Source organism: Mycobacterium sp. 050128 (genome assembly GCF_036409155.1).
GTDB lineage: Bacteria > Actinomycetota > Actinomycetes > Mycobacteriales > Mycobacteriaceae > Mycobacterium.
Genome location: NZ_JAZGLW010000006.1, coordinates 1 through 57,671, shown reverse-complemented (window position 1 = coordinate 57,671; position 57,671 = coordinate 1). Strand labels below are relative to the sequence as shown.

The 57,671-nt window shown below is 65.7% G+C and carries 47 protein-coding genes, 1 tRNA gene and 5 pseudogenes (1 of these 53 running past the window's edge); 18 read left to right on the top strand and 35 right to left on the bottom strand.

Going from position 1 to position 57,671, the window contains the following annotated elements; translation table 11 throughout:
• The 3 genes in view from SKC41_RS27725 to SKC41_RS27715 are tightly spaced (each overlapping or abutting the next) and all read left to right on the top strand, a layout consistent with a single transcriptional unit that may run on beyond the window.
• On the top strand, window positions 1–438 hold the 3' portion of the coding sequence (locus SKC41_RS27725) for a carbohydrate ABC transporter permease (protein ID WP_330980908.1). 438 nt of this gene lie to the left of the window's left edge; 438 of the gene's 876 nt are visible here — the last part of the coding sequence; its start codon lies beyond the left edge, outside the window; its stop codon occupies window positions 436–438.
• On the top strand, window positions 425–1,249 hold the full coding sequence (locus tag SKC41_RS27720; protein WP_330980907.1) for a carbohydrate ABC transporter permease: 825 nt from the start codon (window positions 425–427) through the stop codon (window positions 1,247–1,249). Before SKC41_RS27725 ends, SKC41_RS27720 begins: the two co-directional genes overlap by 14 nt.
• A complete protein-coding gene (locus SKC41_RS27715) occupies window positions 1,246–2,583 on the top strand; it encodes an ABC transporter substrate-binding protein (RefSeq protein WP_330980906.1) in 1,338 nt (445 codons plus the stop codon). The genes SKC41_RS27720 and SKC41_RS27715 overlap by 4 nt, the downstream gene beginning before the upstream one ends.
• Before the next feature lie 6 nt (window positions 2,584–2,589).
• On the opposite strand, the gene SKC41_RS27710 is transcribed toward SKC41_RS27715, so the two are convergent.
• Genes SKC41_RS27710 through ddaH form a run of 3 tightly spaced genes read right to left on the bottom strand, consistent with a single transcriptional unit; the run spans window position 2,590 to window position 6,161 of the window.
• On the bottom strand, window positions 2,590–4,017 hold the full coding sequence (locus SKC41_RS27710; RefSeq protein ID WP_330980905.1) for an APC family permease: 1,428 nt from the start codon (window positions 4,015–4,017) through the stop codon (window positions 2,590–2,592).
• A gap of 27 nt (window positions 4,018–4,044) precedes the next feature.
• Window positions 4,045–5,286 (bottom strand): ornithine--oxo-acid transaminase, encoded by a 1,242-nt coding sequence (gene rocD / locus SKC41_RS27705; protein WP_330980904.1) that lies wholly within the window; start codon window positions 5,284–5,286, stop codon window positions 4,045–4,047.
• On the bottom strand, window positions 5,283–6,161 hold the full coding sequence (ddaH, locus tag SKC41_RS27700) for a dimethylargininase (RefSeq protein WP_330980903.1): 879 nt from the start codon (window positions 6,159–6,161) through the stop codon (window positions 5,283–5,285). Before ddaH ends, rocD begins: the two co-directional genes overlap by 4 nt.
• A 122-nt stretch (window positions 6,162–6,283) precedes the next feature.
• Between ddaH and SKC41_RS27695 the strand changes: the two genes are divergently transcribed.
• Window positions 6,284–6,730, top strand: coding sequence for an Lrp/AsnC family transcriptional regulator (locus SKC41_RS27695; RefSeq protein ID WP_330980902.1), 447 nt, complete (start codon window positions 6,284–6,286; stop codon window positions 6,728–6,730).
• An 83-nt stretch (window positions 6,731–6,813) separates the two neighbouring features.
• Here the strand turns inward: SKC41_RS27695 and SKC41_RS27690 are convergent, their stop codons facing one another.
• From SKC41_RS27690 to SKC41_RS31910, 5 genes and pseudogenes are all read right to left on the bottom strand, one after another.
• Window positions 6,814–8,610: a sulfatase-like hydrolase/transferase gene (locus SKC41_RS27690; protein WP_330980901.1), complete on the bottom strand. Its 1,797-nt coding sequence runs from the start codon at window positions 8,608–8,610 to the stop codon at window positions 6,814–6,816.
• Window positions 8,603–9,055, bottom strand: a complete 453-nt coding sequence (locus SKC41_RS27685; protein WP_330980900.1) for an SRPBCC family protein — start codon at window positions 9,053–9,055, stop codon at window positions 8,603–8,605. The genes SKC41_RS27690 and SKC41_RS27685 overlap by 8 nt, the downstream gene beginning before the upstream one ends.
• A gap of 26 nt (window positions 9,056–9,081) precedes the next feature.
• A complete protein-coding gene (locus SKC41_RS27680; protein WP_330980899.1) occupies window positions 9,082–9,942 on the bottom strand; it encodes an energy-coupling factor transporter transmembrane protein EcfT in 861 nt (286 codons plus the stop codon).
• The gene (locus SKC41_RS31915; protein WP_442931848.1) at window positions 9,939–10,910 is read right to left on the bottom strand and encodes an ATP-binding cassette domain-containing protein; all 972 of its coding nucleotides are present in this window, start codon (window positions 10,908–10,910) and stop codon (window positions 9,939–9,941) included. The genes SKC41_RS27680 and SKC41_RS31915 overlap by 4 nt, the downstream gene beginning before the upstream one ends.
• Window positions 10,884–11,198 (bottom strand): annotated as a pseudogene (locus tag SKC41_RS31910) (ATP-binding cassette domain-containing protein); the annotation flags it as partial. The pseudogene SKC41_RS31910 and the gene SKC41_RS31915, both read right to left, overlap by 27 nt.
• A 911-nt stretch (window positions 11,199–12,109) precedes the next feature.
• Here SKC41_RS31910 and SKC41_RS27670 point away from each other — a divergent pair.
• Both SKC41_RS27670 and SKC41_RS27665 read left to right on the top strand, forming a co-directional pair.
• Window positions 12,110–12,586: a MarR family winged helix-turn-helix transcriptional regulator gene (locus SKC41_RS27670; RefSeq protein WP_330980897.1), complete on the top strand. Its 477-nt coding sequence runs from the start codon at window positions 12,110–12,112 to the stop codon at window positions 12,584–12,586.
• Window positions 12,587–12,687: 101 nt separating this feature from the next.
• Window positions 12,688–15,458 (top strand): annotated as a pseudogene (locus SKC41_RS27665) (ATP-binding cassette domain-containing protein).
• Here the strand turns inward: SKC41_RS27665 and SKC41_RS27660 are convergent.
• Window positions 15,417–16,538: an esterase-like activity of phytase family protein gene (locus SKC41_RS27660; protein ID WP_330980896.1), complete on the bottom strand. Its 1,122-nt coding sequence runs from the start codon at window positions 16,536–16,538 to the stop codon at window positions 15,417–15,419. The pseudogene SKC41_RS27665 and the gene SKC41_RS27660 sit on opposite strands and share 42 nt — an antisense overlap.
• A 182-nt stretch (window positions 16,539–16,720) precedes the next feature.
• On the opposite strand from SKC41_RS27660, the gene SKC41_RS27655 reads away from it, so the two are divergent.
• Window positions 16,721–18,667, top strand: a complete 1,947-nt coding sequence (locus SKC41_RS27655) for an acyl-CoA dehydrogenase family protein (protein ID WP_330980895.1) — start codon at window positions 16,721–16,723, stop codon at window positions 18,665–18,667.
• A 9-nt stretch (window positions 18,668–18,676) separates the two neighbouring features.
• Here SKC41_RS27655 and SKC41_RS27650 read toward each other — a convergent pair whose 3' ends face one another.
• Complete coding sequence (locus SKC41_RS27650; RefSeq protein ID WP_330980894.1) at window positions 18,677–20,149, bottom strand: nitrate/nitrite transporter; 1,473 nt, start codon at window positions 20,147–20,149, stop codon at window positions 18,677–18,679.
• 78 nt (window positions 20,150–20,227) lie between these two features.
• Window positions 20,228–20,692, bottom strand: coding sequence for an LppP/LprE family lipoprotein (locus tag SKC41_RS27645; RefSeq protein ID WP_442931847.1), 465 nt, complete (start codon window positions 20,690–20,692; stop codon window positions 20,228–20,230).
• Window positions 20,693–21,037: 345 nt separating this feature from the next.
• On the opposite strand from SKC41_RS27645, the gene SKC41_RS27640 reads away from it, so the two are divergent.
• The gene (locus tag SKC41_RS27640; protein ID WP_330981069.1) at window positions 21,038–25,234 is read left to right on the top strand and encodes a bifunctional nitrate reductase/sulfite reductase flavoprotein subunit alpha; all 4,197 of its coding nucleotides are present in this window, start codon (window positions 21,038–21,040) and stop codon (window positions 25,232–25,234) included.
• 101 nt (window positions 25,235–25,335) lie between these two features.
• Window positions 25,336–25,554 (top strand): hypothetical protein, encoded by a 219-nt coding sequence (locus SKC41_RS27635; protein WP_330980893.1) that lies wholly within the window; start codon window positions 25,336–25,338, stop codon window positions 25,552–25,554.
• 40 nt (window positions 25,555–25,594) lie between these two features.
• Here the strand turns inward: SKC41_RS27635 and SKC41_RS27630 are convergent, their stop codons facing one another.
• The 5 genes and pseudogenes from SKC41_RS27630 to SKC41_RS27610 form a co-directional block, all read right to left on the bottom strand.
• Window positions 25,595–25,957 carry a YbaB/EbfC family nucleoid-associated protein gene (locus SKC41_RS27630; protein WP_330980892.1) on the bottom strand — a complete coding sequence of 121 codons (363 nt, stop codon included), beginning with the start codon at window positions 25,955–25,957 and terminating at the stop codon, window positions 25,595–25,597.
• Between the two features lie 16 nt (window positions 25,958–25,973).
• Window positions 25,974–26,705: a hypothetical protein gene (locus SKC41_RS27625; RefSeq protein WP_330980891.1), complete on the bottom strand. Its 732-nt coding sequence runs from the start codon at window positions 26,703–26,705 to the stop codon at window positions 25,974–25,976.
• 55 nt (window positions 26,706–26,760) lie between these two features.
• Window positions 26,761–27,075 (bottom strand): ESX-1 secretion-associated protein, encoded by a 315-nt coding sequence (locus tag SKC41_RS27620; protein ID WP_330980890.1) that lies wholly within the window; start codon window positions 27,073–27,075, stop codon window positions 26,761–26,763.
• 27 nt (window positions 27,076–27,102) lie between these two features.
• Complete coding sequence (locus SKC41_RS27615; protein ID WP_330980889.1) at window positions 27,103–28,266, bottom strand: EspA/EspE family type VII secretion system effector; 1,164 nt, start codon at window positions 28,264–28,266, stop codon at window positions 27,103–27,105.
• A gap of 200 nt (window positions 28,267–28,466) precedes the next feature.
• Window positions 28,467–28,599, bottom strand: a pseudogene (locus SKC41_RS27610) (CAP domain-containing protein); the annotation flags it as partial.
• Window positions 28,600–28,768: 169 nt separating this feature from the next.
• Between SKC41_RS27610 and SKC41_RS27605 the strand changes: the two are divergent.
• The 3 genes and pseudogenes from SKC41_RS27605 to SKC41_RS27595 all read left to right on the top strand — a co-directional run.
• On the top strand, window positions 28,769–30,121 hold the full coding sequence (locus SKC41_RS27605) for an MBL fold metallo-hydrolase (RefSeq protein WP_330981068.1): 1,353 nt from the start codon (window positions 28,769–28,771) through the stop codon (window positions 30,119–30,121).
• A 91-nt stretch (window positions 30,122–30,212) separates the two neighbouring features.
• Window positions 30,213–30,791: a rhodanese-like domain-containing protein gene (locus tag SKC41_RS27600; RefSeq protein ID WP_330980888.1), complete on the top strand. Its 579-nt coding sequence runs from the start codon at window positions 30,213–30,215 to the stop codon at window positions 30,789–30,791.
• A 324-nt stretch (window positions 30,792–31,115) separates the two neighbouring features.
• Window positions 31,116–31,322 (top strand): annotated as a pseudogene (locus SKC41_RS27595) (NAD-dependent malic enzyme); the annotation flags it as partial.
• Window positions 31,323–31,326: 4 nt separating this feature from the next.
• Here SKC41_RS27595 and SKC41_RS27590 read toward each other — a convergent pair.
• From SKC41_RS27590 to SKC41_RS27530, 13 genes are all read right to left on the bottom strand, one after another.
• Window positions 31,327–31,791 carry a CAP domain-containing protein gene (locus SKC41_RS27590; protein WP_442931846.1) on the bottom strand — a complete coding sequence of 155 codons (465 nt, stop codon included), beginning with the start codon at window positions 31,789–31,791 and terminating at the stop codon, window positions 31,327–31,329.
• Window positions 31,792–31,838: 47 nt separating this feature from the next.
• Window positions 31,839–32,444 carry a hypothetical protein gene (locus SKC41_RS27585; RefSeq protein ID WP_330980886.1) on the bottom strand — a complete coding sequence of 202 codons (606 nt, stop codon included), beginning with the start codon at window positions 32,442–32,444 and terminating at the stop codon, window positions 31,839–31,841.
• Window positions 32,441–33,082 carry an Mce protein gene (locus SKC41_RS27580; protein WP_330980885.1) on the bottom strand — a complete coding sequence of 214 codons (642 nt, stop codon included), beginning with the start codon at window positions 33,080–33,082 and terminating at the stop codon, window positions 32,441–32,443. The genes SKC41_RS27585 and SKC41_RS27580 overlap by 4 nt, the downstream gene beginning before the upstream one ends.
• A 16-nt stretch (window positions 33,083–33,098) precedes the next feature.
• Window positions 33,099–34,568, bottom strand: a complete 1,470-nt coding sequence (locus tag SKC41_RS27575; RefSeq protein WP_330980884.1) for an MlaD family protein — start codon at window positions 34,566–34,568, stop codon at window positions 33,099–33,101.
• Window positions 34,569–35,690 carry an MCE family protein gene (locus tag SKC41_RS27570; protein ID WP_330980883.1) on the bottom strand — a complete coding sequence of 374 codons (1,122 nt, stop codon included), beginning with the start codon at window positions 35,688–35,690 and terminating at the stop codon, window positions 34,569–34,571. It lies immediately after the preceding gene.
• Entirely contained in the window at window positions 35,687–37,033 is a 1,347-nt protein-coding gene (locus SKC41_RS27565; RefSeq protein WP_330981067.1) for a virulence factor Mce family protein, read from the bottom strand. The genes SKC41_RS27570 and SKC41_RS27565 overlap by 4 nt, the downstream gene beginning before the upstream one ends.
• A complete protein-coding gene (locus SKC41_RS27560) occupies window positions 37,030–38,214 on the bottom strand; it encodes an MCE family protein (RefSeq protein WP_330980882.1) in 1,185 nt (394 codons plus the stop codon). The genes SKC41_RS27565 and SKC41_RS27560 overlap by 4 nt, the downstream gene beginning before the upstream one ends.
• The gene (locus tag SKC41_RS27555) at window positions 38,211–39,239 is read right to left on the bottom strand and encodes an MCE family protein (protein ID WP_330980881.1); all 1,029 of its coding nucleotides are present in this window, start codon (window positions 39,237–39,239) and stop codon (window positions 38,211–38,213) included. The genes SKC41_RS27560 and SKC41_RS27555 overlap by 4 nt, the downstream gene beginning before the upstream one ends.
• Window positions 39,236–40,504, bottom strand: a complete 1,269-nt coding sequence (locus tag SKC41_RS27550) for an MCE family protein (RefSeq protein ID WP_330980880.1) — start codon at window positions 40,502–40,504, stop codon at window positions 39,236–39,238. The genes SKC41_RS27555 and SKC41_RS27550 overlap by 4 nt, the downstream gene beginning before the upstream one ends.
• Before the next feature lie 4 nt (window positions 40,505–40,508).
• Complete coding sequence (locus SKC41_RS27545; RefSeq protein WP_330980879.1) at window positions 40,509–41,357, bottom strand: ABC transporter permease; 849 nt, start codon at window positions 41,355–41,357, stop codon at window positions 40,509–40,511.
• On the bottom strand, window positions 41,354–42,121 hold the full coding sequence (locus tag SKC41_RS27540; RefSeq protein ID WP_330980878.1) for an MlaE family ABC transporter permease: 768 nt from the start codon (window positions 42,119–42,121) through the stop codon (window positions 41,354–41,356). Before SKC41_RS27540 ends, SKC41_RS27545 begins: the two co-directional genes overlap by 4 nt.
• A 637-nt stretch (window positions 42,122–42,758) precedes the next feature.
• The gene (locus SKC41_RS27535) at window positions 42,759–44,648 is read right to left on the bottom strand and encodes a family 2A encapsulin nanocompartment cargo protein cysteine desulfurase (RefSeq protein WP_330980877.1); all 1,890 of its coding nucleotides are present in this window, start codon (window positions 44,646–44,648) and stop codon (window positions 42,759–42,761) included.
• Window positions 44,635–45,570, bottom strand: coding sequence for a family 2A encapsulin nanocompartment shell protein (locus SKC41_RS27530; RefSeq protein ID WP_330980876.1), 936 nt, complete (start codon window positions 45,568–45,570; stop codon window positions 44,635–44,637). The genes SKC41_RS27535 and SKC41_RS27530 overlap by 14 nt, the downstream gene beginning before the upstream one ends.
• A 363-nt stretch (window positions 45,571–45,933) precedes the next feature.
• On the opposite strand from SKC41_RS27530, the gene SKC41_RS27525 reads away from it, so the two are divergent.
• From SKC41_RS27525 to SKC41_RS27510, 4 genes are all read left to right on the top strand, one after another.
• On the top strand, window positions 45,934–47,223 hold the full coding sequence (locus SKC41_RS27525; protein ID WP_330980875.1) for a thioester domain-containing protein: 1,290 nt from the start codon (window positions 45,934–45,936) through the stop codon (window positions 47,221–47,223).
• Window positions 47,220–48,152, top strand: a complete 933-nt coding sequence (gene cysK / locus SKC41_RS27520; RefSeq protein ID WP_330980874.1) for a cysteine synthase A — start codon at window positions 47,220–47,222, stop codon at window positions 48,150–48,152. Before SKC41_RS27525 ends, cysK begins: the two co-directional genes overlap by 4 nt.
• A 2-nt stretch (window positions 48,153–48,154) precedes the next feature.
• On the top strand, window positions 48,155–48,847 hold the full coding sequence (cysE, locus tag SKC41_RS27515) for a serine O-acetyltransferase (protein ID WP_330980873.1): 693 nt from the start codon (window positions 48,155–48,157) through the stop codon (window positions 48,845–48,847).
• 87 nt (window positions 48,848–48,934) lie between these two features.
• Window positions 48,935–50,581: an NAD-dependent malic enzyme gene (locus SKC41_RS27510; RefSeq protein WP_330980872.1), complete on the top strand. Its 1,647-nt coding sequence runs from the start codon at window positions 48,935–48,937 to the stop codon at window positions 50,579–50,581.
• Between the two features lie 8 nt (window positions 50,582–50,589).
• On the opposite strand, the gene SKC41_RS27505 is transcribed toward SKC41_RS27510, so the two are convergent.
• Entirely contained in the window at window positions 50,590–50,868 is a 279-nt protein-coding gene (locus SKC41_RS27505) for a DUF3349 domain-containing protein (RefSeq protein ID WP_330980871.1), read from the bottom strand.
• Between the two features lie 214 nt (window positions 50,869–51,082).
• Window positions 51,083–51,155, bottom strand: a tRNA-Asn gene (locus tag SKC41_RS27500).
• 175 nt (window positions 51,156–51,330) lie between these two features.
• Between SKC41_RS27500 and SKC41_RS27495 the strand changes: the two genes are divergently transcribed.
• A complete protein-coding gene (locus tag SKC41_RS27495; RefSeq protein ID WP_330980870.1) occupies window positions 51,331–51,609 on the top strand; it encodes a hypothetical protein in 279 nt (92 codons plus the stop codon).
• On the opposite strand, the gene dnaG is transcribed toward SKC41_RS27495, so the two are convergent.
• Genes dnaG through SKC41_RS27480 form a run of 3 tightly spaced genes read right to left on the bottom strand, consistent with a single transcriptional unit; the run spans window position 51,584 to window position 55,458 of the window.
• On the bottom strand, window positions 51,584–53,509 hold the full coding sequence (dnaG, locus tag SKC41_RS27490; RefSeq protein WP_330980869.1) for a DNA primase: 1,926 nt from the start codon (window positions 53,507–53,509) through the stop codon (window positions 51,584–51,586). The genes SKC41_RS27495 and dnaG overlap by 26 nt on opposite strands.
• Before the next feature lie 44 nt (window positions 53,510–53,553).
• Window positions 53,554–54,162 carry a superoxide dismutase[Cu-Zn] gene (gene sodC, locus SKC41_RS27485; RefSeq protein WP_330980868.1) on the bottom strand — a complete coding sequence of 203 codons (609 nt, stop codon included), beginning with the start codon at window positions 54,160–54,162 and terminating at the stop codon, window positions 53,554–53,556.
• Between the two features lie 30 nt (window positions 54,163–54,192).
• Window positions 54,193–55,458, bottom strand: a complete 1,266-nt coding sequence (locus SKC41_RS27480) for a deoxyguanosinetriphosphate triphosphohydrolase (RefSeq protein WP_330981066.1) — start codon at window positions 55,456–55,458, stop codon at window positions 54,193–54,195.
• Window positions 55,459–55,535: 77 nt separating this feature from the next.
• On the opposite strand from SKC41_RS27480, the gene SKC41_RS27475 reads away from it, so the two are divergent.
• The gene (locus SKC41_RS27475; RefSeq protein ID WP_330980867.1) at window positions 55,536–57,518 is read left to right on the top strand and encodes a TPM domain-containing protein; all 1,983 of its coding nucleotides are present in this window, start codon (window positions 55,536–55,538) and stop codon (window positions 57,516–57,518) included.
• A gap of 60 nt (window positions 57,519–57,578) precedes the next feature.
• On the opposite strand, the pseudogene SKC41_RS27470 reads toward SKC41_RS27475, so the two are convergent.
• Window positions 57,579–57,671, bottom strand: a pseudogene (locus SKC41_RS27470) (type VII secretion protein EsxI); the annotation flags it as partial.

Sequence of the window (57,671 nt, the reverse complement as noted above, 5' to 3'; positions counted from 1 at the left end):
TCCGATCCCACGTTCGCGCTGCCCCTGGTGTCGGCGGTCGTCGTCTGGATGAACGTCGGCTACAACTCGCTGTCCTTCCTGGCGGGCCTGCTGGCCATTCCCAACGACATCCACGCCGCCGCACGCACCGACGGCGCCAACGCGTGGCAACGGTTCTGGCGCATCACGCTGCCGATGCTGCGCCCGACGATGTTCTTCGTGTTGGTGACCGGGATTGTCAGCACGGCACAGGTTTTCGACACCGTCTACGCGTTGACCGATGGCGGGCCGGGCGGCAGCACCGACCTGGTGGCCCACCGCATCTACGGCGAGGCGTTCGGTTCGGCGGCCATCGGCCGGGCGTCGGTGATGGCGGTGGTGCTGTTCGTGATCCTGGTCGGCGTCACGATCGTTCAGCATCTGTATTTCCGGCGGCGAATCACCTATGACCTCGTCTAGCCGCGTCGCAAACGCGTTGATCTACGCCGGCATGATCGTCGGCGCGCTGATCACGTTGCTGCCCTTCGCACTTGGCCTGCTGACCTCGTTCACCTCGGCGCACCAGTTCGCGACGGGCACTCCGCTGCAGCTGCCGCACCCACCCACGCTGGCCAACTACGGCGACCTGGCCGGTGCCGGATTCGGCCGCGCCGCGGCGGTGACGGCATTGATGACGGCGGTGATCCTGGTCGGCCAGATGACCTTCTCGGTGCTGGCCGCCTACGCGTTTGCGCGCCTGGAGTTCCCGGGACGCGACGGGTTGTTCTGGGTGTACATCGCGACGTTGATGGTGCCCGGGACGGTCACCGTGGTGCCGATGTATCTGATGATGGCCGAGGCGGGACTGCGCAACACGTTCTGGGCGTTGGTGCTGCCGTTCATGTTCGGCTCTCCGTACGCGATCTTCCTGCTGCGCGAGCACTTTCGCCTGATCCCCAACGACTTGATCAACGCCGCACGCCTCGACGGCGCCAACACCCTCGACGTCATCACCCACGTCGTCGTTCCGTCCAGTCGGCCGGTGCTGGCGACGCTGACGCTGATCACCGTGGTCTCGCAATGGAACAACTTCATGTGGCCGTTGGTGATCACCAGCGGTCACAAGTGGCGGGTGCTCACCGTGGCGACCGCGGAACTGCAGTCGCGCTTCAACTCGCAATGGACGCTGGTGATGGCCGCGACCACGATCGCAATCGTGCCGCTGGCGCTGCTGTTCATCGCCTCCCAGCGACACATCGTCTCCTCGATCGTCCTCTCGGGGGTTAAGTGAACCGGCCCCGCTCTTCCACGCTGGTCGCCGGCGCGCTCGGACTGGTCGTGGTGCTGCTGGCCGCAATCGCCGTGCTGCTGAACTATTCCGGCGAACCGCACGGCAACAAGATCGTGGTGCGGGTGCGGGTCTGGGGCACTCCGATCGCCGACGCCTACCGGCAGTCGTTCGCGCAATTCAACCGCACGCATCCCGATATCGAGGTGCGGGTCGACCTGGTGGCCTACGCGACGTACTTCACCACGCTGCGTACCGACGTCGCGGGCGGTAGCGCCGACGACATCTTCTGGCTGTCCAACGCCTACTTCGCTCGCTACGCCGACAACGACCGCTTACTGAACATCAGCAGAACCTTTAGCCCAGATACGATCTCGGGCTGGGAACCTGCGGTCGTCGATCAGTTCACCCGCAACGGCTCGCTCTGGGGCGTGCCGCAGCTGACCGACGGCGGTATCGCGGTGTACTACAACGCGGACCTGCTCGCCGCCGCGGGCATCGATCCCGGTCAACTGAACAGCCTGCGGTGGGATCCCAACGGGGACGACAGCCTGCGCCCGACGGCGGCGCGCCTCACCGTCGATGCGAGCGGAAATTCCGCGGGGACACCGGGTTTCGACCCCGGGCGGATTCGACAGTGGGGCTACAACGCGGCCAACGACGCCCAGGCGATCTACCTCAACTACATCGGCTCGGCGGGCGGGGTGTTCCAGCGCGGCGACGAGTTCGCGTTCGACAACCCCAAAGCCGTCGCGGCCTTCCGCTACGTGGTCGCTCTGATCAACGACGACCACGTCGCGCCACCGGCGTCGGACACCAACACCAACGGCGACTTCTCCCGTAACCAGTTCCTGGCCGGACGGATGGCGCTGTTCCAATCCGGCACCTACAACCTCGCGGCGATCGCGCGCGACGCCCGATTCCGCTGGGGCATCGCGATGCTGCCGATCGGGCCCGCGGGCCGGATCAGTGTCACCAACGGCATTGCCGCAGCTGGGAATTCGGCCACCAAGCATCCCGATGCCGTGCGTCAGGTGCTGGCCTGGATGGGCAGCAGCGAAGGCAATGCCTACCTGGGCAATCAGGGCGCGGCGATTCCCGCGGTACGTTCGGCCCAGCAGGGGTACTTCACATACTGGGCGGCGCGCGGCGTCGACGTCCAACCCTTCTTCTCCGTCCTGGACGGCCCGCGCATCCCGGCGCCGGGCGGTCCGGGCTTCGCCGCCGGAGACGCCGCGCTGCAAAGCTATTTCGACGAGATGTTCCTGGGCCGCGGCGATGTCGCGACCACACTCGCGCAGGCCCAGGCGGCGGCCAATGCCGCGGCACAACGTTAGTCGGCTTCAATCGGCACTGTTGAGCGCGCTGTGGTGGCGGCCCCACACGAAGTAGAAGATCAAGGCCACGAAGATCCAGCCGCTGAACGCGATCCAGGTGTACCAGTGCAAGCTGGCCAGGATGTATCCGCAGGCCAGCACCGAAAGTACCGGCGTGACAGGGTAGAAGGGCACTTTGAACGCGCGGGGCAGGTCCGGTTCGCGCACCCGCAGGATGATCACGCCGACCGCGACGACGATGAACGCGGTCAGCGTCCCGATCGACACCATGTCCGCCAGCTTGTCCAGCGGGACGAGGCCACCCAGCGTCCCGGCGGCGATGGCGACGATCGTCGTGTTCCACACCGGAGTCAGCGTGCGCCTGTTGATCGAAGCGAACCGCGAGGGCAGCAGCCCGTCGCGGCCCATCGCGTACAAGATGCGGGTCTGGCCGTACATTGTGATCAGCGTGACGGTGAAGATCGAGATCACCGCTCCCGCGCACAGAATCGTGCTGGCCCACCCGTGGTGTGTCACGTTGTCCAGGATGGTGGCCAGTCCGGCGTCCTCTTGCCCGGCGAAGGCCTGCCACGGCTGGGTACCCAGCGCGGCGAGCGCGACGAGGACGTAGACGGCGGTGACGATCGCGAGCGCCGCGATCAGGGCGCGCGGCATGGTCTTTTGCGGGTCCTTTACCTCCTCGCCGGCCGTCGACACCGCATCGAGGCCAATGTACGAGAAGAAGATCGTGCCCGCCGCCGAGCCGATCCCCGCAACGCCGAACGGGGCGAAGTCCTTGAGCTGATTGCCGTCGAAAGCCGTGAACGCGATGATCGCGAACATGCCCAGCACACCCAGCTTGATCATCACCATGATCGCGTTGACCCGCGCCGATTCGCTGGCGCCGCGGATCAGCAATACCGCACACATGGCGACCAGGATGATCGCCGGCAGATTCACGTAGCCGGGGTCCGAATCCCAGGGTGCCTCCGACAACGCATGCGGTAGCTCGAATCCGAACAAGTTGTGCAGCAGCTTGTTGACGTAGCCACTCCAGCCCACCGAGACCGCGGCCGTGGCGACTCCGTATTCGAGCAGCAGGCAGGCCGCGACAGCCATCGCGACGACCTCACCCAGCGTCGCGTACGCGTATGAATACGAGGATCCCGAAACCGGTACGGCCGACGCCAATTCGGCGTAGCAGATGGCGGCAAGCCCGGCCGCGATCCCGGCGATGGTGAACGAAACGATCACCGACGGTCCGGCTTCCGGGACCGCTTGCGACAGCACGAAGAAAATGCCGGTGCCGATCGTCGAGCCGACCCCGAACATGGTCAGTTGGAACGCGGTGATGCCGCGTTTGAGGTGTTCGGTGCCCCCGTAAGCTACGGGCGCACCGACGACCGGGCGGCGCCGTAGCATCTGTTGGCTCAGACTGATCGAGCTGGCTGGCAAATGCCCCCCTCATGCTGGATCAGCTGATTATGCAGCCTCTCGCAATACCCCAGCGAACTGGTCGACCGCCCAGTCGATCTCCTGCTCGGTAATCACCAGCGGTGGCGCGAACCGCAGCGTCGAACCGTGGGTGTCTTTGACCAGCACACCGCGCTCGGCCAGGCGCAGACTGATCTGCTTGCCGCTGGCCAGGGTGGGCTCGATGTCGACGCCGGCCCACAAGCCGAAGCCCCGCACGGCGACCACGCCGTCGCCGAGCAGTCCGCGCAACCGCCCGTGCAGATGCGCGCCCAATTCGGCCGAGCGGGCCTGGAATTCGCCGCGCGCCAGCATGCCGACCACCGTGGTGCCGATCGCGGCGGCCAGCGGGTTGCCCCCGAACGTCGAGCCGTGCTCGCCCGGGTGCAGCACACCAAGGATGTCGCGGTTTGCGACCACCGCCGACAACGGAACGACGCCGCCGCCCAGCGCCTTGCCGAGCAGATAGACGTCGGGCACGACGCCCCAGCGGTCGCAGGCGAACGTGTAACCGGTGCGCGCGAGGCCCGACTGGATCTCGTCGGCGATCATCAGCACGTCGCGTCGGGTGCACAACGCACGAACGGCCGGCAGGTAGTCGTCGGGCGGGACGATGATGCCGGACTCGCCCTGGATCGGTTCGAGCAGCACCGCGACGGTGTTCTCGTCGATCGCGTCGGCCAACGCCGCGACATCACCAAACGCCACCGCACGGAAGCCGGGAGTGAACGGACCGAAGCCGCCCCGGGCCGTCGGGTCCGAGGAGAAGCTGACGATGCTGATCGTGCGGCCGTGGAAATTGTTCTCGGCCACGACGATGTTGGCGCAGCCCTCGGGCACGCCCTTGACGTCGGCGCCCCATTTGCGCGCAACCTTCAGACCGCTCTCGACGGCTTCGGCGCCCGAGTTCATCGGCAGCACCATGTCTTTGCCGCACAGCTCGGCGAGCCCGGCGCAGAACGGCCCCAGGTTCGCGGCGTGGAATGCGCGACTGACCAGCGTGACGGTGTCGAGCTGGGTGTGCGCTGTCGCGGTGATCTCCGGGTTGCGGTGCCCGAAGTTGACCGCCGAATACGCGGCCAGGAAATCCAGGTAACGTCGACCCTCGACGTCGGTGATCCAGGCTCCGTCGGCGCTTGCCGCCACCACGGGCAGCGGCGAATAGTTGTGCGCTGCATACCTTTCGACGAGTCCGATCGCGTTCTCGGTTTCGTTGCCGGCCAACGAAGTCGGGTGGTCGAGAATCGTCATTCAAACACCTCCAATGTGCAGCACTTGACTGAACCGCCCCCCTTGAGCAGCTCGGAGAGATCGACGCCGACGGGCTCGAAGCCCGCTTCCCGCAACTGTGCGGCGAAACCCGTTGCGGCGCAAGGGTGCACGACATGCAAGCCGTCAGATACCACATTGAGGCCAAGCACGTAGGCGTCCGCGCTCCCCACCACGATAGCGTCGGGAAACAGCGCGTGCAGTTGATCCTGAGCCGCCACGCTGAACGCCGGCGGGTAGTAGGCGATCGTGTGGTCGTCAAGGACGGCCAGAGCGGTATCGAGGTGATAGAACCGCGGGTCCACCAACTCGAGCGAGACCACCGGCATGCGCAGCGCCGCCGAGATCTCGGCATGTGCGCGCCGGTCGGTGCGAAAACCGTAGCCCGCTAACACCATTTCGCCGACCAGCAGCAGGTCACCCTGCCCCTCGTTGATGTGGCGGGTCGTGACGGGCTGGTAGCCCATCGACGACATCCACTCGCCATACGCCACCGCCTCGCCGGCCCGTACTTCGTAGCGGAATCGGGCGACGATGGCGACCTCACCGGCGACGAACCCGCCGTTGGCGGCGTAGACCATGTCGGGCAGACCGGATACCGGCTCGACGATGTCCACGCGATGACCGAGCCCGAGATAGGTCTGCCGAAGGCCTTCCCACTGCGCGTGTGCGACGTCGACGTCCACGGGCGCACTGGTGTCCATCCACGGGTTGATCGCGTACTCGACCGCGAAGTAGGTCGGCGGCGTCATCGCATACCGACGAGTCTTAGCCGTTCTGGACCGCGTGAGGGCGGCGTCTCGCCATGCCTCGGGCCGGGCGCGCGGGGCCGGGTCGGCGACATAGTAATCCGTCATAGATCAAGGGTATTTGGACCCTTGTACACAATCAAACGCCGATTATTGCGTGTCCATGAACGGTTTATTGCGCTACAGTGTTCGGGACAGCGATTTATTGCGCAGGCCTGAAATGGGGGGCGATGGACCGGCTGGACGACACCGACGAGCGCATCCTCACCGAGCTCACCGAGCATGCGCGAGCTACCTTCGCGGAGATCGGCGAGAAGGTGAATTTGTCCGCGCCGGCGGTGAAACGTCGCGTTGACCGCATGCTCGATAACGGCGTGATCAGGGGCTTCACCACGATCGTCGACCGTAACGCGCTCGGCTGGAACACCGAAGCCTATGTGCAGGTGTACTGCCACGGCACGATCGCGCCCGATCTGCTGCGGGCGGCCTGGGTGGAGATGCCCGAGGTGGTCAGCGCGGCGACGGTGACCGGTACGTCCGACGCGATCCTGCATGTGCTGGCCCGCGACATGCGCCACCTGGAGTCGGCGCTCGAACGCATCCGGGAGAGTGCGGACATCGAGCGCAGCGAAAGCATCGTTGTGCTGTCAAACCTGATCGACCGAATGCGAACCTAGCGAGCGCCGGCACCTCGCGAGTGTTGCACCACGCCCGCGAGCGTATGCGCACGGCGAAGTTTGGGCCGATATTTCGCAGTCGATTACGCTCGCGGCTTGAACGTCAGCATCCGGCGCCGCGCGGGCCGAGACGCCGGCCGGCGAGTTGTGTAGGGCCAGGGCTGATTTCGCTCCGGCACCGAACTCGCCCGGGCCTGCTTGAGCTGCATCCGCAGATGCTGCCGCAGGTCGTGAAGATCGGGATCCGTCCAGCGGTTGATTGCTTCGATCGGGTCGGCGGTCAGGTCGTAGAGCTCCCACTGATCGTCGAGCGGCGACGTCCGATACGCCTCTCCCCCAATGCCATTGGCCGCCAGATGACGAACGCCCGGCTCGGTCCAGGTTCCCGGGTCGTCGAAGGTACGAACCAGTTTCCAAAGGTGCCCATCGCCGCCGGCCTCGTCAACGCGGACAACCAGGCCCTCGAAGTTCGACGCGGTGTGCGCGGGAACCCGGATACGCAGGGGCGCGGGCGGATTGACCGTCTGCTTCAGTCGCCGCGCCAGACCCGATGCGCCGCTATCCCCTTCGAGCATGTTGTCCCGGGTCATCAGGTAGACGGCGCGGGTGTCGTCGGCGGGTGCGCCGTCGACGACCGGCATGAGATCACGGCCGGGCAGTTCGTGGACCTCCGAGAACGAATCAGCCAGTGCGGCAGCCACTTCCGTAATATCGACCCCGGCTGCGCCGAGCAGCGTGGGGACCAGGTCGACATGTGATGTCGGCGCCGTGACCACCCGGGGCTGAGTAGCGCGCGCACCGATGCGGGCAATGACGAACGGAACACGGGTGGCCTCGTCGTAGAGGTTGAACCATTTTTGATGCAGCCCGCCGTGGGCGCCCAACAGATCACCGTGATCGGCGGTGCGCACCAAAACGGCGTCATCCGAACCACCTTCGGTGACGGCCCGTCTGACGCGGTCGATCGGGCCGTCCACCTCGGCATGCAGGCGGTAGTACAGATCGCGGTAGCGCTGCGCGCCGCGCTGGTAGGTCCGGTCGATCGCGGGTGCCGGACCGTAGCCGGAGTAATACGCCTCGCGGAAGGCGATTTGCGCGGCAGGCTTGGTGGACAGGTCTTCGTCGGCGGTGGGCGCCGCGGCGACCGGCGGCGGGTCCAACGGCGACGGCTTGACCGGACTGCGCCGCGACCACAGCGGAAACAGCACGATGTCGTGGGGGTTGACGAAACTGGCCACGAGCAGGAACGGACGCAGCGCGGACGGGTCGCCGGCGCGACGGCGCGCGTAGCGGTCGGTGAGCCACGCGACGACGCGATCGGCGATCAGCGGATCGCGGCGAATCCCGGCATTGCCCAACAGCGCCCCGTGCGGCTCCGGGCCGACCCATCCGGAAAAGCCATACGGCCCAAGCGGATCCGCGTCGAGATAGCGTTGTACCGCGACCGGGTCGACGATGCCGTCGTCGTCGTTGGTCGCCAGTGAACGGCCGGTGTCCGGGTCTTCGAGATCCGCGTGCGAGATGTGCCACTTGCCGTCGTAGTGCGTGTCGTATCCCGCCGCGCGAAACCAGTTGCCCAGGGTGGGCACCTCGCCCGGGCGAAGCCAGCGCATCCGGGAATCGTCTGCCGTTTTCCCGATGCCGTCGGTCTGGGTGACACCGTGCAAGTCCGGGTACTGCCCGGTGAAAATGGTCGGGCGGCTCGGCACGCAGGCAAGCGAGCCTGTGTAGTGGCGGCCGAAGCTGACGCCGTGATCGTCGAACCACTTGCGGCCCGTCAGTATTCGGTCGCGCCACGCCAGCACGCCCGGCGTCTCGTACGGCGGCACCGCACGTTCCTCGTCGGTCATCAGGATGACGATGTCGGGGCGATCAGACACGCGCATTCTCCAATCGGTTCGCAAGTCCGGCGAGCATCGAATCGGACTGTCGTGCAACGACTTGACACACGACACGTTCGGCAAGCTGTTGCGGCGGCCAAGGCCCGATTTCCACCGTGCTGGTCAGCGTCACCGCGGTCGAATCGTCCGAGCTCGCCGCGAGCGTCCAGCGGTTGGCTACCCGGCGCAGTAGCCGGGGCAGGCCCTCGATGTCGTAGGCGAGCGCGTGTGGCGGATCGAACTCGGTGATGCGCTCGACCAGTGTGTCGCGTTTGACCTGGACTCGTCTGGTGGTGCCGACCGGTGCTCCGCCGGCCCCCGAAGACAAGATGCATGAGTGGTCGACGTTGTCGGCCCAGGAAACGATGGCGCCGAAGTCCGCCAGGACATCCCAGACTTCTTGCACGCGAGCGGCAATGATACGAGTTCGCTGGATGTCGGCCACGCGCTTACGCTACGCGACGAGCCTCGTTAAATCGGAGTGATATGCAGCATTGTCTCGATCACCACCGAGGCGGTCCCGGCCCCGATAAAGAGGGCCAGCGTCACCCAGTCCGCCAGTTTCGGCCGGGCCGGAGAAGCCGACAGTTGACCCGCACCGCCGCGAGCGGTGATTGCGTCGCCCATCTCGTCGGCGCGCCGCAACGTCACGACCATGGCCGTCGCGAGCAGGTCGATCAGTTCCCGGCCCTGTTGCTTGCGCCGGGCCCGGCGAGTGGGAGGCACCTCTTTCGGACGCAGCCGGCGGGCGGCGTAGAGCACCTGGAATTCCGCGATCAGCATCGGGAAGGCACGCAACGCGAGCGCCAGCGCCGCGGCCCATTCGTCGACCGGGATCCGGAATATCTTGAACGGGCGGCCCAAAGTTGCTAGTGCGGGGCCGATTTCGGCGACATTGGTCGTCCAGGACACGATCGCCCCGAGCGTGATCAGCAAGATGGTCAGCGCGGTCATCCGGATGAAGTGCAAGGATCCGCCCAGGGCGACGTGCAGTCCGCCGACCGAAACCACGGGGTGACCGCCGGCGAGCGCGGCGGTCACAAAGCCGAACCCGATCACCAGCCACAGCCAGCGCGGTACCGAAGGCAGGGCGCCACGTGGGATGTGGGCAAGCCACACCGCGGCCACCGTCAGCGCTCCGAGCAGTCCGATGGTCACCCAACCCGGGTAGAAAGTCAGCAGCACGGCGGTACCGACGACGACGATCAGTTTGGTGCCGGCCCACAACCGGTGCATGACGGTGTCGCCGGGCACCGGAACCAACAGCACAACCGGACGTGACTGGCGCTTGGTCTGCCCCTGGGCGGCGGGCGGTGACTCGGTCTCGGTCATGCCACACCGCCCGTCGTCGTCGACACCGTTTCCAGCACACCGTCGCGCAAATGCAACATGCGCGGGCAGATCCCTTCCATGCCGATGCTGTCGTGCGAAATGACCACCAGCGTCAGGCCCTGCTCGCGACGCAAGCGCTCCAGCAGCGTCAGCAAGCCGCGTTGACTGGCGACGTCCAATCCCGCCAGCGGCTCGTCGAGGATCAGCGCTCGCGGCGATCTCGCCAAGAGTCCGGCCAGCACGACGCGACGCATCTGGCCACCGCTGAGCTGGTCGATGCGCCGTTGGGCCAACGCGGGCTGCAACCCGACCAAACCCAATACCGCGGCGACACGGTCTTCGTCTTCATGCGAAAAGCCCGCTGCCGAAGCCACTTCCAGGTTGACGTGGCTGCGCATCAATTGCAGGCGGGCCGACTGGAATGCCAACGCCACCTCGCCGACGTGCTCGTGGGTGGGCTCGCCGTCGATCAGGCAGGAGCCGGTGGTGGGGATGGTCAATCCGGCCATGATCCACCCCAGTGTCGACTTGCCCGAGCCGTTATCGCCGTGGATCAAGACACCGTCACCCTGCTCGGCGACAAAGTTGATGTCGCGCAACGCAGTCTTGGCCCACGGTGTGCCACTGGCATATTCGTGCCCGACGCCGATCAGCTCGATCGCTCCCGCGTTATGCCGTTGCCAGGCAGCGTGACTCGACACCGGTGCATCCGCGCTGCCCACCACGGCGGTGTTGTCCGAGGATTCGCTGAGATTGATGGTGCGGTCCGCGGACGCAGCCTCGTTGTCGAAGTGGGTGATGTGCACCAGGGCAGTCCGGTGCCGTTTGGTGAGGCCCGACATGACGCCCAGCAAGGCGTCGCGGCCCTGCTGATCGATCATCGAGGTGACCTCGTCGGCGATCAGCAGGGCGGGTTCTCGGGCAAGTGCCCCGGCCAGCGCCAGGCGCTGCAGCTGCCCGCCGGACAAACTCGAGGTGTCGCTTTCGGCGAGTTCCTCGAGGCCGACCTCACGCAGCAACCGGCTGACATCGACCTTGGCATCCGGGGGCAAACCCCACACCACATCGTCGGCGACCCTGGTGCCCAGCACTTGGCTCTTCGGGTGTTGCAAGACCAGCGCGGTGCCGCCCAGCCGGCCCAAACCCACTGCGCCGGGGCGCTGCACGGTTCCCGATGTCGGTTGCCGGCCGGCCAGGATCAGCATCAGCGTGGTCTTGCCGGAGCCGTTGGCGCCGGTGACCGCGACGTGCTCCCCGCTTTGCACCTCCAGGCTGACTTCGCGCAGTGCGTCTTGAGCAGCGTTGGGGTAGCGGAACCGCACCCGGTCCAGTCGTACGGGCACCGGTCCGATCCCGGCGTCGTGCGGCCCTTCAACATCGGGTGGATCCAATTTGTGCACATCGGGGATGTCGCCCATCCGCTCCAGCAGACGAGACAACGCCGACCAACCGATCAGCGTCACAATCACGACCACGAAGACGAGATAGGGCAGCACCAACCACGGCCAGTACTGCAGCCCCTCGGCGACATAGCGCTTCATGGTTTCGGCGACATTCGGCAGGTGTACCCAGCGCAGGAATGCGGCGACACCGTCGACGTTCGCGGTCAGTACGCCAAAGATCAACTGCCGCAACCGAGTTAGCACCGCGAACACGCCGACCCAGGCCGCACCCCAGATCAAGCCGGCGACCAGGGACGCGAAGATCACCGTGGGTATGCCACGGCCCTTGCGTTTGACGATGCCGCATATCCCGCCGACCCAGGCGGCGTCGACGACCATCGCCGAACTGCCCAATCCGGAGATCAAGAAGGCGATCACCGTCGCGGCGACGGCCGAGGCGATCAGCACCCGAGGACGGAACCGGTAGGCGAGCAACCCCATCGGCACCGTGCCCAGCACGCCGAAGCCCTGAGCGAACGGAATGACCCAAGCGATGATTGCGGTCACCGAGCACAGCGCCCCCATCACCGCGGCCTGAGCTAATTCGTTCGGCTGCAGCGGTCCACTCGTACTGTGCCGAAGAGGGCGCGCGATCACTTTCTCGATTGTGCCAGGCCGACACACCGGGCGCCCTCAGACAGCGACCCTTTGCGGGCCGGCGACAATTCCGTGCATCGGGTGGCAGCGGTTGGTCTCGCATAGCAAAGCTATGCAAGCATGGGTACATGGACAACGTTGTCGACACCGCAAACGTCGCGCTGCACCAGGGGCTGGGCGCAGACCTGCTGGCTGTGGTCGCGCGGCTGAACCGACTGGCAACGCAACGCATCCAGATGCCGCTGCCTGCGGCACAGGCCAGACTGCTTGCGACCGTCGAGGTGCACGGAGAAGCGCGCATCGGTGACCTCGCCGCCGTCGACCACTGCTCTAAACCCACTATGACCACGCAGGTGCGTCGACTCGAGGACGCCGGCCTGGTTAGCCGAACCGTCGACCCCGGCGATGCCCGTGCGGTCCGGATCCGCATCACCCCCGAAGGGCGACGCACCCTGAACGCGGTTCGGGCCGACCGCGCCGCCGCGATCGAACCGCAGCTGGCAATGCTCGAGCCCGCCGATCGCGAGGTGCTCGCCGAGGCCGTCCAGGTGCTGCGCCGGCTGCTCGACAATGCTGCGGCGACCCCGCGCCGCAACACACTGTGACCGGCGCGCACCCCTTGTGGGGCGACGACCGGCAGCGGGTAGACAATTAGTCAGTGGCTTCCGCCTTCCCAGCCTCACCGCTCACCGTCTTCGTCGGCTCGATGCGGTACGTGTTTGCCCCGGGCCGTGACGTGGTCGTGGCGTACGGGGACTGGTGCGACATCCCGCTGGCCCGCCTGGGGTTCGCCGCCCCACCACCGCCGATTCCGCAGCCCGATCTGTTGCTGCGCTTTGCCGAAACGCGCTGGGTAGCCATCGATCGGAGCCGCAGCGGTATTTTCGTCGACGGCACTCGGGTGCCGACGGTCGACATCCGCGACGGCCTGGCAATCGCGCTCGGGGATCCCCAGCGCGGGCCCCGGCTGGTGTTCAGGGTTGGCTCGCCGGCCGGCCCACCGGGGCCACCGCCCGGTCCCCCGCAACGCGCGCCGCAGCCGCCGCCCATGCAGCGACCGCCAATGCCGCCGCCGATGCAGCCACCACCCGTCTCGCCGCCGCCGCAGCGACCGCCAATGCCACCCCCACCCCCACCGCAGCAGCCGCCGCATCAGCCGCCGCCCGTCGCGCCGCAGATTCCGACGCAGCGGGAAACCCAGCGCATGCAGATCGGGCCAACGCGACAGCCGACGGTCGAGCAGCGCATCCCTCCGACGCCGCCCCCGGTCGGGCCGCCAGCTCCGCCGCCACCCGCACCACCACCGTTGGCCGCGCCACCCCCACCACCCGCACCACCACCGCCGGTCGGGCCACCACCGTTGGCCGCGCCACCCCCACCACCCGCGCCACCCCCACCACCCGCACCACCACCGCCGGTCGGGCCACCACCGTTGGCCGCGCCACCCCCACCACCCGCACCACCACCGTTGGCCGCGCCACCCCCACCACCACCGCCGGTCGGGCCACCACCGCCGGTCGGGCCACCACCGCCGGTCGGGCCGCCTCCGCCGCCACCACCCGCGCGAGAGCAGCCCGTCGCGCCAGAGGGGCGGCCCGTCGCGCCAGAGGGGCAGCGCGTCGCGCCGGAGGGGCAGCCCAGGGGCCGTGGCCTGATCGAGCGGATGACCGACGCGACCCGCAAGCTGCGCGCAAGCCGTCCCGCCGAGGCCACCACAAACTTCCCCACCGAGGAGCCGAGCACGACCTATCGGCTGCCGCTGGCGACCGGTGCCCGCACGGTCGGCGTGAACGCCTACCGGCTGGGACTCAGCACCGACGGCCACGAAGTGCTCACGGACGTGTCGTTCACGGCACGCCCGGGCACGCTGACCGCGGTCACCGGCCCATCGGCTGCCCGCAATTCGGCGCTGCTGGGAATGCTCGCCGGCGCCCTGGCACCCGGCACCGGGCAGCTCACCGTCGACAGCCACGACGTGTACGCCGAACCCGACTCGATGCGCACCCGCATCGGGATCGTCGGACGCGACGAAACCATGCACCGGCGGCTGACCGTCGAACGAGCCCTGAGCTACACCGCCGAACTGCGGCTGCCGCCCGACACCACGCGTGAGCATCGTGACCGGGTGGTCGATCAGGTGCTCGAAGAGCTGGAGCTCACGCCGCACCGCACGACCCGGATCGGCAAGCTCGCCCCGGAACTACGCCGGTGCGCATCGGTGGCGATCGAACTGATCACCCGACCGAGCCTGCTTGTGATCGACGAGCCCGGCATCGGACTCGATGAGGAGCAAGAAGATCACGTGATGGCGGTGCTGCGACGCCAGGCCAACCTTGGCTGTGTCGTCGTGTGGCCACCACGACACCGACCCACCTGACCATCTGCGACCAGGTACTGGTGCTCACGGCCGCCGGGACCATGGCCTTCGCCGGAGCGCCCACGCAGATCCAGTCCGCGCTGGGCACCGCGGACTGGTCCGAAGCTCTCGCGCGGATCAGCGCCGATCCCGACGGGGCGCACCGCGCGTTCAGCGCACGGCAACCGACACAAGGTCCGACGGAGCCGCCCGAGGTCGCCGCACCCTGGCCGCCGCAGCGAACGCCCACCCTGACCCGCCAGGCCTGGTTGGTCGCGCGTCGCCAACTGCGGCTGCTGGTCGCTGACCCGCTTTACACCTTGTTCTTGGTGGCGCTGCCGTTCGCGTTGGCGGGCTTGGCGTTGCTGATTCCCGGCGACTCCGGCCTGGGTCGCCCCGGCCCGACGAGCCGCAACCTGCATGAAGCCGTCGAGATCCTGGCCGCACTCAACATCGCCGCGGTCATCCTGGGCACCGCGCTGACCATTCGGGAACTGGTTGGTGAGCGGCGCGTCTTCCGGCGCGAGCAAGCCGTCGGGCTTTCGACGTCCGCGTATCTGGCGGTCAAGATCGTCTTCTTCAGCTTGGCCGCGGCCGCGCTCACCGGCATCGTGTTCGCGATCGTCATCGCCGACAAGGGCCAGCCGACGCGCGGCTCCGTGTTGCTGCCAAACGCCACTGCCGAGCTGTATGTCAGCGTGGCGCTGACGGCCGTCGTCTCGGCGATCGTGGGCCTGGCGCTGTCGACGCTGGGCACGTCGCTGCGGGAGGTTCTACCACTGGTCGTGCCGGCGATCCTGGCCTCCGCGCTGTTCGCGGGGGGCCTGATCACCCTGGTGGGCACCTGGGGCTACGACCAGATCTCCTGGTTCGTCCCGGCGCAGTGGGGCTTCGCGGCATCCGCCTCGACCGTCGACCTACACCGGGTCGACGCCCAAGCCGCCGACATCCTGGTCTGGACGCACTATGCGGGCTGGTGGATGTTCGACATGATCGTGCTCGCCAGCTTCGGCGCGCTGTGGGCCGGGTTTATTCGCTACCGGCTCCGGCCGCCGGTCCGCGAAATCGGCCCGCGTTCGCTACATCGCGAACATCAGGAACTGAGTGATCCCCCTGGGTGAGAAGTTGTTGTCGCTCACGAATACGACCGATTGACGGCCATCGGCCAATTTCGGTCCAAGCGTGATGCCTTCGATGTTGCCCAGCGGCCACAGGCCCGGTGTCGTCGTCATGTCGACGGCCAGCGACTTCGTCATCGGCGTCAACATCACGTCCGTCATCGACGGCATGTCCAATACGTTTGTGGCAGAACCGATCTCGGCTCGGTAGACGCGGATGGTCTGCGGCATGGAATCGGACCGCTCGATCACCAGAAACGTGGTATCCGTCAGCGCGACCAGATCCGAGACACCGTTCTCCTCGGCCGGCGGTGCGGGCGGCTCCATCGGGTAGGCGTACTGGGCGGTGGGCTTTCCGGTGGCGACGTCGAATTGGGTGAACCGGGTCAGCACCCGGTGCCCGTCGCCGGTCTCGGGGCCGTCGTTGTAGCCCGGGTCCTCCATCGAGGCGAACACCGATCGGCCGTCGGGCGTCACCGTCACACCCTCGAGCGCCCGGTTGCGCCGCGGTCCGGTCTGCTGCGCCGACATGGCCAGATTGGCCGGCAAGGTGAACTGCCCCAGATAGGCACCGTCGAGTCCCGCGGTCCTGACCCACGGGTCCAGCAGCACCGGGCCCTCGGTCAGCCGCTCGCCTTCCGAACTCCAGTACAACCGTTGCCGGACGCGGTCGAACGCGATGCCCTCCGGGTCGGGAGGAACCACCGGTGGCGAGGTGTTGATCGCCAGCGGCCGAAACGGCTGGCCCGACTGGTCCAACAGTGGATGGGTGGCGGTGAAGCTGACCCCGTCAATTCCCTTGTCCGACAACGACAATTGCACGGAGTAGAAGCGGGCCGGGTTTTTCTCCGAACGGTCGTCGCTGATCACGTAGTAGAGCCGGCGCTCCGGGTCGTAGCTGAGTGCGGACAAGCCGCCGATCACGGTGTCCGCGAAGGTCGTGCCGAAGGCGACCTGTGCCTGGCCGATATAAGCCAACACCGGCCGCGGCGGGCCCGGCGGAGCCGAAGGGCGGGCGGCATCGCAACCGGAGAGGAACCAGGCAAGACATACCCCGGCCAGCGCCAGCAACCGGCCCCGCATCAAACGACTGCCGCCACGAGCAGACCGGGCAGGCGGACTGACGCCGGTTTCTGGAACGAGGTGTCGGGCTGGGACATGACGTCATCTAATCGCACCCGGCCGGGTCCGCAACGCCGATCACGCCGCCACCCGATCGACACCTGGGGTGTTCCCGCGTAGCGGGCGGCAGGTTACCGTCGGGTATGGCGCCAGACACGACAAACACTGCCGAGCACCTGCGCGACGCGTTGGACGGACGTTTCCGGGACGCGAAGAACGAGACCCGCAAATGGCTAAGCCAGGATCAGTTCCGGCCCCATTACACGCCGAACACGGTCTTGGCCCGCGCCAAGGTGTTCGAGCAGATGAAGCTCATCGCCGCCGCGGGAATCCCCGACGAAGGATTCCGCAAGGAACACGGCGGCACCGGCGACGTCGGCGCCGCGATCACGATGATCGAGATGCTCGCGATGTCGGATCTGTCCCTGATGGTCAAGGCCGGGGTGCAGTGGGGCCTGTTCGGTGGGGCCGTCGAAAACCTGGGCACGGAGCGCCATCACGAGCCGTATGTGAAAAAGGTCATCAACCTTGAGCTCCGCGGGTGCTTCGCGATGACCGAAACCGGGCACGGCAGCGACGTGCAGGCGCTGGAGACAACAGCGACCTACGACGCGGAAACCGAAGAGTTCGTCATCGACTCCCCCACCCCGACTTCCCGTAAGGACTACATCGGCGGGGCTGCCGAGACCGCAATGGTGGCAGCGGTTTTCGCGCAGCTGATCACCACCGAGGACGGCAAGCCGGTCAACCACGGCGTGCACTGTGTCCTGGTGCCGATCCGCGACGCCGACGGCAACGATCTGCCCGGTGTGACGACGTCGGACTGTCACTACAAGGGTGGCCTGCCCGGGGTGGACAACGGCCGCATCATGTTCGACCATGTCCGCGTCCCGCGGGTGAACCTGTTGAACAAATATGGCGACGTCGCGGCAGACGGCACGTACAGCTCCCCGATCGACAACGCGAACCGCCGGTTCTTCACGATGATCGGCACCCTGATCCGTGGCCGGGTCACGGTCGGCGGCAGCGCCGGTAACGCCGCCCGCGTCGCGTTGGACATCGCCACTCGATATGCGTTGCAGCGCAGGCAGTTCAGCGCACCCGGCGACGAGCGCGAAGTCCTGATCATGGACTACCTGGTGCACCAGCGGCGGCTATTCCCGTTGATAGCCAAGTCGTATGCGCTGCAGTTCGCCCAAAACGAGCTGGTATCCAAGTGCCACGACCTGCAGACATCGGACTTTCCCGATGCCGAGGAGCAGCGCGAGCTGGAATCGCGTGCCGCCGGCCTGAAGGCGGCCAACACCTGGCATGCCAGCCGCGCCATTCAGGAGGCGCGCGAAGCGTGTGGGGGCGCGGGCTACATGGCCGAGAACCGGCTGATCGCCCTGCGGGCTGACACCGACGTGTTCACCACCTTCGAGGGCGACAACCACGTGCTGACCCAGCTGGTGGCCAAGGAACTGCTGACCGCCTACGCTGACGACATCAAGAGTATGAGCCCCGTCGATTGGGTTCGGTTCGCCGCCAACACCGTTGGCGAGCGAGTGATGAAACGTACTGCGGCCGAAGCGATTATGCAAACGATCGTCGACTCTCGCCAGGACAGCGAAGAAGAGGGCAGTCTGTTCAACCGCGGCACCCAGGTGAACATGTTCGAAGAGCGCGAGGAATACCTGCTGTCTTCGGTCGCCCGTCGCCTCCAGGGCAAGTCCAAGGAGATGTCGGAGTTCGACGCCTTCAACGCCGTGCAGGATCACGTGCTGCACGCCGCCAGCGCCCACATCGACCGGATCGTGTTGGAAGCATTCGTCGCGGGTATCGACGCCTGCGACAACGACGCGGCCCGTGAGCTATTGGAGATCGTCTGCGACCTGTACGCGCTGTCGGTGATCGAAGAAGACAAGGCCTGGTACATCGAGCACGGTTATCTGTCCACCGGGCGGGCCAAGGCGGTGACCCGCGGCATCAACGATCGGTGCCGGGCCCTGCGCCCGCATGCCAAGACGCTGGTTGACGGCTTCGGCATCCCGGAGCCGTTGCGCTACGCCGAGATGCTGCACCCGGAAAACCTGCCCGAGACCGACTGAACCCTCGGCTCAACCGGCGTCGACCGCATCGGCAAGGCTGCCGCCTGCGCGCACGCTCAGCGGGCGCCGCACGTACCTGACCCAGGTCAGCAGTGCGGCAGCGACGTAGACGGACAGGAAGACCCAGAACGCCGACGTCATCGTGCCGGTGCTGACGTAGGACTGCCGTAACGCCAAGTTGATCCCGACGCCACCCAAGGACCCGGCGCCGGCGACGAAACCGATGACGATGCCCGAGATCACGCGGGACCACTGCCGCTGGGCGGCCTCGTCCATATCCAGGTTCCGGCCGCAGGTTTCGAAGATGGTCGGGATCATCTTGTAGACCGATCCGTTGCCCAACCCGGCAAAGGTGAACAGGGCGATGAAGCAGGTGACGTAGCCGGCCATCGCGGAGCGGCTGACCGGCCCGGCGTGCGGATCCTCGATGGTGCCGACCGTGATCAGCAGCCCGGCGGCCACAACCATGCTGACGAACACCGCGAATGTGACGCGGCCCCCGCCTAGTCGGTCGGCCAGCCGGCCGCCGTAGATGCGGGACACCGCGGCCAGCAGCGGTCCGATGAAGGCCAGTTCGGCGGCATGCAGCGCGGCCTGGGAGTTGGTTTGCCCGCCGGCCACGAAGCTGGTCTGCAGTACCTGGGCGAACGCGAACGAGAACCCGATGAACGTCCCGAAGGTGCCCAGATAGAGCAGCGAGAGCAGCCAGGTGTCGCGCGTGGAAAGCACCGCGGACAGGATCGATCGCAGCCGGCCGGGTTCCACCCGGTGCTGGGCGACGTTGTTCATGAAGAACGTGGCGCCGATGCCCGCGACCATCAACAGGACCAGGTACAGGCCGCACACCCAGTACGGCTGCCGGTCGCCCGCGGCGGCGATGACCACCAGCCCGACGATCTGGATCATCGGCACGCCGAGATTGCCGATCCCGCCGGCGATCCCCAGCGCCGCGCCCTTGAGCCGGTGTGGGTAGAAGGAGTTGGCGTTGCTCGCCGAGGCCGCGAAATTGCCGCCGCCCATACCGGACAGCGCCGCGCACGCCAGGTACGGCCACAACGGCAGCCCCGGATGCGCCAGCAGCACCATGGCGCCGATGACCGGGACCACCAGGACGAAGGCCGAGAACATGGCCAAGTTGCGGCCGCCGAAGATCGCCGTCGCCACGGCGTACGTCGGCCGCAGGCATGCCCCGACCAGGGTGGCGGTGACACTGAGCAGCAGCTTGTCGCCGGCGGAGAAGCCGTACACGTCCCGGGGCATGAACAGTGCCATCACCGGCCAGAGCGCCCATATCGCATAACCCAGGTGCACGATCACCGCGGACCAGAACAGATTGCGTCGCGCGATGGTCTTGCCGCCCGCCTCCCATGCCTCGAGATCTTCCGCGTCCCAATGCGAGAGGTGACGTGACCTACCCACTCGCTTGACCCTTCGAAGAAGGTTGGCGTCGCTGCTGGATTCCTGAAGAAATACTGGACGCATCGCCCCGTGCGGGCACTGTAATCCCTTCGATACCAAGACCTAATGCGGCGGAATATCGGAACATGATGTGCGGTAGACCTATTGGTGCGGAATCTTGCCGAGTGCTTGCAATGTGCCGTCGGGCCCGATGTGGAACTTAACGGTGCCGATTCCCTTGGGACAACAAGGCTCTTCGTTCCCGGTCTGCCATTGGTACTGAACCGTGACCGCATCGTTGTCGCCGCCGGGCAACACGGTGATGTACGGCTTGGGGTTCGGCGTCGGTGTACCCAGTGGCCTGTTGTGGTCGAAGAACACCAGCTGCTGGGGAGTCGACTCGCTGGCAATGGTCGGGATGATCTGCACCCAGTACAACCGGCAATTCTTGGTGTGCCCGCGACCGATCTCGACCCAACTCGAGCCGGCAACCTCGATGGGAACGGCGGCGATTGCCTGGCGCACGGTCACCGCGCTCGGCCCGTCGGAGTCCTTGCACGTGTCCGCTCGCGACGACGCCGGCGGTGCCGCTGGTTTTCCGCCGCAAGACGCGGCCAATAACGCCAGAAAAATCACAAAGTGACGACGCACATTGTGAGCTTAGCGAAAACTGTGAATGTGCCATTTGTTTGGTCGGAACCCCTGTTCTGAGGGGAAATTCCGAAGGATCGGTGGGTAATCTGGCCTCAATCGCGGATCAACGCTGACCTGCGGCTACGTGCTTGACGACGGATTTCCCGGACATCTCACATTTGCGTGTGGAGCCCGTGAGATCAAGCCGTAAAACGGCGGAAACATCGGACGTCCGATGTCGAAACATCCTTGTCGCACGATTTAGCGGATATACCCTTGCGCGCCCGGAAGGAGGACGTAGGCGTGGCTGCAGACCACGGTGAGGACACCGTGAACAGCATGTGCGCCTACTGCGGCGTGGGCTGCGGCATGGTGCTGCAGATCACAACCGATCCGAAGAGCGACCGCCGTCACGTTGCGAAATCTGTTGGAAACAAAAGTCACCCGGCCAACTTCGGCCGCCTGTGCACCAAAGGCACAACCACCGCGGACATGCTGGCCGCACCGGGCCGGATGGATTCGGCTTATTGGCGCGCCGACCGTGGCGAATCCCTGGCGCAGATCGACATCGACGATGCGATCAGCCAGTCCGCCAAGCAGTTGCGGGCCATCATCGACGAGCACGGCCCGGACGCGTTCGCCCTGTACGTGTCCGGGCAGATGTCGCTGGAGGCGCAGTACCTCGCGAACAAGCTGACCAAGGGGTTCATCGGTACTAACCAGATCGAGTCGAACTCGCGACTGTGCATGGCCAGCGCGGGGTCCGGCTACAAGTTGTCGCTGGGCGCGGACGGACCGCCCGGGTCCTATCAGGATTTCGAGAAGGCCGACGTCTTCTTCGTCATCGGCGCCAATATGGCCGACTGCCATCCGATTCTGTTCCTGCGGATGATGGACCGGGTCAAGGCCGGCGCGAAGCTGATCGTCGTCGACCCGCGCCGCACCGCGACCGCGGAAAAGGCCGATCTGTTCCTGCAGATCTCGTCTGGCACAGACCTCGCTCTGCTCAACGGTCTGCTGAACCTGATCGTCCAAAACGGCCACACCGACCCGGAATTCATCGCCGAGTTCACCGAGGGCTGGGACGAGATGCCGAGTTTCCTCGAGCACTTCACGCCGGAGCGGGTCAGCAAAACCACTGGCATACCCGCCGACGACATCCGGACCGCGGCCCGCTGGATCGGCGAAGCCGAGAACTTCGTGACCTGCTGGACCATGGGCCTCAACCAGAGCACCCACGGCACCTGGAGCACCAACGCGATCTGCAACCTGCACTTGGCGACCGGGGCGATCTGCAAGCCGGGCAGCGGCCCGTTCTCGCTGACCGGGCAGCCCAATGCGATGGGCGGGCGCGAAATGGGTTACATGGGGCCGGGTCTGCCGGGCCAGCGCGTGGTGACGTCGGCGCCCGATCGCGAATTCGTCGAGGACCAATGGGGCATCCCTCGCGGAACGCTACGTACCGAGGTCGGTACCGGAACCGTCGACATGTTCTCCCGTATGGCCAACGGAGAGATCAAGGCCTGCTGGATCATCTGCACCAATCCCGTTGCCAGCGTTGCCAATCGGAAGACGGTGCTGGCCGGTCTGGAGAACGCCGAGCTGGTGATCGCCCAGGACGCCTTCTTCGAGACCGAGACCAACGGCTACGCCGACGTGTTGCTGCCCGCCGCCCTGTGGACCGAGTCCGAGGGCGTGATGGTCAACTCCGAGCGCAACCTGACGCTGTTCCAGCCGGCCGTGCAACCGCCCGGACAGGCAATGCCGGACTGGCAGATCATCGCCCGAATCGCTTGCGAGATGGGCTTTTCGGATTCCTTCAGCTATGACTCCGCCGAGGACGTGTTCGAAGAGATCAAGCGGTTCTGGAATCCCAAGACGGGCTATGACCTGCGCGGTGCCAGCTATGACCGGCTGCGGCAGACTCCGCTGCAGTGGCCGTGCCCGCCCGATGGCGCCGACGACCGCAACCCGATCCGCTACCGCAACGACGGCGTCAGCCAAACTCAGCTGGTCCGCGAGGACGGCACCGTGCCACGGTTGGCCTTCGCCACGGCGAACGGTCGCGCGATGTTCTTCGCCCGACCGCACCTGTCGCCCGACGAGATGCCGGATGACGACTACCCGTTCCTGCTCAACACCGGTCGTCTGCCGCACCAATGGCACACCATGACCAAGACCGGCAAGGTGGCCAAACTCAACAAACTCAACTCCGGACCGTTCGTCGAAATCCACCCCGACGACGCCGCACGGCTCGAGATCACCGATCGCGATCGTGTCGAAATCGCGTCGCGCCGTGGGCGAGCCGTGCTTCCTGCCGTGGTCACCGACCGGGTGCGGCCGGGCAACTGTTTTGCGCCCTTCCACTGGAACGACGCGTTCGGCGAATACTTGTCGATCAACGCGGTCACCAATGACGCCGTGGACCCGTTGTCCTTCCAGCCCGAGTTCAAGGCGTGCGCGATCACCGTCACCAAGATCGCCGCCGCCACAACGGAATCCGACACCGAGGCCGAGCCTGCGGTGGCCACCGGCACAGTAGAGCCCGCTCCTGAGGAAGTTACCGAAATCAACGGGTCACAGGTTGACGCCCTCGCCGAAATCCTCGGTGTCGCAAACGAACCGGCTCCCCAGCTGGGCCCCCTCGGCCGCACCTACCTGGCGGGGGTGCTGGCCGGATTGCGTTCGGAAGCCGGCCGCCGCACGGCCGGGGTGCCCACCCTGCCGCTCAACGCCCCACTCGACGCCAACACCCGGCTGTGGGTGGACGGTCTGTTCGCGGGGATGTTCGCGCGTACCGAGGCGCCGGCGTCGATGCCGGCTTTCATGCCGGCGTCCCCCGCCGCCCAGACACCGGCCGACCCACCCGCGGCCCCGGTAACCCCAGTAGAACCGAAGCAGGCTCCGGTTGTGGTGTTGTGGGCGTCGCAGACCGGCAACGCCGAGGAGCTCGCCGCCGAGTGCGTCGCCCGGCTCGGAGAGGCGTCGCTGCAGGTCGTGATCCACAGCATGGACGACTTCCCGGTGGCCGACCTGGCCACCACGCGGGAACTGCTGGTAATCACCAGCACCACCGGCGACGGCGATGCACCCGACAACGGCGCCGCGCTGTGGCGCGCGCTGAACGGCGACAGCGCACCGCGGTTGTCCGGCACCCGCTACGCCGTACTGGCCCTGGGCGACTCCAACTACGACGACTTCTGCGGTTACGGGCGCAAGCTCGACGAGCGGCTGGCCGAGCTGGGCGGGACCAGGATCGTCAGCCGCGTCGACTGCGAACCCGACTACGAGGAGGCCGCCGCCGGGTGGATGAGCGGGGTGATCGAGGCGCTGCGGCGCACCCCCACCCGCGTCGGTGCTCCGGCGCCGGCACCGGCTACGTCTGCACCCCGTCCGACGGCCCGCCCCCAGGCGCCCGCGTACAACAAGAAGCGCCCGCTGGTCACCGACATGATCAGCAACATCACCCTCAGCGGGCCGAACTCTGCAAAAGACGTGCGGCAGATCGTCTTCGACGTGTCCGACGAGGCCGCCAGCTATGAAGCGGGCGACGCGCTCGGGGTGTGGCCACGCAACAGCGACCAGCTGGTCGACGAATGGCTGTCGGTCACCGGACTGAACGGGCAGACCCCGGTCGAGGTCGGCGAGCACGGCCTGATGTCGCTGCGTTCCGCGCTCACCGAGCGAATCGAGATCGCCCACATCAGCCGGGACCTGGTGCGGTTCGTGCAGGAGCGCACCGGCGACCCGAAACTCGCGGAACTGCTGAGGCCGGAAAACAAAGCCGCCCTGAGCAATTGGACGTGGGGGCGCCAGTCCATCGACCTGCTGGCACGGCTGCCGGTCTACGCATCGGCCCACGAGTGGCTGCGGGTCCTCAAACGCCTGCAACCGCGGCTGTACTCGATCTCGTCGAGCCCCAAGGAGTGCCCGGGCGAAGCTCACCTGACCGTCTCGCCGGTGCGCTACAACTTCCAGGGCGTGCCCCGCCGCGGGGTGTGTTCGACCTACCTTGCCGACCGCTCCCCCGGCGATCGAGTGGCTGTCTATCTGCAGCCGTCGAGCAATTTCCGGCCGCCGAGTGAGTCAGAGACGCCGATGATCATGATCGGGCCCGGAACCGGTATCGCGCCCTTCCGCGGCTTCCTGCAGGAGCGCCGCGCCCTCGGCCACACCGGGCCCAACTGGCTGTTCTTCGGCGAACAGCACGCCGAGACCGACTACTACTACCGCGACGAGATCGAGAAGATGCACGCCGACGGGCTGCTCACCGAGCTGGACCTGGCGTTCTCTCGAGACCAGCAAGAGAAGGTGTACGTCCAGCACCTGATGCGCAAGCGTGGCGCCGAGCTATGGAGTTGGCTGCAGGACGGCGCCCAGCTGTATGTGTGCGGCAGTGCCGACCCGATGGCCAAGGACGTCGACCGCGCGCTGTGCGAGATCGCGGCCGAGCACGGCAACCTGGACTTGGACGACGCGAAGGACTACGTCCAGTCGCTCAGCGCCGACAAGCGCTACCACCGCGACGTCTACTAGGACTTCGTAATACGGCCGAAACGCCGGACAAGCGTCGCTGAAACATCGCTGTCGCACCATGTGCTCAACAACAGGTGCGTACTCGATGAAGGGGTGCCCGCATGACGACTGACGAACACCTCGGTGACCAGGAATTGCCGGCGGCCGAAGTAGCGTGGGCGGGATTGCCGATCAACCTGGATTTCGCATTCTCGTACGCCCAGCGCGACAAGGTTTACGCGCAGCACCTCACCCGCAAGCGCTGGTGCGCGCTACGCGGGCAAGCACGCGACTCCGACGTCGACGCGCACTACGATCCACTCGACGCCGAAGCGGGCTAGCCGCTGGCTGTCGGGTGCACACCCACCGAAATCGTTGCCGCTAGCCCGATTTCGCTTCGGTGGCGCCCAAGATGTCCTTGAGGGAACCGGCGGCGTGGTTCAACAGCTCAACGAATTGCTGCCCGTCGGCTTCGCTGGCTGCGGTCGCGTCGGCTTGCGCGTTGACTATCGCCTCGTTGATGCGCCGCGCCACCGTTTCGGCGCCCAGCCGAAGGAGACCGTCCTCGATACGCAGGCCGGCAAGCCGCTGGCGTCCATCGAGGGTCACGACGACGGTCTTGGCTTCGTCCGCGCCATTGAATGTTCTGTTGTTGAGCTGGTGCAGGTGCTCGTCCAGGGCGGACCCGATGTGCCGCGTCTGGTGCAACACCTCGTCCAGTAGCGAGTGGATCTCGGTGCTCATTTGCCGTCCTTACTGTCTAGGAACCTGCGGCATGGATCGATGATTGCGTGGCCTGCGCGTCAGCATCGTGGCTGGTGTAGCGGGTGGCGAACGCTTCTGCCTCTGCCTTGACGGCCTGTTCCGGCGGCCTCAAGTCCAGGGAGCGACTGCCGAAGATGTCAGCCAAAGGCCCGTCGCCGCCTAGCCCTTGCGCCTTCATGCTCTCGAGCAGCAAGGTGTGCAAGACGGACGATGCCCGCTGACTGGCCACGTCCGCGACGATGAGGATTTCTTCGGCGAGCTCCGATTCGGTCATGCTCGCCACCGCCGCTGACAGCTCGACCTTTTGGATCTTGCCGTCCATGAGGGCGGTCACCGACACGGTCTGGGGAGGGTTGGTGACCGTGGTCCGCTCCCAGTGGAATTCGTCCTCCTCGGCATCGGTGTCCCGGGTTTCGCCACCGTCCCCGTGCAACGAGTCGGTGGTGCGCAGCCCGGCTGTGGTGTCCGGGAGCTCGGCCTGCTCGTCGGTGTACCGAGCGACCATGGTCGGCTGCTCGCCGGGGTCGCGGCCGGACTTATCGCCGGTACCCAGAACCCCGCCGCTTTCGTAACCGGACTCTTCACCGAAATCAAGGGCGTCGTGCATACCGCGGCCGGTCTCGTCCCCGTAATCCAGAACCGCGCCGCCTTCGTAACCGGACTCTTCACCGAAATCCAGGGCGTTGAGATTATCGCTGTCGTCGTCGCTACGGTGTATGGCATCCACTATGGTGCCGTTCCTTCTTGGCTTTTAGCGGTTTTCGTGGATGGGCGGGACATGATCAGCCGCGAACCACTTGTTGATCGACAGCGCCGCCTGCCGCGTCATCGGTGGCGACATACCTAGCGGCCGCGTTACGCAAGTCTTCGGCTAATGCCTCGGACACCTTTTTCATCGTGTTCCCAGTGTTTTGCCGGACGCTTTCGCAATCTGTCATTTCCTGCGCGGTGTACCCACAAATTGGACCATGGTCATACCACAGTTTTTCGGCGGTCCCTTCGACCGCCTTTGTGCCGGATCCAATCTCCCCCGCGGCTCGGTCCTGCTGCCTCGCCAAGTCCGTCAGATAAGCTGCATTAACACTCAAGTCCGCCATGGATTTGCCTCCTCGGCGCTCACTTTTCTACTGGCTACGATTTGACTGGGGCGGGCGCGCCGGGTCGGTCGCACCCGATGCGATATCGATGGGTGCACGTTCGGCTCCCTCGGCGCCGGCGGCCGCCTCATTCTCCGCGACGACGGCTTCCGCGGACGCTGGCGAGTGGGCCGTCGAGTCACCCGACTGCGCGTCCTGCGTCGAGGCTCGGGATGGCCGGGTCGCCACCTGGCTCATGGTGGGCATCGCGTACGGCGATGGGATCGCAATCTCCGACTCGCTTTCGGGAGCCGATCCGGAAGTAGCGCTCGCGCCGGTGTTTTCGACGCTCCCGCCCCGGGAGACGGGTACGTCCGGACGCGGGGATACCGACGAGGAAGCGGTAAAGGAGGCGGCGCCGTTGAGGGTGTCGAACTGGCCCACGGTGCTCGGGGCGGCAAAGGCCATCGCACCCTGACCAATGGTGCCGGGGCGGACCGCTTGGAGCGATGCCGCCGCGCCGTCGCCCAATTCACGGTATTTCTCAATGACCGCTTTTATGTCGGCTGCGTTGTCTTTCGATGCATAGATCATGTCCGAGACGATATCGAGGCTTTTTGCCACGGCGGCGATAACTGCGGCCAATTGGATCAATTGTGACCGCACGGGGTCGGATACAAAAATTAGGGAACAAATGGGGATCATGATAGTAAGGGCCGTCTGTTCCCAGCCGAGGTTCATGTACGACCTTTTGACCTGTTGGGACTCCTTGGCCAAAATCGCAGCAATTTCGGCATCGCATTCGGACATATCCGCCGTGCGGGTAACTTGCAGATTATTTTGCTTGTTGTAGGCGTCGGCGGCGTCGCCCACCCATCCGCCCCACGCCTGCGCAGCGGCGGCCGCGAGTGATTCACCCGCTGCGCCAAAGTCGCCCTTGGCGTTGTTGTATTCCTTTCCGCTATCGGTAGCCTTCATGTAAAGCAGCTGAAGGGTCATGATGTAAATGATGCCGGCCCAGAGGATCTTCGTTTCTACTTTAAAAGCCTCTTGGTTTGCTTTACTGCCCTTGTACCGGTAGGCCGCATACGCCAGGAATCCACCCGAGTTTACTAGGCCCTGCACGCCTTTTTCGTAGTCCCCTTGAGTGAAAGCCGGAATAGAACCAACGGCCGCGAAAGGCCCCTTGGCCCAATCTGATATTTCAGGCATGGCCGCGTACTCCTATGTCGCTGCTCGCGCGCATTGATGGCTGATAAGTAGGCTAGCAGGGTAGCGACCCGTCGCAATGCACGAATTTGGCAATGCGCCAGCGGGTTTGACCGGTGAACGCCCGCACGTAACCGTGCCGCCGCGGCACGCTCAGCTCGTGTTCAACTTCGACCCCTTTCCACTCCTGTTCTATTCGACGTGATTGCCACCGTCTCGGCGGCCTCGCCGTGAAATCCGGCGTTGGCCCTGCGGCGTCGATCCGTCGGATCCGATGTCGGCGTTGATGTTTCGGTTGTTGATCATGTCCTGGGCATGCCATCGCGCGACGATCGATGCCGGAGGGGTAGCACGCGCGGGGCCGGCGCCGTGCCGGGGCAGAAACGGCAGATAGCAAACCGCCGCGATTGTCAATCGCACATCCCCACGACGGTGTTCGCAACCGTGCGCGTCAAGCGGTCCCGCCGTACCGTCAGGCAACGACGGTAGATGGGGCACAAGCATGGTGGACGTATCGATTGTCGAGACCTCCGGGCTGGGCGATCGCAGCTATCTGGTGAGTGACGGCGAGGTCGCCGTCGTCATCGACCCTCAGCGCGATATCGATCGCGTGCTGGAGCTCGTCGGCGACGCGCGGATCACGCATGTCCTCGAGACACACGTCCACAACGACTACGTGACCGGCGGACTCGCGCTTTCCGCGGCGACCGGAGCCGAATACGTTCTTCCGGCCGGCGAATACGTCGAATTCTCTTGCCGCGCAGCCAGTGACGGCGACCGCATCGATACCGGCGGAATTCACCTGGAAACCCTGTTCACTCCGGGGCACACGCACCATCACGTCAGCTACGTGCTCCGCGACGAATCCGGGGACACCCTCGGCGTATTCAGCGGGGGGTCGATGCTCTTCGGCAGCACCGGAAGAACGGACCTGCTCGGCGACGAGCACACCGAGGAATTGACTCGGCTGCAATACCATTCGGTTCGACGCCTCGCCGACGAGCTGCCCCCATCGACGCCCGTCTACCCCACTCACGGATTCGGCAGCTTCTGCTCGGCCGCACCCACCGACGGCGACGATTCCACCATCGGAGATCAACGTGGCAAGAATCCCGCGCTGACGCAGGATGAGCAGGACTATGTGGACAACCTGCTCGATGGTCTGGCCGACTTCCCGGCTTACTACGCACACATGGGTGTGATCAATCGGAACGGCCCTGCGGCAGCTGATCTTTCGCCGCTCACGTCGGTCGAACCAGGCGAGCTGCGCAGGCGAATCGACGCCGGTGAATGGGTCGTCGACCTACGCAACCGCACCGCGTTCGCGGCTGGACATCTCTCGGGCACATACGGCTTCGAGCTGTCGGGCTCGTTCGTCAACTATCTGGGCTGGCTCTACAGTTGGGGCGCGCCGCTGACCCTGATCGGCGACGACGCCGAGCAGATCGCCGAGGCGCAGCGTGAACTTTCCCGCATCGGCGTCGATCACCTCACCGGCAGCGCCAGCGGCGACATCCGCGAGCTCGCCGGTGGGGCGGAACCGCGGAGCTACCGCGTCGCCGGCTTCGGCGAACTTGCCGGCGTGCTGCACACGGATCGGGTCCTGGTGCTGGACGTGCGCCAGCGCGGGGAATTCGACAGCGGCCATGTGCGCGGGGCGCTCAATGTCGCATTGCACCAACTGACCGGACGCATCGCCGAAATCCCGCCCGACCGCGAGGTATGGATCCATTGCGCAAGCGGCTATCGTGCGTCGATCGCCGCCGCGCTGCTGGACCGGCACGATCTGCGCGTCGTGCTGATCGACGACGATTTCAGCAACGCCGAAAAGATCGGGATCACCGCGTCCAGCGGGTGAGGCGGGCAAAAACTCATTCTGAAGTAAAACCTGTAGTTCCCGACGGGCCCGGGTAGTGATAACTCATTGCCGCCTAATACAGGAGCTGACAATGAACGCACCGAGCGCCGATGTCATCACGTCGCCAGAGCTTCGGACGTTGCTGGAATCGCCCACGGCCCCACGGGTCATCGATGTCCGGACGCCCGCCGAGTTCGAAACCTCGCACATCGCCGGGTCTTATAACGTCCCGCTCGACGTCCTGGATGAAGACGGCCCTGCCGTTGCCCAGCACTTGGACGACGACCCCGATGTCGTGCTGGTGTGTCGCTCGGGCCAACGGGCCACCAAGGCGCAAACGCTGTTGCGAAACGCGGGTCTGGCCAGCGGGCGTGTCCTGCAAAACGGCATCACCGATTGGGAGAGACGAGGTTTCGCGGTCGACCGCGGGGTTCAGCGTTGGGATCTCGAGCGTCAGGTACGTCTGGTCGCGGGATCGGTCGTGCTGTCGTCGGTCGTTGGCAGCCTCGCGGTGCCGCGGCTCAAATGGCTGGCCGGCGCGATCGGGGCGGGATTGACCTATGCGGCGATCTCCAACACGTGCGCGATGGGAACGGCGCTGTCCAAATTGCCGTATAACCGCGGGGCGACGGCCAATGCCGAGACGATCGTGGCGCGGCTCGGCGCCTAACGGCGCTTCGAACGTGGGTGCCGGCTGCCCTTCAAGTGCTCTTTAGGGTGGGTTCACCGGGACCGGGCTACGTGACCTCATGCGCCCAGCCATCGGACGGAGGCCGTGATGAGCGACGCCCACACGCCCCGGATCCCGCTCGCGATGTCTTCACCGAGTATGAATCGCGGAGTCGGCTTCACCCACGAGCAGCGCCACCAGCTGGGTTTGACCGGCCGGCTCCCGTTCTCACCCTCGAGCAGCTGCACTACCGGCATGAGTTGCTGTACTACGAGGTGCTGGAAGGCCATCTGCCCGAACTGATGACCCCCGGCATGCTCCAGGGCTGCCGCGAAAGCTATTGTGCAGCAAGCCAGCCCGACGAATGTGGGAGACTCGCTGTTGCCGGATGTGCAGAACCTACGCCAAATCTCCACCGCGGTCGCCGAGGCCGTCTACCACGCCGCCGTCGAAGACGGGGTGGCCACGACGCGCCACGACGATGTCGCGCAGGCGGTGGCCGACACCACCTGGACACCGGTCTACGACTGAAACCTTATCGGCCGGGCGGTGTCGGCTGCCCGTACACCGCAACGACGACGGTGCGGTCCAAGCTGTTGTCCGACCACACACCGATGTTGTTGTTGGCGCAGTCGCGAATGATGGCCATGTCCGCGGGGTTGTAGTACCACTGGTTGACCAGCTCCAGGCTGCTGATCGCGATGGCCGGATTGATCGCCACCGTCTCGGCGGCCTGGCCGCGAAAACCGGCGGCGTTTGCCCGGTCCTGCGGCGTCGACCCATCAGATCCGATGTCGTCATTGATGTTTCGGTTGCTGATCATGTCGTCAGCGTGCCATTGGGCGGCCAGGGTCAGCGCGTTGTTCCGGATGACGTCGTTCGTGCAACCCGCCTGATGCTGCAGGGTATAGACGGCGGAGACGACAGCACTGTTGAGCCGCTTATTGTCGGCGTGCGCGGCCGGGGCCGCCGCCAGTGGGCTTGTCACCGCCACCAGCATGGCAACGGGCAGCAGGCGTAGCCACGTCGTCATCTGACCTCCTCGAATCACACCGGGTCGAAGCGCGAAACCAGCCATCGGCCATCGACCTTGTCCAGTGTCACTTTGATGACAGGCTGGGTATCGGTAGGAGCACCGTCGCCGATAGTCACCGTCTGGTTGACGAACAGCAGGGCCACCGCGTGGTTGGCGGTCGCCGAAACCGACGATGCCGCACTCACTTTGGCCGCCGAGGCAATGTGTTTTTCTTTCGCACCGGGGATCACCACTTGGCGGATCAATTCGCCGTAGGCGTCCTTGAACTCTCCGGTCAGCCGCTCGCGTGCCGCGCCGAGATCCTTGTCGGCCGTGTCCGGCTTGTAGGAGAGCAAAGCGGCGGCGTCTTCGCTTGCCGCCCGGACGGATTCGGTGCGGGCCTGCGCCAGCTCATCGGTTGACCCGATCACCCAGCGTAAGTAGCCCGCCCCCAGCGCCACCAGCAATGCGATGGCCGGCAGCACGCCGTAAGCGAACACCCGTGACCACGGGATCCGCCGACGCTCGCGTGGGGCTTCGGTCTCGGCCGAATCCGCCTCCCCGGCCGCATCTGTCGGCGCCTCGACCAGCTCTTCGTCGGGACTATCGGTCACGGTGTCGTCCTTGAGCGTGGTCATGGCACGAACACCACGTTGGAGACCTTGGTGTCGTTGCCGACTGAGCGGACCTCGATGCGCATCCGCCATTCCCTCGGTGCTTCTTCGCCGCCGGCAGTCCGCGACTTCACCGCGACCGCCACCAAGACCTCGGCCGAGTCGCCGCGCAGGGATTCCAGACCGGCATCGGTCACCGTGCCTTCCGATTTCGACTGCGCCGCCTTGACAACCTCGACGAACGGTTTGGCCCGCTGCTCAAAATCCTCACGGAAGGCCCCGGTGGCCAGATCGAGGATTCGCTGCACGTCCGAATCGACCTCGGTGTAGTTGATCGTGGTGAGGTTTACCGCGCCCTGGCGAGCGACCTGAATGAATTGCTCACGCTGGGCCTGGGCTTGGTGCTTTTGGTAAGCCGTGTATCCCAGCCAGCCGGTCAGCCCGGTCAGCAAGGCCAGGATTGCGGTGCCGGTGACCAGTGCCGCTCCGGTGCGGGAAAGCCGGCGACGGGTGAGCCGCTGCCGCCAGCGGGCGAACCGGCCTTCACTCTCGTCGGCCTCGTCGGCGGGCGCGTCGTCTTCGACCGGGTCGTAGTCCTCGGCGTCGGCACCCGTTGGCTCAGCGACCTTTTCGATCTCCGGGGTTTCAGGCTCATCGGCCATGGTTTCTCCTTCACTTCTAAGCTGGCGGCACCAGTAGTGATTGCCAGTTTTTGGCACGCGGGTGCGCCAAGTCGGATTCGGTGTAATGCCGTCCGTCGGGACCTATGTAGTCGCCCGTGGCCGGGTCATAGGTGCTGACCGCGAGCGGCGGGGCCGGTGGCGCGGTGCCCCGCGGCGGTGGTAGCCGCGGATCCTGTCCCGGCGGGTACATCGGCACGCCCTGGCCGCTGGTGGTGGCGTTGGGATCGCCCTTCCAGTTGTAGCCCTCGTTGAGCGGCACATACTCCTCGTCGCTTTCGCACAGCTCGATTGTCGGTGCGCGCTTCCATGGTTTGGCCTCACACGGAATATTGCGTACGCCACGGACATTGAGCTCAGAGTCCTGCGGCAGCCGGCAGAAGAGGTCTGCTGCCGGGCGGTCGGGAGCATCGACGCTGGCCGGTGAACGACGCTGCTGTGGGGGCAGATACCCGGTGGTGCACGGAGGCGGCAGGTTGAGGTTGAGGTTAAAGTCCAACTGCGCGCCCCGGTACTCCTGTTTGGTGTTCGAGCTCGGCACGATGATCGCCGCCATGGCGGCGATGCCCTGCGGGAGCAGCACCAGCAGCTGTTCGATGTCGTGGCGATAGACGACGGCGATGTCGCCGAGGCTCACCAGGTTGGCGAACAACACCGGCAGGGCCGGCGATACCCGGTCGAGCAATGCACGCCCCTCTTCGATGCCAGAAGTGCCTTGTGTCAGCAGATCTCGCACTGCGGCGTCCTGTGCCTTGAACTGCGCCATCAGTGCCGATGTTCGACTGGCCCAGGTGGCGATCGCATCCGACGTCTGCACCTGTGTGCCCAGCACCGCGGGTGATTGGTCGATCAGGGTGGCAAGCGGGTCGACCGTCTGACCACCCGCAATGGCCAATGCCGCTGACCCGTCGACGATCCGAGACAGTTCGGGGCCGAGTCCGCCGACCGCCCGGTTGGCCTCGTCGATCACCGTGTGCAGGTTGTCCCGCGGAATCGCTTGCAGCGCTCGGTTGGTCATGTCCAGCAGGTGGCCGATGTCGACGGGTACGTCGACATGGCCGGCCGGGATGACGTCGCCGGCCTGCAGCGGCCGAGATTGTTCACCTTCCTTGCCCTGCTGCGGGGTCAATTCGGTATATTGCTCACCGATCGCCGAGCGGCTGTGCACCGAAGCCTGAACATTGGCAGGCACTTTGACCCCGGATCGCATGGCGAGAACCGCGCGTACCCCGGTTGCGGTGACGTCGACCGATTTGACCTGGCCCACGTCGGTGCCGCGGTAGGTGACGGCCGACGTCTGGTACAGACCACCCGACTGCGGCAGCTCGACGGTGACGCTGTACTCCCCGATGCCGAACAGTGTTGCGGGCAGCTTCATGAAGTTGAACGCCATTGCGCCACAAGAAACCACGGTGACCAGGGTCAAAACGGCCAACTGGATCCAGGTACGGCGATTCAGACGCAGCATCTAGTACCCCCCGAAGTGATAGGGGTAGGTCAGCGGGTTGCCGCCGGTGACAGGGCTGGGCTGCATGCCGATCGTGCGTCCCCACAGCAGTTCGAGTTGAGTCAGGTTGCCTTCCCATCGCGAGCCGGTGAACAGTCCCTGGTCGATGCGGCTCAACGTCAAGTCGACGACCAGGGTCAGGTTGGCGTAGTCGCCGCGGAACCAGTTGCGCACCGTGGAAGTCGGCCAGGGGTACGTCGCCAGGCCATCGAGGCCCCTGGTGAGCGAGGGTCCCGCGTCGGCAAGCGAGCGCAGTACCGGTGCGATATTGCGCAGATTCTTGACCAGGGACTCCCTGCTCTGGTGAATGGTGTCGGCCGCGATCGCGCTGAACTTGCCGACCTGGTCGATTGTTTCGGCGATCTTGCTGCGCTCGGCCGCCAACACCGCCAACGCTTTGGGCACCGTCATCAGGGCCTTGTCGACGACAGGGTCGTTGGCGGCAACCTGGCCCGCCAGGGCATTGAGGTTCTCGGCGGCGGCAATGATGTCGTCGGTCTGGTCGTTGGTCTTCGCGATGAACTCATCCAGTTGGTTCAGCAGGCTGCGCATGTCGTTTTCGCGGCCGGCGAACGCCTTGGCGACGGCCTGGTTGATCTCCTGCAACTGCCCAATTCCCCCGCCGTTGAGCAGGATCGACACCGAGGCCAACGTCTGTTCGGTGGTCGGGTACAAGCTCGCACGCGACAGCGGGATGACCGATCCGTTCTTGAGTTGGCCCACCGGAGGCTCGTCCTTGGGCGGCGTGAGCTCGATGTGCATCGAACCGAGCAGGCTGGTCTGGCCCAGCTTGGCGCTCGAATTGGCCGGCAAGCGGACATCGCCGTTGATGCGCATGGTGACCAGCGCGTGCCAATCCTGCAGCTCGATCTTGGTGACGTTACCGACGTTGACGTCGTCGACCCGAACACGAGTGTTCTGCTGAATGGTCACCACGTCGGGCATTTGAGCCTGAATCGTGTAGGCGCCGGGCCCGCCACCGGAGGTACCGGGCAGGGTGAACGAATTCAGGCCCCGCCATCCGCACCCGGAAAGCGCAGCGAGACATACCAAACCGAGCATTGCGGCCAGCGCCCGCCTCATGATTCAGGCCCCGTCGGCAGCATCAGGTTCTGCAACACCTGGATCGAGTTCATGCCGGCACTCGGTGGTGGCGGCGCCTCGAGCGGCGGTGCCACTGCCGCGGGCGGCGGCCCCGGTGGTGGCGGTGCGTCGGGCGGCGATGGCGCCTCAGGTGGTGGCGGGGGCGGGTTCCCGGGCCGCAACCAGTCCTCGCTGTAGGTGATCTCGCTCGGCCGGGCCTGCGTCCCGACAAAGGGATTGATGCCGGCAGGGATGTAGTTGTAGATGCGGTTCTTGATGATCGGGTTGATGTACTGCAGGCACAGCTTCGACACCCGGGCCAGCCGCGCGCGGGAGGCTGCTTCGATTGAGCTGCAGATGAACTGTGGAATGTCGGCGAAGTTGTTCAGCGCCAGGATGCCGGTCATCGCGCTCTGTGCGGGTTGGTAGATGTTCAGGAAGTTCTGGAACACCGTCGGGGCGATGTGCAGGATTTGCTTGATGTCGCCGCGGCTGTCGTTCAGCGCGGTCGTGATCGAACCGAGCCGGTCGAACGTGACGCCCATTGATTCCCGGTTTTCGGCGAGGAAGTCGCGTACATCAACCAGTGCGCCATCCAAAGCCTTTAGCGCATTGCCAATTTCATTGGGGCTGTTCGTCAGCACCGTCGTCACACTGGCCAAATTCCTGTTGAACGAGGCCAGCAGATCGCTGCTGGAGTATAGAGCCGAGACCAGTAGCTGCAGATTGCGCACCGTGCTGAAGATGTCGTCGGCGTGATCGCCGAGCGCCGAAATGGCTTGGGAGAGCTTGATGACGGTGTCGCGCGCAGTGTCCCCCTGGCCGCGTAGGTTATCAGCGGCCGAGTTGACGAACTCGCCGACGGAGTTGACCCCGCCCGGAGTGGTCGGCTGTAACGCCTCGGTCAGCTTCTCCAGCTGTTTGCGGAAGTCGTCCCATTCGACCGGCACCGCGGTGCGGTTCAACGGAATCGACGCGCCAGGACTCAGTTTGGGTCCGCCGGAGTATGCCGGGACGAGTTGAATAGCTCGCGACGTCACCAGCGACGGGGACAGGATCGCGGCACGGGCATCGGCCGGGACCGGGTACTGCTTGTCGACGGAGAACGTCACCTTGGAGCTGGCGGGCTGCGGTTCAATCTTGTCCACGACGCCGACAGCCACACCGAGGATGCGGATCTCGTCGCCGACGAACAGGCCGTTGGCTTCCGTGAAATACGCAGAGTACGTGTTCTTTTCGACCTCTTTCCACAGATTTCTGGCGACTAGGAACGACGCCGCGGCCAGCGTCAGCACCAGGCTGATTGCGGTGGCCTTCCGCAGGGTGTCTCGACTCATGTTCATGGCCCGTCGAATTCGTGCGGTGACGGCGGCGGGATGGTCCGCACCGGCGGCGTCGACGGCGGCGGTGAAGGCGGCTGCGACCACAGCGGCACCGGTGCGTTCTCCGGCGGCACGGGCGGCGTACCGGTGGGCGGATCCACCGCTTCCGAGGGCAGCTTCTGATCGGGATCCAGGAAACGGTCATACATGTCCGCGTCCAGGACCGGCCCACCGATCTGGCCAGGAAGCAGGTTGGCCACGTAGGCCTTGAAAAACGGTCCAGAGCCCAGGCATTCGCCGAATGACATCGCATATCGCTTGAACTTCGGCAAGGTACGCTGAATATCTTCCTTGCGGTCGTCCAAGATCTCGAGCACACCGTTGAGTTTGTCCAGGGCCGGCTTGAGTTGCGTTCTGTTGTCGGCGACCAACCCGGAAATTTGATGCGACACCGCGGTGAGGTTGTTCATCAGGGCGTCCAGCGAATCCCGCTCGTCGAGCAGTGCGGCCAATAGCGCGTTGGAATTCGCGACCAGGCCGGCGATCTGCTGACTGCGCTTGCCCAGCACGGTCGACACCTTGTTGGCATTGCCCAGCAGGTTGCGCAGCTGTGCGTCACGACCATTGAGAGTGTCAGAGAACCGCGCCACACCTTCCAGCGCGGGCCGTAGGTTCGGTGGTGTCTCCTTGAAGGTATCCGCCAATGTCGTCAGCGCCGAGGACAATTGAACGGTGTCGAGGCCGCTGATCGTGGTGGTCAGGTCGCCCAGCGCGTCGGGCAGGTCATAGGGCGAGTGTGTGCGGGTCAGCGGAATCGGGCCGGACAACCGCCCTTCCCCACGCGGCGTGAGCTCCAGCATCTTGGAGCCCAGGATCGTTTCTGTCTTAATCGCCGCCTCGGTGCGGTCGCCCAGCTCGATGCCCTGGCGAACGGTGAAGCCGACCCGGACCTTGTTGCCCTCCAGTCGGATATCGGAGACCCGGCCGACCCCCAACCCCGAAACCCGCACTGTATTACCGGGTTTGATGCCACCAGCCTCGGAGAAATAGGCGGCGTAGTCATCCGTGTTTTTGACGAAAGGCAGCTTGTTGTACTGAAATGCGACGATCGTGATGCAGGCCAGAATCACGGTGCCCATCAGTCCTAACGCGAACGGGCTCCGGCGGCCAAGCGGCTTGATCTTCGGCAGCTTCAATCTCATTGGGGCGTGCACCGCCCGCTGGGTTGTCCCAAAAGCTTGACGAAGATCGGGTTGCCCCCCTTGCCGTTGACCTTCAGCAGAACCTCGCAGAAGTAGAAGCCGAAGTAGTCTCCGTTGAGACCCTGGCGGGCCAGCACCTGATAGATATCGGGAAGGTCCTTGAGCAGTTTGTCGACATAGTCGCGGTCGGAAACCACCTGTGCGGATACCCGGTCGGTCTCGTGCACCACGTCCTTGATCGGCTGGCGGGATTGGACAAGCAGATCGGCGACGGAACCGGCAGCCGCGTTGACATAGGCCAGCCCGGTGGAGATGTCGTCCTTGCGCTGTGCCAGGCCCTCCACGAACTGAGCCAGTTTGTCCAGGCCGTCGGAGAACTCGCGGTCGCGCGCGGCGAAGGTGTGCAGCACCGTATTCAGGTTGGTGATCAGCTCGCCGATCAATTGGCTACGCCCGGCTAGCGTCGAGGTCAGCATCGAGGTCTGCGACAGCACCGACGCCAGCGTGCCGCCCTGTCCCTGGAAGATTCGAAGGAGCTGACCGGACAGTGCGTTGACCTGATCGGGATCCAGTGCCCGGAACAACGGGCGGAAACCGCCAATAAGAGCGTCGATGTCAAGAGCGGGCGACGTCCGTGCCAGCGGAATCGTCGATCCCGGCGGCAGCCGGCGCGGCGGCCCGGGAGCCTCTTCGAGCGCGAGATAGCGGTCACCGATTAGGTTTTCGTACCGCACGACGGCTTTGGTTCCCTCAGTGAGCCGGATCCCCTTGTCGATCGCGAAGCCGACCGTGACGGTGCCGTCGCGGTGCAGCGTGAGGTCGCCGACCTTGCCGACCTCCACGCCGGCGATACGAACAAAGTTGCCGGACTTCAGACCGGAGATGTTCGTGAAGACCGCAGAAAAGTCGGTGCGGTCCTCAAAGCGCAGCTGCCCGAACACCGCGATAAGCGTAAACGTGAAGAGCAGGCACACCAGCGTGAAAATCGCGACGCGCGCGATGATGCTCGAGAGTTTCCTTCTCATGGTGGCGGCTGCCCCCCGCGCCAGAAGTAGCGTGGCGGTTCGGGAGGGTTCTTCGTGGTCGGGAAGTAGTTGGCCCACCATGGGTTTCCGGCGGCCACGTTGGTGCGGATCTCGTTCGGCGCCGCGCCCCAGCCGGTGTCGGTGACCAGCGCGCGCACGGGGAAGTTCGCGCTCGGGTCGGGTAGCGAACCGCAGCTGGGTCTACCGCCTGGCCCGCCGGTGGCGTTGACCTTCGGAAGGTGCTTCGGGAACCGGTACGGGTCGTCGCCGAAGAGCAGCGCAGCGTCGAGAATCACCGAATACCCATTGCCGCCGAGCGCATCTCGGCCACCGTGGTCGACGTACCACTGCGCCCCTTGAAACAAGCACGTGTAGGTCGGCGAGTACTTGTTGAACAGAGTCAAGGTCGGGTCGAGCAGGCTCATCGACCGCACGATGTTAGGTTCGTTTCTACCTATCACGTTGATACCGGTCTGGCTGAAGCCGATCGCGGACAGCAGCAGCGAGTCGAGCGACCGCTGGTTTTCGGTGAGGGTGGTGCTGGTGGTCGCCGCGGAGTCGAGGATGGACAGGATGTCTTGCGCGGCATCGGAATAGATAGCAGTGGTCTTGCCGAATAGCTGCCAGTCCCGGTGGATGGTGTCCATGCGCGGGTTGACGGTGAGCAGCAGATTGTTCGAATCGGTGATCGCCTGTCCGAGCCGATCGCCCTTACCGCGCACCGATTGCGCGAAGGCCGACAGAATCGCATTGAGCTTGGCCGGGTCGAGCGCCTGGACCACGGATTGCAGGTTTTCGAAAACCGTATTCACCTCGACGGTGACATTGCGTGAGCGCACCAGCGCCCCGGGCTTCAACGGGGTGTGGCTGGCCTGCTCGGGCACGATCAGGTCGACGTACTTGGATCCGAACGCGGTGGTCGACTTGATCTCGGCCTCGAGGTTGCTCGGCAGATACTTGAACGGGCCGGGATCCATTTTCAGTTGCAGCTGAGCCGCTTTCACATCGGTGCCGATCGAGGCGACCGTGCCGACCTGCACCCCGCGCAACTTCACCTTGGCGCCCGGTTCCATCACCAGCCCGGCGCGATCCGACACCAACGTGAGCGGGACGAAGTCCTGAAACTTTCCGGAGAAGGAACCGGCGGTCACCACGATCAGCCCGCCGATCAGGATGAATAACGTCGGCGCCCACCAGATCGGGTCAATCCTGCTGCTGCGGACTCTGTTTGGCCGCGCGGGTCCGCCGTCCCTGTGGTTGCTCATATGGCTACCCCGACAGGTTGAAGTTGCCGGACTGCCCGTAGACGGACAGCGAGATCATCAGGCAGACGAACGCCGTGACGATCATCGATGACCGCACTGATCGACCGACGGCCTCCCCCACTCCGGCGGGGCCACCTGTCGCGTTGAAGCCGTAATAAGTGTGCACGACCATTACACCCGTCGCCATCGTCAGCGCCGAAAGGAACGACCACATCAAGTCGTTGGGACGCAAGAAGGTGGAGAAGTAGTGCTCGTACACGCCTCGTGACTGGCCGTAAACATAGATCGTGAGGAACTTCGCCGCGATGAACGACATGAGCACCGCGACGGCGTAGAGCGGAATGACGACCAGGACGCCCGCGATGATCCGCGTGGAGGCCAGATAGGTGATCGAGCGGATGCCCATGACTTCCAGCGCATCGATCTCCTCGTTGATGCGCATCGCACCCAGCTGTGCCGTTGCGCCCGCGCCGATCGTGGCCGCCAATGCCAACCCGGCCGTGCAGGGCGCGATCATCCGGACGTTCAGGAACGCCGACAGAAACCCGGTCAGCGCTTCCACGCCGATGTTGGACAGCGTGTCGTAGCCCTGAACCGCAACCAGAGCACCGGTGGTCAGGGTCAAGAACCCGATGATGCCGACGGTGCCGCCGATCACCGCCAGCGCGCCCGTGCCCATGCCCATCTCGGCGATCAGGCGCAGCAATTCGTTCGGGTAGCGCCGCACCGCGTCAACCGTGGCCGCCAACGACTTCCCATAGAACTCGGTCTGCTCTCCCAGCTTGCGGGTGGAGGCCACCAGCCTTGGGCCAAGAGCGTCGAGCCACGACGGACCGCGTGCGAGATCGGTCATTTCGCAGTCACTTTCACGCCGAGCGCGGTGGTCACGATGTTGATGAAGAATAGGGCCATAAACGAGAACACCACCGTCTCGTTGACCGCGTTCCCGACGCCGGTCGGGCCACCGCCGACCGAAAGTCCCTTGTAGCAGGCGATCAGGCCGGCAGACAGCCCGAACAGGGTCGCCTTGATCAGCGAGATCACCACCTGCGGAAGACCGGTGACCAATGTCATGCCCGCGATGAACGCGCCAGGTGTGACGTGCTGGACGAACACCACGAAGATGTAGCTGCCAGTCAGTCCGGTCACTGCGACCACCGAGTACAGCAGCACCGCGACGAAGGTGGCGGCGATGATGCGCGGAACCACCAGTGCCTGAACCGGGTTGACGCCGATGACCTTCATCGCATCGATTTCCTCGCGGATGGTGCGAGCACCCAAGTCGGCGCACATGGCGGTCGACCCGGCACCCGAGACCACCATCGCCGTGACGACCGGGCCGACCTGGGTTACCGACGCCAGCCCCGCCCCTGCACCGGACAAGTCTCCTGCACCGATCTCAACGAGCAGAATGTTGAGGACGAACACGATCAGCACCGTGTAGGGAATCGAGAGCATGATCGTCGGGAAGATCGACACCCGGGCGACGAACCAGATCTGCTCGAGAATCTCGCGCCAGGCCCACGGCCGGCGCAGCGCGGTCACCAATGCCTCGGCGCTCAGCATGAAGAACTCGCCCAGCGCATTCATGGGCTTGGCGACGGCCGTGCCGTTCATAGGCCCCGCTTAGACCGACGGCGGTCCGTTCGCCTCATGCGGTCCCCCAATTTCGTAACAATTCTCACTCGTCCGTAATTAGCTGGGCGACAACCGCTCAGCGTTGGCTACCTGCGGACCGCGCCGTCTGCTGCACGCATGGAACATTGCAGAAACTTAGAGGCAAAGCGATGCCCGGCGTTAGGTTTGCAATCACCCGGAAGAAATGTGACCGGGCCGCACGATCGCGGAATCGGCCCCGACCCAACCGTGCTTGTAGCCGCTACGTCAGGACATGGAGTTACTACGGCCGCGCGGTGGGGCGCGGCAGTGCTGCCGATGCACCGCGGGCGAAATCACCGCAGCGCCGGCGTCGAAACTGCCGCGCGAACGTCTTTCCGTCATGGGCGAGACCTATTCGGGCGTTCACGGCCGGGCATTTGCTGCAGCCGCAAACTGCAACAGTCTGCGACAGGCCGATCACCAAACAAGAGTTTCGTTCAGTGTGATCGCAAAAGCTTTTCACGCAACCATATTTCGATGTCGAGTGTGCCCCGTTGGCGAGAAGTGTGCGGCACGGGCAGGGACACGCCGACCGACGCCAAGGTGGGCGCACACTGAACTCGCTGAGCGCACAGTCAACGCCGCGCCAACCGCCCTAGCCGATGTTTGTGCCACCCTCGGCAATTCGACGCACGGCCCGCAGGAAGACGTCGATCTCCTCGAACGTGTTGTAGAACGCGAACGACGGCCGCACCGTCGCCTCGAGTCCGTAGCGCCGCAGGATCGGCTGCGCGCAGTGGTGCCCTGCGCGCACCGCGATGCCCTCGGCGTTGAGCGCCTTGCCCACCTCGAGCGGTTCGTGCCCGGCGAGCACGAACGACAGCACACTGGCCTTCTCGGTCGCGGTGCCCACCAGTCGCACCCCCGGGATGTCCGCCAGCCGCGGAGTCGCGTATTCGAGCAATGCGTGCTCGTGCGCGGCGATGCGCTCGATGCCGATCCGCTCCACGTAACGCAGCGCCTCACCGAGACCGACCGCATCGGCGATGTTGCCGGTGCCCGCCTCGAACTTATTCGGAAGTCCTTGGTAAAGAGAACGTTCCAGCGTCACATCGGCGATCATGTTGCCGCCACCCTGCCAGGGCGGTGTCTCCGCGAGCGCCGCTTCGCTTCCGTACAGCACACCGATACCGGTGGGGCCGTAGATCTTGTGGCCGGAGAACACGAAGAAGTCAACCCCGAGTTCCGCGACGTCGATCGGCAGATGGGGAATCGACTGCGCGCCGTCGATCAGCACCCGCGCCCCATAACGGTGGCCCAGCTCGACGATCTTCTCGACCGGTGTCACCGTGCCCAGCGCATTCGAAACGTGAGTGGCCGCAACCAGCTTCGTACGGGGGCCCAGTAGGTTCTCGAATTCGGAGAGCAGCAGATTGCCCGCGTCGTCGACCGGTGCGACTTTGAGCACCGCCCCGGTCTGTTGTGAAAGCAGTTGCCACGGAACGATATTGGCGTGGTGCTCGAGGTGAGTTATGACGATCTCGTCGCCGGGCCCCAAATGCTTGCCGCCCCAGGCGTACGCGACCAGGTTGATCGCCTCGGTGGTGCCGCGCACGAAGATGTTCTGCTCCGCCTTCTGCGCGCCGATGAACCTGCGCACGGTTTCGCGGGCTTCTTCGTAGGCGTCGGTCGCGCGCGCCGCCAACTCGTGTGCGGCGCGGTGGATGTTGGAGTTCTCGTGGGCGTAGAAGTACGAGAGCCGGTCTATCACCACCTGGGGCTTCTGGGTGGTCGCGGCGTTGTCGAACCAGATCAGCGGCTTTCCGTTGACCGTTTCCTTCAGGATCGGGAAGTCCGCCCGTATCGCATTGACGTCGAAGACCTCGTGGTCGTCCGCTAGCCGAGGGACGGGGTCGGCGTCGGTGCGGAAGTAGTAGTTGCGGTCGTCTCCGGCCGGCGCGTTCGGCACGACGGGAACCGTGTCGGACCAGCCCAGGTCGGGGACCGACGGCGCCTGCGGCAACCATGACGGCGCCGAGCCACGCGGGGCCACCGCAACGGTCGGCGTCGTTGTGGCCAGCACACCGGGCACCGTCGGGACGATGCCCTGGCTGGGGACTGCGAAGGCGTTGAGGTCGCCGAGTCCCGGCGTCGGGTGGGGGTCGGCGACGCTACCCGCCGTCTCGGCTGCCGAAGGCGCGGCCGTCGTATCGGGGACGCTGCCGCGCGGAGCGACCGGCGCAGTCTGCGGTAGACCTTCGGGCTCCGGCGACGTCGGCGCCGGGACGTAGATATCGGTGACGCCGATCAGCGGAAGTGGCGCCGGATACAGATCCGCCGAGCCGGCGGCGGTCTGAGCGGTCGACGTGGCCGCGGTGGTATCCGGCACGCTGCCGCGCGGTGCAACCGGTGCTGCCTGCGGCGGGCTGTCCGGCCCGGGCCGGATGCTGGCCGCATACAACTGCGTGGCCAGCGCCGCGAGTTCCGTGGCGCTGATGGGTAGCTCGCTTTCGGCGTCTACCGACCGGTACTCACTTGTACTCATGGAATTGGTCCACGGCGACGTCGTCGAGCACGGCGAGCGCGTCATCGGTGAGGACGGCCAGGGACGTGTAGAGGGTGACCAGGTAGGTCGCGATGGCCGACTGGTTGATGCCGGTGAATCGCACCGACAGCCCCGGAGCCTGCTCGCCGACCAGGCCCGGCTGGAACAGTCCCACCACGCCCTGACGTTCCTCACCGGTGCGCACCAAGATGAACTTGGTCTTGCCATCCTCGACCGGAACCTTGTCCGACGGGATCAGCGGAATGCCGCGCCAGGTGATGAACTGCGCTCCGAACAGGCTGACCACCGGCGGCGGCACGCCGCGGAAGGTGGCCTCCCGCCCGAACGCGGCGATGCCCAACGGGTGGGTCAGGAAGAAGCTCGGCGTCTTCCAGACCTTGGTGATCAGCGCGTCCAGGTCGTCCGGGGTCGGCGCACCACCCACCGTCTGAATGGTCTGCTCGGGGGTCGCCTGGGCCAGCAAGCCGTACTCCGGGCTGTTGACCAGCTCGAATTCCTGGCGCTCCTTGATCGTCTCGATGGTCAGCCGCAGCTGCTGGGCGACCTGGTCGTGCGGGCTGGAGTACAGGTCAGAGACCCGCGTGTGGATGTCGAGCAGCGTCGAAATCGTGCGCAGCGTGTACTCGCGCGGGCTGGTCTCATAGTCGACGTAGGTCTCGGGCAGCGGCTCTTCGGTGCCGGCTCCCTCTTCGGCCTTGATCGCGACCTGCTCCGGGTTGATCACCCGGTTCACCCGGTAGAGACCGGCCTCCACCGGGACCCAGCTGAGCAAATGCAGCAGCCACCGGGGCGTGATCGTCGAGAGCTGCGGAACAGTTTTGGTCGCGTTGGCTAGCTGGCGGGCAGCGAGATCGCCAAGTGCCTGAGACTCGTTTTGAGCCCCCGAGCCAGCTGCTGTCATCGTGATCCTTCCGTGCATGTCCGAATACTGCGACGAGGTCGGGCAGACCCATGATCTATCACCATCGGCCCACCCGCGCGCTGAGCGTAGGCGCAGGCCAGCGAGATCGGACAGAGTTAGACCGGGCGTGAGCAGAAGTGCCGAAGGTTGCTGATGCCCTATAGTGGGGCTATGCAACAGGCCTTTCAGCTGCGCTTCGCTCCTTCGCGCTGCCTCGCCGTGTGCTGTTGTTGTTGCTGTTGTTGATTTCCTGACGCCTCTGCCGCTGTAGAAATCCTCGCGCTACCCGCAGGCGGGTTGGACCACCACCCAGCCGGGGCCACAGATATGCGCGCCAGCTACTTTCAGGAAGATCAACCACTCATGACCGTGTTATCCATGCCCAATCGCGCCCTGGCGCGGGTGGCTACCCGCCGGCGCGTACTCGTGCGCCCGGCGACTCAACTCAGCCACATGACGCGCTACCGCGGGGGCACGTACTCGCACACCATCGACAAGATCGTGTTTGCCGACGGCAGCTGGGCGCGCACCGATTTGATCCGGCTGCACCCCAACCTGCAGGCCTATTCACTGGATTTCACCGGTATCGCGCCGCATCGCCCGTCGCGCTACCGGCTGGGGACCTGGTCGGCACTGCCGCACCTGCACACTCGCGGCAACGAAGCCGAAGTGGACTGGATTCTGCGCCACTCGTACCCGGTGCTGCCGACCGCCGAACTCAGCAAGCGGGTACGCGAGGCGGGCTACCCGCTGGGGCGCGCCAACATCAGCGAACATGAGGCCATCGCCGCAACCCAGGCCGCGATCTGGCATTTCACCAACGGCCTCGATCTGCACACCCGGCCGCTGAACGTACCCGTCGCCGTGCAGCGGCAGCCGGGAGGCACGACCACGTTCGAATTCGACGGCGATCCGCAGCTGGGTGGCTATTCGGTGTGGACCGACGCCGAGGCGCCCACCACGTTGAAGCTGCAAAAGTCGGCCGATGGCGTTGTCTGGCAAAACATTTCGGGTTCGCAGTTGACCGTGGCCGCCGGAAGTGGCCGCCACCAACGCACCCTCGGTGTGGGTAGCACGGTGTCGGCCAGCAGCCACGGCGGCGGGGGACGCGGCTACCGCTATTACCGGCTGGTCGCCGCCACCGACGCCGACAACCCGACCATCGACTACGTCCGATTCTGGCTCACCGGTAGTCGCCACTACCGCAACGCCGACCGAATCGTGCACCTCTACAATTACCTACTGACCGGCGCGAATAAGGCCGCACCCGATACCGATGACGCCCAACTTGTCGATACGCACGCAACAGCCGACTCCGAACTCGTAGGACCGTTCCAAGTGCCAATCCCATTGAGGCTCAACGTCACTGACGGGCACACACTGGTCGACGCCGACGGCCGAACTATCCGCGACATTGTTTCACCCGGCCGGGACTTTTATCTGCGTCCCGCCCCGGGTACCCGCGCAACCACACTGACTGCGACAACACCGCATAACCTCAAGGGACGAGTCCTGACTGGAGTGGCGCTAGAGGAGGCGTCGCAACGATTCACACCGATTGCACTGACCGTACCCACAGACGTGGCCGTCGAATTCGAAATCACCTGGCCGGCCGATGAGTCTTGTATCGATATCGTGGAGGAAGTTTCATGAGCATCGCCGAGAACATCACGCAGCTCGTCGGACATACACCGCTGGTCCGGCTGAACCGGGTCACGGACGGCGCGGGCGCGGACGTTGTCGCCAAGTTGGAATCGTTCAATCCGGCGGGCAGCGTCAAGGATCGCATCGGGGTGTCCCTGATCGACGCGGCCGAGGAGGCCGGTCTGATCAGGCCGGACACCATCATCCTCGAGCCGACGAGCGGAAACACCGGCATCGCTCTCGCCATGGTGGCCGCGGCGCGCGGCTACAAGCTGGTGCTGACAATGCCCGAGACGATGAGTGTCGAGCGGCGCAAGGTGCTGCGCGCCTACGGCGCGGAAATCATCCTGACCCCGGGTGCCGAGGGCATGCCGGGCGCCATTGCCAAGGCCGAGGAACTGGCCAAAACCGACCAGCGGTATTTCATCCCGCAGCAGTTCGAGAACCCCGCCAATCCGGCGATCCACCGCAAGACCACCGCCGAAGAGGTGTGGCACGACACCGATGGCAAGATCGACTTTTTCGTCGCGGGGGTCGGCACCGGCGGCACCATCACGGGAGTCGCGCAGGTCATCAAGGAGCGCAAGCCGTCGGTGCAATTCGTCGCCGTGGAACCGGCCGCGTCGCCGGTGCTGTCTGGCGGTCAGAAGGGCCCGCACCCTATTCAGGGCATCGGCGCCGGGTTCATTCCCCCGGTGCTCGACCTGGATCTGGTCGACGAGATCATCACCGTCGGCAATGACGACTCGATCAACCTGGCAAGACGGCTGGCCCGCGAGGAGGGCCTACTGGTCGGCATCTCGTCGGGTGCGGCCGTCGCCGCCGCTCTGCAAGTGGCCCGCCGGCCGGAAAACGCCGGCAAGCTTGTCGTCGTCATCTTGCCGTCCTTCGGCGAGCGCTACCTCAGCACGCCGTTGTTCGCGGACTTGGCCGACTAGCCATGCTCGAGACCATCCGGCAGGACATCCGGGCGGCCAGAGAGCGCGACCCGGCCAGGCCCACGACGCTGCAGGTCATCCTCGCCTACCCCGGGGTGCACGCCATCTGGGGTCACCGGATCAGCCACCTGCTGTGGCAGCGCGGCGCCCGGCTGGCCGCACGCGTTCTGGCCGAATTCACCCGCATCGTCACCGGTGTCGAGATCCATCCCGGCGCGGTTCTGGGCTCGGGCCTGTTCATCGACCACGCCACCGGCATTGTCATCGGGGAGACCGCCGAGGTTGGTGACGACGTCACGATCTATCACGGCGTCACGCTCGGCGGCACCGGCGCCGACGTCGGCAAGCGCCACCCCACGATCGGCGACCGCGTGATCATCGGTGCGGGCGCAAAGGTACTCGGCGCGATCAAAATCGGCGACGACAGCCGGATCGGTGCGAACGCCGTCGTCGTCAAGGAAGTGCCCACCAGCTCCGTCGTCGTCGGCGTTCCGGGACAGGTCATCACCCGCCTGGCCCGCGGCCACGAAGACGACGCACTGATGCCCGATCTGGTCGGGGTCAGCCTGCAGTCCCTGCTCACCCGCGTGGCCAGGCTCGAAGCCCTAAGCGATGACGACACCGAGACCGAGACCGGCCGGGTGATCCGGCCACCCGAAGCCGGGGTATGGCACGGCGAGGACTTCTCCATCTGACTGCGCCTTCAGTTGCTCTTCAAGATACGTTTACCGCGATCAGCGCTACCGTGGCTTGACGTACCGACTCGACAACGGAGGCTTCCGATGAGCGACGGCCACGTGCCACGGATTCCGATAGCGATGTCCTCGCCCAGCCTCAATCGTGGCGTCGGCTTCACTCATGAAGAACGACGGCGGCTCGGGCTGACCGGGCGGCTGCCGCCGGCGGTACTCACACTCGAAGAGCAAGCCGGCCGGGTGTGGCATCAATTGCAAAGCATGTCAACAGATCTCGGGCGAAATCTGCTCCTCGAGCAGCTGCACTACCGGCACGAGTTGCTGTACTACAAGGTGCTCGAAGATCACCTGCCCGAGCTGATGCCGGTGGTCTACACACCCACGGTCGGCGAGGCCATTCAACGCTTCTCCGACGAATACCGCGGCCAGCGCGGCCTGTTTCTGAGCATCGACGAACCCGACGAGATCGCCGACGCCTTCCAGACGTTCGGGCTGGGGCCCGACGACGTCGACCTGATCGTGTGCACCGACGCCGAAGCCATCCTGGGCATCGGCGACTGGGGCGTCGGAGGCATCCAAATCGCGGTGGGCAAGTTGGCGCTCTACACCGCCGGCGGCGGTATCGATCCACGCCGCTGCATCGCGGTGTCACTGGATGTCGGCACGAATAACGAACAGCTGCTGCAGGATCCGTTCTATCTGGGCAATCGCCACGCGCGGCGCCAGGGCGCCGAATACGACGCCTTCATCAAGCGTTACATCGAAACCGCCAACCGGTTGTTCCCCAACGCCATCCTGCATTTCGAGGACTTCGGGCCGATCAACGCACGAATGATCTTGCGGACCTATGGCGACGGCTACTGCGTATTCAACGACGACGTGCAGGGCACCGGCGCGGTGGTGGTGGCCGCGGCACACGGCGGAGCCCATGTCACCGGGGTGCCGCTGCGGGAGCAGAAGACGATCGTGTTCGGCGCCGGAACCGCCGGAATCGGTGTCGCCGACCAGATCCGCGACGCGATGGTCGACGACGGCGCCAGTGTCGAGCAAGCAACGGCTGCGATCTGGGCGATCGACAAGCAGGGCTTGCTCTTCGACGACATGGACGACCTGCGCGACTTCCAGGTGCCCTACGCCAAGAACCGTCAACAGCTTGGCGTAGCGGCCGGGGAACGGATCGGTCTGGTCGAGGCCGTCAAGTTGGCCTCACCCACGCTCCTGCTGGGCTGCTCAACCGTTTTCGGGGCATTCACCCGCGAGGTCGTGGAGGCGATGACAGCCTCCTGCGAACGCCCGATGATCTTCCCGCTGTCCAACCCGACGTCACGGATGGAGGCCATGCCGGCCGACGTGCTGGCGTGGTCGAACGGCCGGGCGCTGGTGGCGACCGGAACCCCGGTCGCCGCTACCGAATACAACGGCGTGACCTACAGCATCGGCCAGGCCAACAACGTGCTGGTGTTCCCCGGCCTCGGGCTGGGCATCATTGTGGCCGGGGCACGGCGGCTGACCCGGTCCATGTTGCACGCGGCCGCGAAAGCCATTGCGGGACAGGCCAGCCCCACGAAACTCGGGGACTCACTGCTACCCGATGTGCAGAACTTGTGCGCCGTCTCGTCGGCGGTCGCCGAGGCCGTCTATCACGCCGCCGTCGCCGACGGGGTGGCCACCCGAACACATGAGAACCCGCGCCAAGCCGCCCTCGACACGATGTGGCGCCCCAGATACGACTAGGGCCGTAACTACGCGGGCTGCTGGGTCAATTCGACGATCGCCGCGAGCCGGCCCTGGACACGTTCGAGATCGGCCGCGCAGGGCAGTTCGGCCGCAACGCGGGTGATGGCCGCGCGGATGTCGGCGGCATTGAGGTTCAGGTCACCGCTGGCCGCCACGTGGGTCGCCACCGCGGCCACCGCGTTGTCGGGCATGCGGCGCCGCAGCAGCGCCAACAGCGGGACGTAGTCGGCGTACGGCACCCCATGCGGGTAGCCGGCGCGAATGACAGCGTCGAATGTGGTCACCAATCCGCTCAACGGCACCGGACGACACCCCCCTCCTGCCGTCATGTGCGGGCACACACGAATGCGACGGTCAAACCGTATGCATCGCTACTTAACTGACGGTGACGTAAACGCACCATGCTCTGTACACATGTCAAATTTCGAACCATCGATGCCGAGCCCCCCCGTTGCCGGCGCCCCTGAGCACACTGATCTGGAGATGCGCCGTTGCCTGCTCCCCCGGGTGGACTCGAACCACCAACCCTTCGGTTAACAGCCGAATGCTCTGCCAATTGAGCTACAGGGGATTAACCCGGCCCGCGCGAAATCTGGCGCGGATCGCTGGACGACTCTAGCGTACTGGCACGGCCGCGCCCAAGTTCGCCGGCGGACCGTGCGCGCCCAGCTAGACCGATCGGGGCGCACGCACTCAGCCGTGTGAGGCAGGATGGACCCATCCGCACCGTCGTGGGGAGGGACGTTTTGATCCGATATGTCGTCGTGCTCGGACTGGGCTACGTGCTGGGCTCGAAAGCAGGCCGTCGCCGGTACGAGCAACTCGTCGGTACCTATCGCGCGCTGACCAGCAGTCCGATGGCCCAGTCGATGATCGAAGGGGGTCGGCGCAAGATCGCGAACACGATCTCGCCCGACGCGGGTTTTGTCACCGTGGCCGAGATCGACGACGAGACGGCCGTCGTGCAGCGGGAGGTCGAGCGGCCGGCCGACGAGGCCCTTACGCCGTCAGATCGTCGCCGCTAGCCTGCTCCAGCAGGCTGCGCCGGTATGCCTCCATGGCAACCAGGTCGCCGAACAGCGCGTGGTACTCGTCGCCCTGGTCGATCGGTGACATGCGCTGCAGCTTGGACTTGACCTCGGCGATCTGGCGGCCCATCCAGACTTCCTGCAGACGCGCCAGCACCCCGGCGATGTAGCGGGGCAGTTTCTCGTCATCGACGGCGACACCCTCGACGCCGAGCTCGTTGATCAGGCCGGCGGTCAGGGTCGAGGTGGTGTGGTGGCGTACCGCGTCGATCCACTGTGCGCCGGTGATGCCGGTCGACGTGCCGCCGGCCGCGTCGATGGCCGCACGCACGGCCGCGTACCCGGGGTGGGTGAAGCTCTCGACGGTCAGCGTGTCGAACACCGGGCCGGCGAACGCCGGGTACTGCAACGCCGACTTGAGCGCCTCGCGCTGTGGCCACAACGTCGGGTCGCGCGGGTCGGGGCGTCCGGCGGCGCGGTCGAGCGGAGCGGGTTCGGCCGGGACCGCTTTGGCGGTGGCAGACGCCTGACCGCGCGAACCGAGCTGAGCGGAAGCCTTGGGTTTCTTGGCCTCGGTCCGCACCCGGTCGATGACCTGCGCGACGTCGTCCCAACCCACCCAGCCGGCGAGCTGGCGGGCGTATTCGTCGCGCAGCGTGGAGTCCTTGATCTGGCCCACCATCGGCACGCAGCGGCGCAGTGCGGCGACCCTGCCTTCGGCGTTGTCCAGGTCGAAGTCGGCGATCGCCGTGCGAATCGCGAACTCGAACAACGGCGTTCGTCGCGCCACCAGGTCGCGAAGCGCGCCGTCGCCCGACGCCAGGCGTAGGTCGCAGGGATCCATTCCGTCCGGGGCGACCGCGACAAAAGACTGCCCCGCCAGATTCTGTTCGCCGCCGAAGGCCTTGAGCGCGGCCGCGCGGCCGGCCGCGTCGCCGTCGAAGACGTAGATCAATTCGCCGCGGAAGAAACTGTCGTCCATCATCAGCCGGCGCAGCATGGACAGATGCTCGTCGCCGAACGCGGTGCCGCATGACGCGACCGCCGTGGTGACGCCGGCCAGATGCATCGCCATCACGTCGGTGTAGCCCTCGACGACGACGGCCTGGTGGCCCCGGGCGATGTCACGCTTGGCCAAGTCGATGCCGAACATCACCGACGACTTCTTGTACAGCAGCGTCTCGGGCGTGTTGACGTACTTGGCTTCCATTGGGTCGTCGTCGAACAGCCGCCGGGCCCCGAACCCGATCACCTCGCCGGCCGAGTTTCGGATGGGCCACAGCAGCCTGCGGTGAAAGCGATCCATCGGCCCGCGGCGTCCCTCCCGGGACAGGCCCGCGGCTTCCAGTTCCTTGAACTCGAAACCCTTGCGCTGCAAATGCTTTGTCAGCTTCTCCCAGCCCGACGGCGCGAATCCGCAGCCGAAGTGACGGGCCGCCTCGGCGTCGAAGTTGCGCTCCTTCAGATACTGACGCGCGGGCGCCGCCTCGTCGGACTCCAGCTCCGCCGCATAGAACTCGGCCGCCGCCGCGTTCGCCGCGACGAGCCTGCTGCGGCTGCCGCGATCGCGTTGCACGTTGGTGGCCGCGGCGCCGGTGTAGGTGATCGTGTGGCCGATCCGGTCGGCGAGCATTTCGACGGCTTCGACAAAGCTGACGTGTTCGATCTTCTGGATGAACGCGTACACATCGCCGCCCTCGCCGCAGCCGAAGCAGTGGAAGTGGCCGTGGTTGGGGCGGACGTGAAACGACGGGGACTTCTCGTTGTGGAACGGGCACAAGCCCTTCAGCGAGTCCGCGCCCGCGCGGCGCAGCTGGACGTAATCGCCGACGACTTCCTCGATGCGGGCGCGTTCACGGATGGCGGCGATATCACGATCGGAGATCCGGCCAGCCATCGGCTCAGTCTAGGACGCCGGGTACGGCTGCGGTGCCGACCAGCTCAGCTGGCCGGACCGATCACGCCGCACGCAACGCGCTCCATCGCCATGTCGCTGTCCTGGACGCCGTGCAGCATCAGGGCCGTCTTGTTGCCCGCCAACAGCTCATCCCTGGTGAACGCGTCGGTGGTGGTCACCAGGTAGGCAGAGCCGTCCTGGCGCACATCAAGCGACGACAAGTCACCGCTTTCGGGCTTTCCGGTGTGTCCGGGCGCTTGGTAGTGACCCCCTGCCGACAGGAAATTCCCGGGCGCGCCGCCGGTCGGGGCAACCGAATTCGGCTCACACTTGCCGATCTCATGCACGTGCATGCCGTGCAGGCCGGGCGCCAGAATGCCGGGGGTGTCCGTCTTGACGGTGATCGTGAGGTAGCCGCTGGTCACCTCGAAGGTGGCGGTGGCCACTTGCCGGCCGTCGGGTGCTTTGAGTTGAGCCGAAAGGGCTTGGCCGCTGGGCACCGGACTCGGTGTCGTCGACGAGCCCGGGGACCCGCTGAGCACCGGCGGCGTGGTGCCGGGCTGGGTGCTCGCATGCTGAGGCGAGCTGCACGCGGTCATGGCCACGATCGGCAGCGACAACAGGGCGGCGGCAACGGCGGTGTTTCTGCTCATGCCCGCAGCCTATCGGGTGCCACAAGGCCGTTACGGACTTGCCGGGCCGGCATCGATTCGTTCCAACCGGCCTTCGGTGAACGAGGCGATTTGATCGATGATCACCCGCAACCGGGCGCCGTCGTCGGCGGCGGTGGTGAATGCCGAGGCGAAGAACGGGTCAAGAGTGCGGGGCGCACCGGCGTACAACCACTGCGCCACTTGATGAATGCGGTCGCGCTGCCGAGCCTGAGTCTCCAGATGCCGAGGGTCGGACATGATGAACTGCAGCGCCAGAATCTTCAGCAACGCGACCTCGGCCCGCACCAAGTCGGGCACCTGCAAGTCGGCTTGGAAACGCACCAGCGGCCCGGCACCCGCCGCCGCGCGCGTGGTCGCGATCGCGGCCGAGGCGAACCTGCCCACCAATTCACTGGTCAACTGCTTGAGGGCGACCGACGCCGCCAGCGTGGCGTCGTACTTGCCGACCGCGGCGACCACCGGCAGCCCCGACAGCCGGCGCGCGGCCGCCATGAAATCGTCGGCGCTCACCCGGGAGAACTCGCTCTCCCCCAGCTTGGCCAGCGCCGCAGCCTCGTCGTCGTCGGCGAGTACCCGCAAATCGATGCGCTGTGAGACGACACCGTCCTCGACGTCGTGCACCGAGTAGGCGACATCGTCGGCCCAGTCCATCACCTGCGCCTCCAGACACATTCGGTCCGGCGGCGCCCCCGCGCGCATCCAGTCCGCAGCCTCGCGGTCCTCTTCGTAGAACCCGAATTTTCCGACGCCGTCACGACGTGTCCACGGATATTTCGTGACCGCATCCAGCGAAGCGCGGGTCAGGTTCAGCCCCGCGCTATTGCCTTGCTCGTCAAGCACTTTGGGCTCAAGGCTGTTGAGGATGCGAAAGTTCTGGGCATTGCCTTCGAATCCGCCGTACTCGTCGGCGACCTCGTTGAGTGCGCGCTCGCCGTTGTGTCCGTAGGGCGGGTGACCGATGTCGTGAGCCAGCCCGGCGAGCTCGACGAGGTCGAGATCGCAGCCCAGCCCGATCGCCATACCGCGGCCGATCTGCGCGACCTCGAGCGAGTGCGTCAGCCGGGTGCGCGGGGTGTCCCCTTCGCGGGGCCCCACGACTTGCGTCTTGTCCGCCAAGCGGCGCAGCGCGGCACTGTGCAACACGCGTGCCCGGTCCCGGGCGAAGTCGGTGCGGTGCTGACCTTCCGTGCCCGGCAGACCCGCGATCTTCGGCGCTTCGCCTACCCGCCGTTGACGGTCGAAGTCGTCGTATGGGTCTTGCACGTTCGTGATCACCTTCTTATTCACCGGAGCACAGTCTGCCAGGGAATGCCGGGAAGTGGCCCCGGTCTCGCACGGGGCTAAATTGACCTATGCGCATTGCCCGCTTCATCGGCGTGATTCTGACGATGCTCATCGCCGGACTGCTGGTGGCTTCGGCAGCCGACGCACAGCCCCCGTTCCGGCTGCCGGGATACGTCACCGACAACGCGGGCGCGCTGCCGCCGTCTGCCCGCACCGAAGTGGGCGACGCCATCGACAAGCTGTACAACGACCGCCACATCCGGCTGTGGGTGGTGTATGTCGACGACTTCTCCGGTCAGAACCCGGCGGCCTGGGCGCAGCGCACAATCCATGAAAGCGATCTGAGTACCTACGACGCGCTGCTCGCGGTGGCCACCACCGGACGCGCGTACGCCTTCCTGGTGCCGTCCGGGGTGAAAGGCGTGACCCAATCTCAGGTGGACGAGCTGCGCCGCGACGAAATCGAACCCGCTCTGCGCCAAGGGGACTGGCGTGGTGCCGCAGTCTCCGCGGCGAATGGCCTGAATGCGCAGCCGAATTCGTCGAACCGCTTCTGGCTGTTGGCCACCCTCGGTCTGATCATCGTCGCGGTGGTGGCCCTGGTGTTCGTCATGCGTTATCGCCGTCGGCGGCGCCGCAGCGCCGATCTGGCTGCCGCACGCCGAGTGGACCCCACCAACGCGACCGCGCTGGCAGCAGTGCCACTGGCCGCCCTTGACGACCTGTCGCGTTCGATGGTGGTGGAGGTCGACAATGCGGTGCGCACCAGCTCCAACGAGCTCGCACTGGCCATCGACGAGTTCGGCGCCGAGCGCACCGAACCCTTCACCCGGGCCGTCGACAAGGCCAAAGCCGCGCTATCCCAAGCCTTTACGGTCCGTCAGCAACTTGACGACGCCATGCCCGAGACGCCCGAGCAGCGACGCTACCTGCTCACGCAGGTAATCGTGTCGGCGGCCAGCGCCGACCGCGAACTGGACGCACAGACCGCGGCGTTCGAGCAGCTCCGCGATTTGGTGGTCAACGCCGCCACGCGCCTGGATGCGCTGACCCAGCAGGTCGTCGAACTCACCAGTCGCATCGAGCCGGCCGAACGGCGACTGGCCGAGTTGAACAATGAATTCGGCCCTGCGGCACTGACTTCGGTGGCGGGCAATGTCGCCACCACCAAAGAACGGCTGGCATTCGCCGATCGCAACATCAGCTCGGCACGTGCGCTGGCCGACGATGCGGTCAGTGGACAGCAGAGCGGTTTGGTCGATGCGGTGCGTGCCAGCGAGTCGGCCCTCGGGCAAGCACGCGCACTACTCGATGCGGTGGACAACGCGGCCGGCGACATCCGGCGTGCCATTGAGCGGTTGCCGGCGGTGATGACCGACATCCAGGCCGGCATCGAACACGCCACCGCGAAGCTGCAAGGGCAGAATGCGAAAGCCGCGCATGCCGGCGAGCTCGCCTCGGCCCGTGATGCCGCCATTCGAGCCGTCGCCGCCGCCGGCGGTGGATCCGCGGATCCGCTGGGCACTTTCGCGCAGCTGGCCAAGGCCGACTCCGACCTCAACCGGCTGCTGGCCACGGTGGCCAACGAACAGGCGGACGCCGAACGGCTCACCCGTTCGCTCGAGCAGGCGTTGTTCACCGCCCAGGCGCGAGTGCGCGGAGTCTCGGAGTACATCGACACCCGCCGCGGCAGCGTCGGACCTGACGCCCGTACCCGACTCGCCGAGGCCCAACGACATCTCGAGGCCGCGCAGGCCACAAAATCGACCAACCCGGCCGAGGCGATCACGCACGCCAACGCGGCGTCGACACAAGCGGCCAACGCGCAGTCGCTGGCCAACGCCGACGTGGTCTCGGCCCAGCGCGCCTACGCGCGCGTCGGCGGCAACGACACCGGCGCGATGCTGGGCGGGATCATCATCGGCGACCTGCTCCGCGGAGGAATGCGGGGCGGATTCGGCGGCTGGAGCTCGACGTCGTTCGGCGGCTCGTCGAACTCGTCGCCGGGCGGCTCAACCGGCGGCTTCATGGGCGGCGGCGGGCGCTTCTGAGCCCTACACAGCAGAAGGGGCGCACCGATTGCTCGGTACGCCCCTACTACTCGAGATCTGTCAGGCCCAGCTGGACCCGACGGCGCTGTCGGTGCTGGCCATGTTGTTGCCCGCGGTCTGCACCTTCTGCCCGTGCTGGTTGGCCTGCTCGTA

Bases quoted from the DNA above. Each gene is read 5' to 3' on its own strand.
- SKC41_RS27720 (WP_330980907.1), top strand. From the start codon at position 425: ATGACCTCGTCTAGCCGCGTCGCAAACGCGTTGATCTACGCCGGCATG.
- rocD (WP_330980904.1), bottom strand. From the start codon at position 5,286: ATGACGATTCTCGACCACCCGACTTCGTTGGCCGGCAACGAAACCGAG.
- ddaH (WP_330980903.1), bottom strand. From the start codon at position 6,161: ATGACGGATTACTATGTCGCCGACCCGGCCCCGCGCGCCCGGCCCGAG.
- SKC41_RS27695 (WP_330980902.1), top strand. From the start codon at position 6,284: ATGGACCGGCTGGACGACACCGACGAGCGCATCCTCACCGAGCTCACC.
- SKC41_RS27680 (WP_330980899.1), bottom strand. From the start codon at position 9,942: ATGACCGAGACCGAGTCACCGCCCGCCGCCCAGGGGCAGACCAAGCGC.
- SKC41_RS27670 (WP_330980897.1), top strand. From the start codon at position 12,110: ATGGACAACGTTGTCGACACCGCAAACGTCGCGCTGCACCAGGGGCTG.
- SKC41_RS27660 (WP_330980896.1), bottom strand. From the start codon at position 16,538: ATGCGGGGCCGGTTGCTGGCGCTGGCCGGGGTATGTCTTGCCTGGTTC.
- SKC41_RS27655 (WP_330980895.1), top strand. From the start codon at position 16,721: ATGGCGCCAGACACGACAAACACTGCCGAGCACCTGCGCGACGCGTTG.
- SKC41_RS27650 (WP_330980894.1), bottom strand. From the start codon at position 20,149: ATGCGTCCAGTATTTCTTCAGGAATCCAGCAGCGACGCCAACCTTCTT.
- SKC41_RS27640 (WP_330981069.1), top strand. From the start codon at position 21,038: ATGTGCGCCTACTGCGGCGTGGGCTGCGGCATGGTGCTGCAGATCACA.
- SKC41_RS27635 (WP_330980893.1), top strand. From the start codon at position 25,336: ATGACGACTGACGAACACCTCGGTGACCAGGAATTGCCGGCGGCCGAA.
- SKC41_RS27630 (WP_330980892.1), bottom strand. From the start codon at position 25,957: ATGAGCACCGAGATCCACTCGCTACTGGACGAGGTGTTGCACCAGACG.
- SKC41_RS27620 (WP_330980890.1), bottom strand. From the start codon at position 27,075: ATGGCGGACTTGAGTGTTAATGCAGCTTATCTGACGGACTTGGCGAGG.
- SKC41_RS27615 (WP_330980889.1), bottom strand. From the start codon at position 28,266: ATGCCTGAAATATCAGATTGGGCCAAGGGGCCTTTCGCGGCCGTTGGT.
- SKC41_RS27600 (WP_330980888.1), top strand. From the start codon at position 30,213: ATGAACGCACCGAGCGCCGATGTCATCACGTCGCCAGAGCTTCGGACG.
- SKC41_RS27590 (WP_442931846.1), bottom strand. From the start codon at position 31,791: ATGCTGGTGGCGGTGACAAGCCCACTGGCGGCGGCCCCGGCCGCGCAC.
- SKC41_RS27585 (WP_330980886.1), bottom strand. From the start codon at position 32,444: ATGACCACGCTCAAGGACGACACCGTGACCGATAGTCCCGACGAAGAG.
- SKC41_RS27580 (WP_330980885.1), bottom strand. From the start codon at position 33,082: ATGGCCGATGAGCCTGAAACCCCGGAGATCGAAAAGGTCGCTGAGCCA.
- SKC41_RS27575 (WP_330980884.1), bottom strand. From the start codon at position 34,568: ATGCTGCGTCTGAATCGCCGTACCTGGATCCAGTTGGCCGTTTTGACC.
- SKC41_RS27570 (WP_330980883.1), bottom strand. From the start codon at position 35,690: ATGAGGCGGGCGCTGGCCGCAATGCTCGGTTTGGTATGTCTCGCTGCG.
- SKC41_RS27565 (WP_330981067.1), bottom strand. From the start codon at position 37,033: ATGAACATGAGTCGAGACACCCTGCGGAAGGCCACCGCAATCAGCCTG.
- SKC41_RS27560 (WP_330980882.1), bottom strand. From the start codon at position 38,214: ATGAGATTGAAGCTGCCGAAGATCAAGCCGCTTGGCCGCCGGAGCCCG.
- SKC41_RS27555 (WP_330980881.1), bottom strand. From the start codon at position 39,239: ATGAGAAGGAAACTCTCGAGCATCATCGCGCGCGTCGCGATTTTCACG.
- SKC41_RS27550 (WP_330980880.1), bottom strand. From the start codon at position 40,504: ATGAGCAACCACAGGGACGGCGGACCCGCGCGGCCAAACAGAGTCCGC.
- SKC41_RS27545 (WP_330980879.1), bottom strand. From the start codon at position 41,357: ATGACCGATCTCGCACGCGGTCCGTCGTGGCTCGACGCTCTTGGCCCA.
- SKC41_RS27540 (WP_330980878.1), bottom strand. From the start codon at position 42,121: ATGAACGGCACGGCCGTCGCCAAGCCCATGAATGCGCTGGGCGAGTTC.
- SKC41_RS27535 (WP_330980877.1), bottom strand. From the start codon at position 44,648: ATGAGTACAAGTGAGTACCGGTCGGTAGACGCCGAAAGCGAGCTACCC.
- SKC41_RS27530 (WP_330980876.1), bottom strand. From the start codon at position 45,570: ATGACAGCAGCTGGCTCGGGGGCTCAAAACGAGTCTCAGGCACTTGGC.
- SKC41_RS27525 (WP_330980875.1), top strand. From the start codon at position 45,934: ATGACCGTGTTATCCATGCCCAATCGCGCCCTGGCGCGGGTGGCTACC.
- cysK (WP_330980874.1), top strand. From the start codon at position 47,220: ATGAGCATCGCCGAGAACATCACGCAGCTCGTCGGACATACACCGCTG.
- cysE (WP_330980873.1), top strand. From the start codon at position 48,155: ATGCTCGAGACCATCCGGCAGGACATCCGGGCGGCCAGAGAGCGCGAC.
- SKC41_RS27510 (WP_330980872.1), top strand. From the start codon at position 48,935: ATGAGCGACGGCCACGTGCCACGGATTCCGATAGCGATGTCCTCGCCC.
- dnaG (WP_330980869.1), bottom strand. From the start codon at position 53,509: ATGGCTGGCCGGATCTCCGATCGTGATATCGCCGCCATCCGTGAACGC.
- sodC (WP_330980868.1), bottom strand. From the start codon at position 54,162: ATGAGCAGAAACACCGCCGTTGCCGCCGCCCTGTTGTCGCTGCCGATC.
- SKC41_RS27475 (WP_330980867.1), top strand. From the start codon at position 55,536: ATGCGCATTGCCCGCTTCATCGGCGTGATTCTGACGATGCTCATCGCC.